The sequence below is a fragment of the Mesorhizobium sp. M0601 genome (assembly GCF_040320845.1).
Taxonomy (GTDB): domain Bacteria; phylum Pseudomonadota; class Alphaproteobacteria; order Rhizobiales; family Rhizobiaceae; genus Mesorhizobium.
The window spans coordinates 1-56447 of sequence record NZ_JAMYQK010000015.1 but is presented as its reverse complement, the minus strand read 5'-3'; the positions used below and the strand labels follow the sequence as shown (position 1 = coordinate 56447).

Genomic DNA, 56447 nt, shown 5'->3' with positions numbered 1-56447 from the left:
AGCCTTCATGCACAAGGGTTACGACGACAAGAAAGCGATGATCGAGGAGCTGCGCGGGCCATTCTCGATGGACATGGTCATGCAGGAGATCAACCGCTATGCGGATTCCGAATTCCGCTATTCCGACAAGTCCGATGATGCGGCGGTGACCAAGATGATCCGCGACACCCGTCTGCGGGAGCGTGCCGTCCGCGAGATCGAGGGGTTGAAGAAAAAGGGGCTGTGGAATGCGTGAGATGCGCCGACGCCACCTTCTCCCCGTGTGGGAGAAGGTGGCGTCGAAGGCGACGGATGAGGGGTATTCGTCAAGCTGGAACACCCCTCATCCGACCGAGCTTCGCTCGGCCACCTTCTCCCACAAGGGGAGAAGGAGCGTTCGCGCCCCTCATCCGCCCTTCGGGCACCGTCTCCCCGTGAACGCGGAGAAGGAATAATGGCCAAGAAACCCGATCTGTTGCGCGACAACGAGCTGATCTACGGCCGGCTGCTGACGATCGACGAGCCGCACCTGATCCAGCGCTACAACAAGGCGATGGTCGCGTTCGGCTTGAAGCCGACCAAGTTGAGAAGCTTCGAGATCGACCGCACTGGCTTCTCGCCGCAGGTCGCCGAGGAATGCGGCGACTACAGCTACCTCGATCCGAACGAGGTCAACCGCCGCTTCATCATCCTGACGCCGTCGCAGATCGACCTGCCGGTGGTGCACACGGCGTTCTCCAACACCTCGCTGCTGATGTACGAGTTCATGTCCAAGAACCAGCGCGCCATCGATGCGCTGACGATCAAGGACGTCATCTACGGCGAGATCGAGGATTCGGTCCCCAAGGTCGACGACATCGAGGACCTGCTGTCGATCAACCAGGTCGAGTTCAAGGTGCTGTCGGCCGAGGATGTGCTCGGCAAGGCCGCCGAGCTCGGCAAGCTGGTCGACCGGCTGAAGCAGGAGCCGGATGCCTGGCGCGACAACGCCATGCTGGCCCACATGGTCGAGCTGGCGAAGGTCTGCGGCGACATCCGCGAGAATGCGCTGGTGCCGGACCAGGTGATCTTCCGTCACAATGCCTATTGGACCAGCCATTTCGGCGGGCTCTATGTGTTCGTCGATCCCGACGTGACGACGGTGATCAGCGACCCCGCAGCGCCCGGTTTCCGCCGCTCGCGGCCGTGGCAGGTGAGTTACCTTTCGATCCACGATGCCGACAAGGTGTTCAAGTTCCTCGCCTCGACCGGCCGCATCGAGCTGCCGCGCGCCTCATGGATCGAAACCTCCGGTTATCTCGAGCATCGCGCCGAAATGGTGGTGCGCGCGCTGATCCGCGACGCCGATCCCGACCGCAATCTGACCGACGTCGACAAGGTCTGGCTGCAGACCTGGATCCACGGCCATACCGATCTGATCACCAGGGACGGCAATTTTCCCTTCCTCAACGCCGCCAAGCGCGAGATCGCCCAGCTCGGCCATCTCAAGATCGAGGACGTGTTCCCGCAGCAGCGCTTCCTGGTCATCCGCGCCAAGCCGGACCATGCCGACGCCTGGCTGACCAACCAGCTGATCTCGGACTTCGTGCCGCAGGACTTCGTTTCGCGTTACGTCTTCAACAAGCCGGGCTTCTACAGGGACTATGAGGGCTTCAGCGACGCCTGGCGATCGCATGTTGTGGACGTTCTGAAAACCACATATCTGAAGGACAAGGTGGCGTTTCGCACACGCCTCTACGGCTTGACTGACTGAGGGGTGACATCGCCATGCTTGATCCGATCGTGAGTTTCTTCACCCGGATTTTCCAGTGGATTGGCCGCGGCATCGGCCTGCTCATCGGCGCGATCCTGTGGCCGTTCCTGTGGGCGGGGCGCTGGTACACGCAACGCGGCTGGATCCTGAAGGCGGTGCTCGGCCTGGCTGTGCTCGTGCTGATCGGTCTCTATGTCAACTTCTTCTACGCCACCCAGTGGTGGAACAATTTCGACCCGAATTACGTCGACAAATACACGTTCGAAAAACGCAACAGCTCCGCCGGTGAACAGGTTTCCGCCGGCGCCGGCACCGACACGGCCAAGACCTGCGGAAATTCAGCCATTGCCCAGGTTGCGGCCGACCTGACCGACTTCAACGTCAACCAGAATGCCTGGGTGTCGTCGATGATTCTTTACAAGCTCGGCCTGTTCGGCATCGACTGGGATCACACGCCGTTCATGGACAACAAGGCTTCGTTCCAGCGCGGCATCAACCAGGCGGTGCGGCGCACGGCGACCGAGCTTGCCGATAATCTCGGCCGCGTCCGCACCACCTCGCAGATCGACGCCGACCTGCAGGATGCCCGCGGCAATCTGCAGTTCGACGAGGAAACCTGGTATTTCGGCTTGAACCCGTTCGGCCCCAAGACGCCGACGCCGAGCTACTATCGCGACGCGGTGCGCAAGCTGCGTTCCTTCAACGCCCGCCTCGCAGCCTGCCAGGCGACGTTCGATGCCCGCGCCGACAATCTCAAGCAGTATATCGACCGCATCTCGTCCGACATCGGTTCGACCTCGGCGATCCTCAAGGAGCGTGCCGAAAACCACAATAATGGCTGGTTCGACACTCGCGCCGACGACCGCTTCTGGTTCGCCTATGGCCAGCTCTATGCCTATTACGGGCTGATGAAGGGCGCACAGGCCGACTTCGAGGACGTCATCAAGGAAAAGCACCTGCAGAACCTGTGGGATACGATGGACGCGCAGTTCGTCTCGGCACTGCGCATCCAGCCCTTCATCATCGCCAATGGCCGCGAGGACGGCTGGCTGTTGCCGACACATCTGACGACGATGGGCTTTTACATACTCAGGGTGCGCTCGAACATGGTCGAGATCAGCAACGTCCTGACGCAGTAGCGGATCGTCCCGCACGGCCGGCGCTGGTGAATTTGCGCCGTTGCTTCTGTCGCTTTTCGCGTATTACGCGGCTGTTTTGAGACGGCGGAACCGCGCCTGCTCTGGCTTCTATACGGCGCGGCAACCGGCGCGAAAAGAACCTGTAGCAGGGCAGCCGGCCGCAGAGGCATTTTCTTCGTAGGAAACATAGTTGCATGAAAGTTGACGCCGCGGCAGCGACAGGGGTAGAACATGCCCGCGCCTGCAATGCCGGGCTATTCTTGCGACCACACTAGTCAAATCCGTCCAATTCAGAGGGAAGTCGTCCATGGCCGAAGTGAAGTCCGACATCGAGATCGCGCGCGGCGCCAGGAAGAAGCAGATCCAGGAGATCGGCCAGAAGATCGGCATTCCGAGCGAACATCTTCTGCCCTACGGCCACGACAAGGCGAAGATCTCGGCCGAGTTCATCAAGTCGGTGAAGGGCAACAAGGATGGCAAGCTGATCCTCGTCACCGCCATCAACCCGACACCGGCCGGCGAAGGCAAGACGACGACGACGGTGGGCTTGGGCGATGGCCTCAACCGCCTCGGCAAGAAGGCCATCGTCTGCATCCGTGAGGCTTCGCTCGGACCGAATTTCGGCGTCAAAGGCGGTGCCGCCGGCGGTGGCTACGCGCAGGTCGTGCCGATGGAGGACATGAACCTCCACTTCACCGGCGATTTCCACGCCATCACCACCGCCCATAATCTGCTGTCGGCGCTGATCGACAACCACATCTACTGGGGCAACGAGCTCGGCATCGACACCCGCCGCGTCGTCTGGCGCCGCGTCATGGACATGAACGACCGGTCGCTGCGCGAGATCATCTGTTCGCTCGGCGGCGTCGCCAACGGTTTCCCGCGCGAGGCCGGTTTCGACATCACAGTCGCCTCGGAAGTCATGGCCATCCTGTGCCTGTCGACCGACCTGAAGGATCTGGAAAAGCGCCTCGGCGACATCATCGTCGCCTATCGTCGCGACAAGTCGGCCGTCTATGCCCGCGACCTCAAGGCCGACGGCGCCATGGCCGTACTCTTGAAGGACGCCATGCAGCCCAATCTCGTGCAGACGCTGGAGAACAACCCGGCCTTCGTGCATGGCGGCCCCTTCGCCAACATCGCGCATGGCTGCAACTCCGTCGTTGCCACGACGACGGCGCTGAAGCTTGCCGACTACGTCGTCACCGAAGCCGGTTTCGGCGCCGATCTCGGTGCCGAAAAGTTCTTCGACATCAAATGCCGCAAGGCCGGCCTGAGGCCCGCCGCGGCGGTCATCGTCGCCACGGTTCGCGCCATGAAGATGAATGGCGGCGTCAAGAAGGAGGACCTCGGCAAGGAGAACGTCGAGGCGGTCAAGAAGGGATGTGCGAATCTCGGCCGCCACATCGAGAACATCCGCCAGTTCGGTGTGCCGGCTGTGGTCGCCATCAACCATTTCTACTCCGACACAGAGGCCGAGATCCAGGCGATGAAGGATTACGTCGCCTCGATGGGCGAAGAGGCGATCCTGTGCAAGCACTGGGCCCAGGGATCGGCCGGTATCGAGGAACTGGCCAAAAGAGTCGTGGCGTTGGCCGAATCCGGCGCGTCGCAATTTGCCCCGCTGTATCCCGACGCCATGCCGCTGTTCGAGAAGATCAACACCATCGTCCAGCGCATCTATCGCGGTTCCGAAGCGATCGCCGACAAATCGGTGCGCGACCAGCTCCACGCCTGGGAGCACGCCGGCTACGGTCATTTGCCGGTCTGCATGGCCAAGACGCAATATTCCTTCTCCACCGATCCGAATCTGCGCGGCGCGCCAACCGGCCACACCGTGCCGGTGCGCGAGGTCAGGCTGTCTGCCGGCGCCGGCTTCGTCGTCATCATCTGCGGCGAGGTGATGACCATGCCCGGCCTGCCCAAAGCGCCATCCTCGGAAAAGATTTTCCTGAACGAAATGGGCCAGATCGAAGGCCTGTTTTAGGGATAATCAATGCTCGAACGGCAAAGGGCGCCGCAACGCTGCGGCGCCCTTCTGCCTGTTCGCAACAGTCTCCTACGCCGCGCTTCGCGCCAGCGCGCGCTGGTTGGAGGCATAGGGTGTGTCGTGCTGGGGTACCACGCCGGTCTTCAGACAATCGATCCACTCGGCGGTCTTGAGAACGGCAGCGAAGCGCGACTGCAGGACGATCGTCACCACGCGATGGATTTCCTCCCCCGAAGCGTAGCCGGCGCTGTTGGCGTACGGCAATGACCCCGTTGCGTCCGACAGGAACTCGACCTCAAAACCCATATGCACGGCGTGGATGACCGTCGACAGGTCGCAATTGTGCGTCATGTAGCCGATGACCGTGATCGTATCGATAGAGTTGGCGCGCAGCCACTCCTCGAGGTCTGTGCCGGTGAAGGCGCTGGGCAAGTTCTTTTCGATGTAGTGGTCACGGTTTCGCCTGGCGATTTCCGGGTGCAACTCGGCGCCATGGCTGCCCTTGGCGAAGACCGGTGAGGTTTCCGGCGCCAACTGTTTGATGACCACCACCTTGACGCCAGCCTCGGTGGCCGCGTCCATCGCTCGCGCTACATTGACGACGCTGTCGCGGAACGGCGGATGCTGGATGGCGAGGTTGCCGCCGTCATAGTCGTTTTGAACATCGATGACGATGAGGGCGCGGCGTGGAGCTTTGCCTTTGGCTGGTTGCGACATGGGGTTTTCCTTTCCCGTTGGACATTGACGGGCGGACGATAAGCTCGGCACCGGATTGCAAAAAGTGTCCCGATTGACATTATTCGAAAGAATTGGGACAATCGGCCTCACCCGTTGCCGGAGCTCCCATGACCGATGCTGCCGTTGCCGCCATCGCCTTCGATGGCATCAGCCCGTTTCATCTCTCCGTGCCGTGTCTCGTGTTCGGCGCGGATCGCACGGAGCTCGGCCTGCCGCGCTTCGACTTCCGGGTCTGCGCGATTGAGGACGGGCCGATCCGCACCGATGCCGGGCTGACCATCAGCGTCCCGCACGGGCTTTCCGCGCTCAATGACGCCGACATCGTCATCGTGCCAAGCTGGAAGGATCTCGGGAGCTCGCCTCCAGCCGCATTGATCGACGCGTTGCTTGGCGCGCACGAGCGCGGCGCGCTGATCGTCGGACTGTGCTTGGGAACGTTCGCTGTTGCGGCGACCGGACTGCTTTCGGGGCGGCGAGCGGCGACGCACTGGGCCTACGCGGATCAGCTGCAGGAACTCTATCCCGACATTCTCGTCGAACCGGAAGTGCTCTACATCGACAATGGCGATGTCGTGACATCCGCCGGCGTCGCCGCCGGGCTCGACTGCTGCCTGCACGTCGTACGGGCTCGTTACGGCGCCGAGGCGGCACTTCGCCTTGCCCGGCAGATCGTGCTTTCTCCGCATAGGCAGGGCGGGCAGGCGCAATTCATCGAACGTCCCATCGCCAGGACCGGCAATGCGGACCGCTTTACCCAGGCTCTCGAAACGGTGCGCAAAACCCTGGGTGATCCGCACAGTCTGGACAGCGTTGCCGGTCTCGCTGGCCTCACCCGCCGGACGTTCACGCGCCGTTTCCAGAAAACGATCGGCACAAGTTTCGGCGACTGGCTGACCGACCAGCGCGTCCAGCTGGCGCAGCAGCTGCTGGAAGCAACGGAAAAATCGATGGACACGGTTGCCTTCGAGGCCGGCTTCGGCAGCGCTACCTCGCTGCGCCAGCACTTCGCAGCGCGCCTCAGAACCTCGCCGGCGCAGTACCGGCGCGAATTCTCGAGGAGTGCTCAGGAGGAGCGCGTGGCGCACATGCCGAGGTGAAATTCGGCTCGCGCTCGACGTTGGACTGCCATCTGGCCCGAGTCGGCTATCTTTTCTCTCGAAGCGATTGCCCTGCTCTCGATCCTGTCGTGCTTGAAAGGCTCTGCGTCATCTGTCATATATTAAAGCGACAGATGACGCGAAGAGGCTCGCCGTGGTGATGGCATTGGAAAAGGCTGCGCCAGCAGCAAAAAACAATGAACTTCAGAAGGTGGCGAAATTGCTAGGCGGCAGCCGCATTCTGGCAAGGCGCCTCAGCAGCGCTTTGGATGCCCACGAGTTGCTTCTGCACGGCCTGCCGGCTTCAGCGCTGGACCATCTTATCGGGCAACTCGTCTTCATCCAGAAGACCGATTCGCTGGAGAAGGCCGTCGGCATGAGCCTGCGCACCTACCAGCGCCGCAAGGATGCTCCGTCCAAGCCGCTCAGTCGGGACCAGAGCGGACGAACCTGGAAGTTCGCGGAGATCCTGTCGAAAGCGACCGACGTGTTCGGTTCGCAGGCGGAGGCAGAGCAATGGCTGGAGCGGTCGGCGATTGGGCTCGACCAGCGTCGTCCAATCGACCTTCTGGCGACGCCGGCGGGGATCGAGCTTGTAGAAGACTATCTGGAACGGCTTGAATATGGCGTTTATGCATGACGCCGCTGCCGGCGGCGCTTGGTGGCTCCGACCTCATCGGATGGCGCCTCGATCAAGTCGCGTTTGCGTCTACATGGGATAGTGGCGAGGGCGCATACAGGGTGGGCGGACGCTGGAACAGCAAGGGCGTGCGCGCCGTCTACTGCTCGATCGATCCGTCGACTGCGATCCTCGAGGTTGCGGTTCATAAGGGCTTCAGGGCGCTCGACACGATAGCGCATGTCATGACGGCAGCGATCGTCAGCGATGTCGCGGATGTGCATATCGTCGACCCCGCCGCCGTGCCCAACCCTAATTGGTTGCGCCCGGGCATTCCGAGCTCCGGGCAACAGGCGTTTGGCGACGATCTTCTGCAACTGCACCGGTTCGTGGTGATTCCTAGCGCGGTATCGCAGCGTAGCTGGAACCTGATCTTCGACGCGAGCCTCGCCAGAGGGGCATACGCCATGAAGACCCAGGAGGCGTTTGCGCTCGACACACGGTTGCATCCACCTCCGGCCAAGTGAAACAGCCGCCCATGTCCATCAGAACGAGGACGTGACCGGCGACAGAAGCACGGTGCTCAGCTGTTGCTGACTACGCGTGCCGGATTGCCGACCACCGTGGTGTTCGCCGCCACGTCGCGCGTCACCACAGCACCGGCGCCGACGATAGCGCCATCGCCGATCCTGACCCCGCCGAGGATGATGGCACTGCCGCCGATCCAGGCATTGTCGCCGATCTCGACCGGCTTGGCGATCTCCAGCCCTGCCCGTCGCCCGGCAGCCTCCTTGTGGTGCTCGGCGCAATAGATCTGCACATTGGGGCCGAGCAGCGTTCCCTTGCCGATGTGCACTGGCGCCGTATCGAGAATGATGCAGCCGGCATTGAGAAAAACGCGGTCGCCGAGAAAGATGTTGAAGCCATAAGCGCAGTGGAACTGCGCCTCGATCCGGGCGCCCTCGCCCGCAGCGCCGAGCAGCGTCCGCAATCCAGGCCCGATGTCGCGACGCTGCCGGGGCGGCAGGCTGTTGTGCTCAAACACCGCGTCCCGCGCCGTGATGCGCAACGCCTCCAGTTCCGGATCAAGGCAGCAATACCACTCGCCCGCCGCCATTTTCATGCGTTCGCTTCCGGCCAAGGCTGCAACTCCAGTTTCAACTTTGCCAAAGCACAAGTGGTGAAAATACGGAAGCGCCGGCGGCGACACCACCTCTGGTCAAATACCGGACCTATGGTAGCCTGCCCTCTCGGATATGTCCCAAGCCGGCCATCGAGGGATCAATCATGCTGTACATTCTTGCCCTCCTGATTGGCATCGTTGCCGGGCTTCGCGCCATGACCGCGCCCGCCGCGGTCGCCTGGGGCGCCTGGCTTGGCTGGTTGCCGGTCGCCGGCACCTGGGCGAGCTTCATGGGCCACTGGATCGCCGTCGGCATCTTCACCATCCTGGCCATCGCCGAACTGGTCACCGACCAGCTGCCCTCGGCGCCGAGCCGCAAGGTGCCGCAGCAATTCGGCACGCGCATCGTCTTGGGCGCTTTCACCGGCGCGCTGATCGGCGCCACCGGCGGCGCCATCATCGGCGGCCTGATCGCCGGCGCCATCGGCGCGGTGATCGGCACGCTGGGCGGTGCCGAGGCGCGCAAGCGCCTGGCCGCCGCCTTCGGCAAGGACCCGCCCGCCGCCTTCATCGAGGACGCGGTGGCGATCGTCGGCGGGCTTCTGATCGTGGCGGCGGTGGCATGACGGCAAAGACATTCGACGCCATTATCGTCGGTGCCGGGCAGGCCGGCCCACCGCTCGCCGGCCGGCTGAATGCGGCCGGCATGAGCGTGGCGCTGATCGAGCGAAAGCTGGTCGGCGGCACTTGCGTCAACACCGGCTGCACGCCGACCAAAACGATGGTGGCAAGCGCCTATGCCGCGCATCTCGCCCGCTCCGCCGCGGATTACGGGGTGACGCTGTCCGGTCCCGTCGGCGTAAACTACAAGGCGATCAAGGCGCGCAAGGACAAGGTCTCCAACGACGCCCGCGGCAATCTCGAAGACTGGATTGCCGGCATGGACAAATGCACGCTCTATCGCGGCCATGCGCGCTTCGTAAGCGCCAACACGGTGCGCGTCGGCGACGATCTGCTGAGCGCCGAAAAGATATTCCTCAACACCGGCGGGCGCGCCTCGGTACCCGACCTGCCCGGCATCGACGGCATCTCTTACCTGACCAATTCCTCGATGATGGATCTCGACGTGCTGCCGCGCCATCTCATCGTCGTCGGCGGCAGCTATGTCTCGCTCGAATTCGCGCAGATGTTCCGCCGCTTCGGTTCCGAAGTCACGGTCATCGAAAAAAGCCCGCGTCTGATCGGTCGCGAGGACGAGGATGTCTCGGACGCCATTTTGTCGATCCTCGAAAACGAAGCCATTGCCGTCCATCTCGGCGCCGACGACATCCGCTTCGCCAGGCGAGGCAACGAAATCGCCGTGACCTTCTCGCCAGGCAAGGCGGCTGCGGTCGGCTCGCATGTGCTGCTGGCGCTCGGCCGCACGCCAAACACCGACGATCTCGGCCTCGACAAAGCCGGCGTCGAGGTCGACAAACGCGGCTTCATCGTCGTCGACGACCAGTTGCGCACCAGCGTGCCCGGCATCTGGGCGATGGGCGACTGCAACGGCAAGGGCGCCTTCACCCACACCTCGTACAACGATTACGAGATCGTCGCCGCCAACCTGCTCGACAACGATCCGCGCAAGGTCAGCGACCGCATCGAGGCCTATGCGCTCTATATCGACCCACCACTCGGCCGCTGCGGCATGACCGAAGCCGCGGTAAGGAAATCCGGCCGCCGCGCCTTGGTCGGCCAGCGGCCAATGACCCGCGTCAGCCGTGCAGTCGAAAAAGGTGAGACGCAAGGCTTCATGAAGATCCTGGTCGATGCCGACACCAGGGAGATCCTCGGCTGTTCGGTGCTCGGCCCGGGCGGCGACGAGGCGGTGCACTGCGTACTCGACCTGATGTATGCCAAGGCGCCGGTCAGCACGCTGGCGCGCGCCGTGCACATCCACCCGAACGTCTCGGAGCTTCTGCCGACCATCGCCCAGGAACTCAAGCCGCTGGTGTGACGGCCGGGTAGAATCGTGCGCCCATGGCGGCGGCGGCTGGACCAATCGACAGCCCAGCGGCAAAAGGGCATGTGTTCCGCCTCTTCTCCCGGAGGCATCCCATGCAGAAGTCCATCGAACGCGTCGCCGGCGACAGCGAAGGCGTTTCCTACGAATTCCCCGTCTTCCGCTTCGCCGGAACGGACAAGACGGCGCCTTCCGCCTATCTGCAGGCCGCACTTCATGCCGGCGAATTGCCGGGTGTCGTCGCCATCGACACGCTGATGCCGATGCTCAGCAAGGCGGAAGCCGAAGGCCGCATCACCGGCAACATGACCGTCGTGCCCTGGGCCAATCCGATCGGCCGCGCGCAATATCTCTACGGCGACCATCAGGGCCGCTTCCATCTGGGCACGCGCACCAATTTCAACCGTGGCTTTCCGCGGCTCGCCGCGCCCGACCTCACGCTGCTGCCGGCGCACGGCACGGTCGACCAGCGGTTGAAGACGCGGCTGCTGCAGCTCTCCATCGGCCACGACATCGTGCTCGACCTGCATTGCGACGATGAGGGCCTCGCCTATCTTTACGTCCACACCAGCCTGTGGCCGGCCATGGCGGACTGTGCGGCGGCCATGGGCGTCGATGCGGTGATGCTGTGGCACGAAGACCCCGACGGCACCTTCGAAGGCGCTTCGATCATGCCGTATCAGAACGTCCCGGCCGACGTGGCGCGCCTCCACCGGCGCGTCGCCACTACCGTCGAATATCGCGGCATACTCGATGTCGACGGCGCCCTCGCCGGCGCCGATGCCGAAGGGCTCTATCGGCTGCTGGTGGCGCGCGGCGTCATCCAGGATCAGGCGCTGCCCGCGCCTGGCAGCTTCGTTGGGCTCGTCGCGCCGCTCGAAAACATCGAGATGATGCCGGCGCCCCGCTCGGGCGCGGCCCTCTACGACGTGAAGCCGGGCGACCGCGTTACCAAGGGTGCGCGCCTTGCCACCATCGTCCACGCGCCCGGCGAGCCCGACGGCCGCACGGAAGTGTTGGCGCCGCAGGCGGGCCTCGTCCTGACGCGGCGTTCCCGCCGCATCATTCGCGCCGGCGAAGACCTCTTGAAGCTGGTCGGCGACCGGACGAGCGCCGATGCAAGGTCGGGAACGCTGGAGGACTGACGCACCCCGCCAGGCTACCCCGAAATCGCCTGTCGCGCCTTGGCCTCCAGCCATTCGGCCATCTGCCGGTACGGCACCGGACCATGGCTCACGCGGGCGACGCCGAGTTCGGCAAGCCTCTGGCGCGGCGGCACATGCGCCAGGGCAACGCAGAGTCTAGGCAGGACTGCCGGTCTTGGCCATGTGCTGGGTTGCGAAAGCGGCAGCCACCCCACAGACTTTCAAACCTGTTGCGCATACCGCTTTTCGCGGCTATGGATTTCGCCATGAACATGCGCTCGATCAAGACCATTTGGTGGTGGGCTCGCTGACAGCGGCCTGTTCGAACGCGTTCGCGTGACAATAGAGGGTGGCCGCAGCGGAATGTCCGGGCGGCCATTTGTTTTTTCAAGCCATTCCCGGGTCCGTTGCCCCAAAGACGCTGATGGAGACGGCAATGACGACGAAAATTCTGGAGAATGGCGCCGAGCGCTTCGTCACGGCGGGTGGCGTGGCGATTACCCGCCAGCGCCATGACCGGCCTTACGAGGGGGCGATCGACGGCTATGTCGATGGCCTGAATTCGCGCCGCGGCGCCGTGTTTTCCTCGAATTACGAATATCCCGGCCGCTATACGCGCTGGGACACCGCCATCATCGATCCGCCGCTGGTGATCTCGGCACACGGCCGCGCCATGCGCATCGAGGCCTTGAACAGCCGTGGCCAGGTGCTTTTGCCGGTGATCGGCACGGTGCTTGCCGGTCTTGACGACGTCACGATCGCCGAGACGTCCAACAAACTCATCCGCCTCGAGGTCGCCAAGCCCGATCGTATCTTCACTGAAGAGGAACGCAGCCGCGTTCCCTCCGTCTTCACCGTGCTGCGCGCCATCACGGCTTTGTTCAAGACCGAGGAAGACGCCAATCTCGGCCTCTATGGCGCCTTCGGCTACGACCTCGCCTTCCAGTTCGATCCGGTCGACTACAAGCTCGAGCGCAAGCCAAGCCAGCGCGATCTCGTGCTGTTCCTGCCCGACGAGATCCTCGTCGTCGACCACTATTCGACCAAGGCCTGGACCGACCGCTACGACTATTCCGGCGATGGCTTCTCGACCGAAGGCCTGCCGCGCGACGAAATCGTCGAGCCGTTCAGGACCGCCGACCGCATCCCGCCGCGCGGCGACCACGAGCCCGGCGAATATGCCAAGCTGGTGCGCAAGGCGATGAAGAGCTTCGAGCGCGGCGACCTGTTCGAAGTGGTGCCGGGGCAGATGTTCTACGAACGCTGCGAAACCCAGCCCTCCGAGATTTCCCGCAAGCTGAAGAGCATCAACCCTTCGCCCTATTCCTTCTTCATCAATCTCGGCGAGGGCGAATATCTGATCGGCGCCTCGCCGGAAATGTTCGTGCGCGTCAACGGCCGCCGCGTCGAGACCTGCCCGATCTCCGGTACCATCAAGCGCGGTGACGACGCCATCTCCGACAGCGAGCAGATCCTGAAGCTGCTCAATTCGAAGAAGGACGAATCCGAACTCACCATGTGCTCGGACGTCGACCGCAACGACAAGTCGAGGGTCTGTGAGCCGGGCTCGGTGCGCGTCATCGGCCGCCGCCAGATCGAAATGTACTCCCGCCTGATCCACACCGTCGACCACATCGAGGGGCGGCTGCGCGAAGGCATGGACGCCTTCGACGCCTTTCTGTCGCATGCCTGGGCGGTCACCGTCACCGGCGCGCCGAAATTATGGGCCATGCGCTTCATCGAGCAGAACGAGAAGAGCCCGCGCGCCTGGTATGGCGGGGCGATCGGCATGGTCAATTTCAACGGTGACATGAACACCGGCCTGACGCTTCGCACCATTCGCATCAAGGACGGCATCGCCGAGGTGCGCGCCGGCGCCACGCTGCTCTTCGACAGCATTCCCGAGGAAGAAGAAGCCGAAACCGAACTGAAGGCATCCGCCATGCTCTCCGCCATCCGCGACGCCAAATCAGGCAATGCCGCCAGCACCGAACGCAGCACCGCGCGTGTCGGCGACGGCGTCAACATCCTGCTGGTCGACCACGAGGACAGTTTCGTCCATACGCTCGCCAACTATTTCCGCCAGACCGGCGCCAACGTCTCGACGGTGCGCACGCCGGTGCCGGACGAGATCTTCGACCGGCTGAAGCCAAACCTGGTCGTGCTGTCGCCCGGCCCCGGCACGCCGAAGGACTTCGACTGCGCCGCCACCATCAAGCGGGCCCGTGCGCGCGACCTGCCGATCTTCGGCGTCTGCCTCGGGCTGCAGGCGCTGGCCGAGGCCTATGGCGGTGAGCTGCGCCAACTGCACATCCCGATGCATGGCAAGCCGTCGCGCATCCGCGTGTCGAAGCCGGGCATCATCTTCTCCGGCCTGCCCAAGGAGGTGACGGTCGGCCGCTATCATTCGATCTTTGCCGATCCGGTGCGGCTGCCCGATGGTTTTGTCGTCACCGCCGAGACCGAGGACGGCATCATCATGGCCTTCGAGCACCGCAAGGAGCCGATCGCCGCAGTGCAGTTCCACCCGGAGTCGATCATGACGCTCGGCCACAATGCCGGCATGCGCATCATCGAGAACATCGTCGCGCACCTGCCGCGCAAGGCCAAGGAAAAGGCCGCTTAATTCGAGGGCTCAGTGTTGGGATCTTTTCCCCAGTGACCGCGGCGGAAATCAAAGCCGCCGCCAGGCAGAAGGTCGCCAGCCTCGCCTTCTGGTCGATCGTCGTCGCCTGCGTCGTGCTCGGCCTGAAGCTGGTGGCCTGGTACGTCACCGGTTCGGTCGCGCTTTATTCGGACGCGCTGGAATCGATCGTCAACGTCATTGCCTCTGCCGCCGCCTATTGGGCGATCCAGGTCAGCTACAAGCCAGCCGACCAGGACCATCCGTTCGGTCACCACAAGGCCGAGTATTTCTCGGCCGTCCTCGAAGGCGTGCTGATCGTGCTTGCCGCCTTGCTGATCCTCAATGAGGTCTGGTGGTCCTGGCAGCATCCTGCGCCGCTGGAAAAGCCATGGACCGGCCTTGCCGTCAATGGCGTCGCAACGGTCATCAACGCCGTCTGGGCCATGACGCTGATCCGCACCGGCCGAAGCGAAAAATCGCCGGCTCTCGTTGCCGACGGCAGGCACATCATGACCGACGTGGCGACCTCGGTCGGTGTGTTCATCGGCCTGGTCGGCGCCGTGCTGACCGGCTGGCAGGTTCTCGATCCGGCTCTTGCGGTGATCGTGGCGCTGAACATCCTGTGGCAGGGCTGGCACGTCATCGGCTCGTCGATGAACGGGCTGATGGACCGCGCCGTCGACACCCAGGAACATATCCGCATACGCGACATCATCTCGGCCAATTGCAAGGGCGCGCTCGAGGTCCACGACCTGAAGACGCGCATCGCCGGCCGCGCCACCTTCATCGAGTTCCACCTGGTCGTCGACGCCGACATGTCGGTCGGCGCCAGCCACGTCATCTGCGACCGCATCGAAGACGCGCTGCAGGCCGAAATCCCTTCCGTGCGGGTCATCATCCATGTCGAACCCGACGACGAAGCGAAACTGCCCAAAGGCACGACAGCCGTGCCGTTCGCGTGAGGCGATAGCGGGACGCCGCCATCCAAAACCTTGAGGTCGGCGGGACAGCACCCCCCTCTGTCCCGCCGGCATCGCGTCTCTGAACTGCTACAGCCCGCAGGCAGCCTGCTGCATCGGCTCCAGCCGGTAGACCTTGTCGTCGGAGCTGGTGTCGCCTTCCGCCGCTTTCGAGCACAGATCGATGATCGGCAGGCCGCTGTTCGGGTTGGCCAGCATCATCGTGCCGTTGGCGCCGCGGCGAAGGAAGACCTCCCTTTGCGCGATGTCACAGGACGCAGCACCCGTCTTCGCGCTCGCCGCGCAGCGCCACTGGTCGCCCTCGCCCTGACAATTATAGACCTGCGTGACCTTGGCCGATTTCTGCCGCGTGGTAACCGAAACGGCGATATCGGCGCCGCTTGGCCAATTGGCCGGATCGCCCTCTTTGGCGAAAGACGCCAGCTCGACCGCTCCGCGGAAAACCCTGATCGACTGGGTCAGCTGGTCGGGATGCGAGCCGAGATGCGCGGCGTCGTAGTCGCGTCCGTAGCAGAAGGGCTGGTCCGGCTTCAGCCGCTCGCGCAATGGCGGGCCAAGTGCCGGGTCGATCGGGTCGATGCGCGCGAACTCCGCCTTGCAGGTGGCGGCCGGCATCGGGTCGAGCCTGAAGCCGTTATCGTCCTTGCCCAGCGCCTGCCTTTCGTACTCCGCCTTGCCGAGCTCGTCTTCCGATCCGGCGTCGAGATAGAGGTCGGGCTGCACGTCCGAGACGATCAGCCGGCCTTTGTCGTCGACCTTCAGCGAAGCCATGGTGCGGTCGCAGTCCATGCCGCAACGGATCGGGCCGGTCTTGCCGTCCTCCGACTCATGACTGCACCAGCCGCCAAGCCATTCAGGCGCCTTGGCGCCGCGCGCCGTCGTCGCCATGAAGCCATTGTAGGAGGAATCGACGCCGGTGCTTGGCTCCTCGTTCGGCCGGCTGACCGGATCGCGGCCGTAATAGAAGAAGATGCGCGTCACCTTCTGCTGCGGATGCGACTTGAGATGCGCGGCGTCATAGACGCGGCCGAAGCAGGCGTCCTTGCCGTCGGGGCTGAGCTCGGTGAGTTTGAGCCTGTCATCGGCGAAAGCAGAGCCGGCGACGGCAGCAAGCAAGGCAACCCCAACTCCGGCGCCCATCACGGTCCTTGATATCATGCTGGCTCCCCCTGCCCCGACAAGACGTCGCTTCAATTTATGCTAGGATCGAGGCCGAGGCCACGCAATTTGCGCGCGCCGGCCAAATGGGAGATGAAGCCATGCGACGCCGCGATATTTTCCGCGTCGGTCTTGCCGGGGCCGCCGGGCTTTTCGGGCTGCGCTCCACCAAGGCGGCAGCCATTGAAGTCAAGGCCGTCGAAGAGGAAAGGCAGAAGGTCGCCTATCACCTCAGCGATCTCGACAAGGTCAATTTCGTTCTCGGCAACATCAAGAACCACTTCGAAGGCACCGACGGCAAGGTCGACATCGCGCTTGTCGTGCACGGCCCAGCACTTGCCGCCTTCAAGTCGAAGGGCATATCGGCCGCCATTTCCGGGCGGTTCGCCGGCCTTGTCCAAGATGGGCTCAGCCCGCACGCTTGCGCCAACACCATGCACGGCATGGATATCGGCCTGGCCGACCTGCTCGACGGCTTCCATGCAGCCGACAGGGGCGGCGTCGTCAAGCTCGCCGAATTGCAACGCCAGGGCTACGCCTATCTCAGGCCATAGGGCAATTCCAGGAAAAGCGTGAAACGGTTTTCCGTCCGGAATTGCGTCAAGACAAAGAGGGAGCGGTTCGCCGTTTCCGTGAAACGGTGAACCGCTCTAGACTTTTACGGACTTGAACGCGAGGACTGCGAAGGCTTACGAAGAGCAGGCAGAGTCCCCGGAGGAATAGACGTGCCAGCCACCACCACCCTTGTCAGCCCCTCTCTGGTCATCCCCGACCTTGCCGGAAAGGCGGTCCTGGTCACCGGCGCCTCGACCGGCATCGGCGCGGCGCTCGCGCTCGCCTATGCCGCGCAGAAATGCCGCGTCGCGCTGCATTACAATTCGAGCCGCGCGGCTGCCGAAAACCTGGCCGCGACCATTCGCAACGGCGGCGGCGACGTGTTCCTCGCCCAGGGCGATTTCTCGATCCCCGCCGATGTCGAGCGCGTCGTCGAGGACAGTGCGCAACATTTCGGCCGGCTCGACGGCCTCGTCAACAATGCCGGCGGCATGCTCGGCCGCGTGCCCTATGCCGAGCAGACCGAGGCGCATTACGACGCGGTGATGGACCTCAACGCGCGTTCCGTGCTGACAGCTTCGCGCAAGGCAATCCCATGGCTGAAGCGGCAGGGCGGCTTCATCGTCAACACCTCCTCGATCGCCGCGCGCAACGGCGCCGGTGGCGGCGCCGGCCTTTACGGCTCGGCCAAGGCCTTCGTCTCCAACGTCACGCGCGGCATGGCCAAGGAGCTGATCGGGTTCAACATCCGCGTCAACGCTGTGGCGCCCGGCACGATCGCGACACCTTTCCACGAGCGCTACTCGACCGACGACCAGATGAAAGGCATGATCGCCACCATCCCGCAGGGCCGCGCCGGCACCGCGGAGGACTGTGTCGGCGCCTATCTGTTCCTCTCCTCCGATCTGTTGAGCGGCTACATCATCGGCCAGGTGATCGAGGTCAATGGCGGGCAGTTGATGCCGTAGACGGCGAACTGCATACTCCCGGTTGCGTCATCTCAACGGAGCAAAGCGAATGTACGGACTGATCGGCAAGATGCGGGCGATGCGCGGCCAGCGTGACGCAATGATGGATATCCTGCTCGCCAGCACCGGTGCCATGCCCGGCTGCCTGAACTACATCATCGCCACCGACCCGGCCGATGCCGACGCGATCTGGGTGACCGAAGTGTGGACCGACGCCGAAAGCCACAAGGCTTCGCTGCAGCTGCCCGAAGTCCAGGCGGCAATCGCCAAGGCACGGCCGATCATCGCCGGCTTCGAGTTCCAGGTGGAGACGCATCCTGTTGGCGGGTTCGGCTTACCGGCGAAGGCGGGATAGAGGGAGAGGCCGGTAGGCCAGAGGGGCGCGCGAAGGATCGCTGCGGATGGTTGGTGCCATTACCACCCAAGCCCTTTTCCGCGCAAAAAGGGTTCGCATTTTTTCGCGACCGGTCTAAGAGCCCATCTATGGATTCCTCCCCGAACCCGCCGGCCATCGAGCACCTGGCGCGGATCCACAAGGCCTGGCAGTGGCCCGTCCTGGTGGTGGTCTCGGTGCTGTTTGCCGGCGCGCTGGAGCTCGCCGCCCTGCCCGCCGCGCTCTTGATCGGACCGATGCTGGCGGCCATAGCTGCCGGCACCAACGGCGCCACGGTGCGTGTGCCGCGGGTTCTGTTCGGCTCAGCCCAGGCGGTCGTCGGCTGCCTGGTCGCCAGTTCCATCTCGGCCGATATCTTTCCCGTCTTCTACAGGGAATGGCCGCTGTTCCTTGGCATCGTGATGGCGACGGTCGCGGCATCCAGCCTGCTCGGCTGGCTGATCAGCCGCTGGCGCATCCTGCCCGGCACCACCGCGGTCTGGGGCTCGTCGCCGGGCGCCGCCACCGCCATGGTGCTGATGGCCGGTGCCTTCGGCGCCGACCAGCGCCTCGTCGCCTTTATGCTGTATCTGCGCGTCATCTGCGTCTCGATGACGGCAGCCCTGGTGGCCAAGCTCTGGGTCGACACCTCGGGCATCGAGGTGCCGGCCATCGTCTGGTTTCCGCCGATAGACCCGCAGAGCTTGGCCGCAACATTCGGCGTGGCGCTGGTTGGCGGCCTCGCCGGAAAGCTTTTCCGGCTGCCGTCGCCGTTATTCCTCGGCACCTTCATTTTCGGCACCGTGATCCATCTCGGGCTCGGCGTGACCATGCAGTTGCCGCCCTGGCTGCTCGCCTTGAGCTACACGATGATCGGCTGGAGCATCGGCCTGAATTTCACCAGGGCCATTTTGCGCCACGCGGCCCGCGCGCTGCCGCAGATCGTCGGCTCGATCATTGCCCTGATCGTCTTTTGCGGCGGCCTCGCCTTCCTGATCAGCCGCCTGCTCGGCATCGATCCGCTGACCGCCTATCTGGCAACCAGCCCCGGCGGCATGGACAGCGTCGCCATCATCGCCGCCGCCGCGCAGCATGTCGACATCTCCTTCGTCATGGCGCTGCAATCGGCACGCTTCCTGATCGTGCTTCTGGTCGGCCCAAGCGTGGCGCGGCTGGTGGCGAGAAGCCTCAAACCATAGCAGCTTGCCTCTGCCTGCTTCGCGGCCGGCTTTCCTGAAACCGGTCGCACTTTGCTGCCGCCGACCGTATCGGGCCAGCACCCGCACGAGCTCAAAAAATAACTTGACTCAAATACTCAGATTTGAGAGCCCCTTCCGTCAATGTACGGAAGAGTGGAGACGAGTTGATGCGGAAACGGACGATGACATGGCTCCTGGGGATATCACTGCCGGGCAGCGTTGCCCTGCTCGACCTGTCCGGGCCGGCTCACGCTCAGGACCAGGGCGGCGTCACGGTTCTCAACAAGATCGAGGTCGATGCCGAGAGCGACGAGATCCTCGTGCAGGACGGCTATGTCGCCAAGAAGGACCGCATCGGCACCAAGACCGACACGCCGATGGTCAAGATTCCGCAAGCCGTTTCGGTTGTGACGCAAAAGCAGATCGAGGACCAGAAGCCACGCACGCTGAACGAATCGCTCGGCTATGTCGCAAGCGCCAATCCCAACAGCTTCGGCTTCGACACCCGCTACGACGCCTTCTTCCTGCGCGGCTTCCAGGCCTTTTACAACGGCATGTTCCGCGACGGGCTGCGCCAGTACAACGGCCCCTCGGCCTGGTTCAAGACCGAGCCCTACGGCATCGAGGGCGTCACCATCCTGAAGGGTCCGGCCTCCTCGCTTTACGGCATCAGCGGTCCGGGCGGCATCGTCAATCTGGTCACCAAGCGCCCCAAGGAAGAACAGTTCCGCGAAATCGAAATGCTGCTAGGCGAACACAACCGCTTCCAGGCCGCACTCGACGCTTCCGGCCCGGTGAACGACGACGGCAGCATTCTCTACCGCTTCACCAGCCTCGGCCGCACCAGCGACACCGACCTGCCCGGTTATCCCGACGACAAGATCTATCTGGCGCCGGCCGTCACCTTCAAGCCGGACGAGGATACCAGGCTGACCATCCTCGGCGAATATTCGAAATCCGTCACCGGCGGCACCGCTGCCTTCTACAATTCAGGCGGCGCTCTGACGAACCTCTACGAGGGCGATCCCGCCTGGAACGACTTCGACCAGACCCAGGGCCGCATCGGCTACGAGTTCGAGCACCGTTTCAACGACGTGCTGACGGTCCGGCAGAACCTTCGCTACAGCGCCGTCGACAGCGACATCGAATATAGCGGTTATTACCCGGACGGCGTGGATCTGAAACGCTATTGGGGTCACTACACCGAGACCATGAAGAACTTCGTCGTCGACAACATGGCGCAGTTCGAATTCGATACCGGCCAGGTCAGGCACACGGCGGTAGCCGGCATCGATTACGCCTGGTCGAATTATGACGCCGGCAGCGGTATCTCCTACGTTTCCGTCGACGACATCAAGGCCGCTCCGGTTCCTTACTCTGGCGGGCAGGAGATGAACCAGCTCGGCGCCTACCTGCACGACCAGATGGAGTGGAACGATTTCACCCTGTTCGCCAGCGGTCGCTACGACTGGGCCGACACCACCTCGACCGCCGCCGACTTCACCAGGTCCAAGCAGGACGACAGTGCCCTTTCCGGGCGGCTCGGCCTGTCTTACCAGACCGAATGGGGCATCACGCCCTATGTCAACTATTCGACGTCGTTCTCGCCCAATATCGGCTTCGTCTATGACGATGTCAGCAGTCCGATCGGTCGCGTCGCCCGTCCGACCATCGCGACGCAAAAGGAAATCGGCGTCAAATACGAGTTTGCCGATTACAACGCCGCCGTCAGCGCCGCTCTGTTCGACATCGACCAGAAGGATGGCGTCGTCTTCGACGCCTCGACCGGGATCAACAAGCAGCGCCAGCTCGACCTGAACTCGCGCGGCGTCGAACTGGAAGCCAGCGCCTCGCTCGACAACGGCCTCAGCATACTCGCCTCCTACACCTATCTGCGCGTGAAAATCGAACGCGGCGCCACGGGAACCGCAGGCAAGGAACTGTCGGCGACGCCAAATCACATCCTGTCGCTCTGGGGGCAGTACCAGTTCGAGGACGGCACGCTGCAGGGGCTCGGGCTGGGCAGCGGCGTTCGCGTTGCCGGCTCGAGCTATGGCGACGACACCAACACCTTCAAGAACGACGCGCGCGCCTTCGTCGACGCCTCGCTCTCCTACGATTTCGGCTACCGCAACCCCAAGCTCGAGGGCGTGAAGCTGCAGGTCAACGCCAAGAACCTGTTCGACACTCAAAAACCCATCTGCTCGGCCGGCTATTGCTACCGCGACGAGGGCCGCTCGCTGTTCGCCAGCCTGCGCTACCGCTTCTGATGTCGATCGCCGTTTCCAGCCGGGCATCGACGCCTGTCGCGATCGTCCTGGCGATCGGCGGGCTCTACGTCGCGCAGAGTGTGATCGGCGGCATCACCTGGGCGGGGCTGCCGGCGGTGATGCGCGACCAGGGCCTGCCGCTCGACCGGATCGGCCTGGTTTCGCTGATCGCGCTGCCATGGGCGCTCAAGTTTCTATGGGCGCCGGCCGTCGAGCGCTATCGGCTGCCGCCGGTCGGCAAGAACCGCACCGGCACGATCGTCGCCGCCGGTGGACTTGCGTCCATCGCCGGGCTGTGGGCCGTCGGCGCGCTCGGCCCGGAGGCCTGGTGGCCGGTCCTGGCCTGCCTGACCATCGTCGCCTTCGCCGCCTCGACGGTCGACATTGCCTGCGATGGTTTCGCCGTGCAGAGCCTGGCCAGGGAAAACCACGGTTGGGGCAATGCCGCGCAGGTCGGCGGCGCCTATCTCGGCTCGGCCATCGGCGCCGGCCTGTTTCTGCTTCTGGTCGACGCTTATGGCTGGCGCATCGCCGTTTGGGCGATGGCCTTGCTGCTCCTGCCGCTCGGCCTGCCCTTCCTGCTCGGCGCGGCCGGCCGCGCGCGCGAGGAGACGCGCGAGCATGTTCCCAGCCTCCTCGACGCGTTGAAGCGTCCCGAAATTCGGCGCGGCCTGGCAGCGTCGGCCATCTATGTCCTGGCCCAGAAGGCGGCACTCGCCATGCTCGGACCATTCCTGATCGACGCCGGGCTCGACCTCCCGATGGTCGGACTTGTCAACGGCGTCGGCAGCATGTTCGTCGGCCTGGCTGCCGCACTCGCCGGCGGCGCTCTCGTCAAATGGTTCGGCCCGCGCAACGTGCTCGTCCTGGCGCTTTTCCTGCAGGGCGGATCGCTGTTCTTCTTTTCGGTCTTCGATTTTCTTGGTGGCTTCTCGACCACCGCTTTGATGGCCATCGCGGTGCTCAGCTCGTCCGGCTTCATGGCTCTCGGTTTCGTCGCGCTTTACGCGCAGTTCATGCGCTGGTCAGATCCAAGACAGGCGGGCGTCGACTTCACGCTGTTCCAGTGCATGGACGCACTGATGAGCATGGCCGGCGGGATCGCGGCCGGCTACGCCGCGCAGTATCTCGGCTATGGCGCGTTCTTCGCAGGCGCCGGCCTCGTCGCGATGCTGGCGGCCCCGGCGATCGCCTTCGTATCCGACCGCCGCTGACCGCGGAGCATCGTCGCGCGCTATTCTTCGCCGCCGTCCGCCGCTTGCGTCCCGCGGCGCCAGTAGGCGGTGACCAGATGCCGGTCGCGCGGCACGCCCCATTCCTTGCGGACGATCCTGCGGATCTCGCGGAAATCGCCGAACTCGCATCCGGCCCAGACATAGAGATTGTCGGCAAGCGCGGTGCGGTTCCGCTGCCGCAGCACCGCCGGCAACAGGCTGGCCGTGCCGGCCTCGCGCCCATGCCGATAGAGCCAGGTGACGGCAACGGCCTCGCCCGCGGCCAGCGGCATCCGATCGTCGGGACCATCGACCTCGATGAACGCTTCGGCGCGGGTTGACGGCGAAAGCTGCTCCAGGATCCTGCCGATCGCCGGAAGCGCGGTGTCGTCGCCGAGCAGCAGCAGGTTTTGCGCCTCGGGCACGCCACCTCCGCCCGGTCCGATCATGCCGATGATCTCGCCGGCAACTGCCTTTTCGGCGAAAGCGGCCGCCGGCGTATCCATACCGGGGTGGAGGACGAAATCGACATCCAGCCAGCCGCTTGCGGCGTCCAGTGCCCGGATCGTGTAGACCCGCACGACGAGCGCGTCCTCGCCCGACGGCCAGACCATCAGGCCGTCGGCGCCCATCAACGGCCACACCGGTGGCCTGCCGCGCGGCGGCAGCAGCAGCCGCACATGCAGGCCGCCACGGCCAAAGCGGCCGAGTTCGTTGCTGGCGAAGCGGACGCGCTGCATATGCGGAGAAATCCGCGTCGAGGACAGCACCGTGATCTCGCGGAAGAACACCGGCGGACCGGCATCGCTGCCGTCGCCCTGCCAGGCGATGCCCCTGGCCGTGCCGAGATGTTGCGAAAAATGGCCGGCGACCGCCATCTTCATGTAGGACAGGCAGGTTTCATCCTCGGCCGCGACGCGGATCAGCACGTTGTCGTCACCGAGCGTCGCCTTCAACGAGCCGTAATGCGTGCGAAATTCCCAATGATCGGCAAGGCCGGTATCGATCTCGGATTCGCCATGCTCGGCGCGCAGCCTGTCCATCACCGACCGGATAGCGGCACCGCTGATCCGGGTTTGCGCACTCAATTGCTCCATCGCTCAGCCTTTCGATGCCGTTGAATTCGAGAACGCCATACGGCGTCCTCGCCACGCCGGAATGCCACAGCCGGCCTAGCGTTTCCACTAAAAGATGATAAGTGTAGTCATGTTTTTAAATCAGGCTGAAGGGAAGTCCATTTGCAGGCCGCATCACCTAGATATCGACATGCAATAGGTCGTGAACTCGTAAAACGGGGCGTCGCCAGCGGCAGGGATCGAACCCGCACCTGAACCAAGAGGCTCAGGATCACTGTGGTGATACGTTTACCAATTCCGTCACGCTGGCACCTGCCTCGTAGCGCAAATTTGCGCGGATTGCCATTCGAGGCTTCTCTTGTGGCGTCCGAGCCGATTCAGCGTCGGCATGAGCCGATACGACCTGCCCGACTTCGAGTGGCGTGATCGAGCCGCTCCTGCCCAACAAGCCGCCAGGCGTGCCGCGTGTGGATGATCGCCGCGTGCTGAACGACATCTTCTCAAGGCGACTGTGGCTGCGCTTATGAGTCTACGGTAATCTAATCCAGCCGGTGCATCAGATCGTCGTCCAGCCAGCGGGCGAAGAAATAGACCAGTTGCTTGTGCCACCACGGCCAGTCATGGGCGACATCGCCGCCCCAATAATCGACCCAGGCCGGAATCGACTTGTCACGCAGGATCTGTTCCAGCGCCTGCGTATCGGCCAGCATCCGTTCCTCCCAGGCACCCTGCCCGCAGCAGAAAATCAGCCGCAGCGCCTTCAGCCTGACAAGCAGCCCCGGATCGACGATACCCGGCAGGTAGTCGAGCGGCGAGTTGAAGAAAATTTGTCCGTCGAGCGCGCTGCCGAAGAAATCGTGGGTGGAGTAAACCCCCGACAGCGCGATGACGCCGCTGGCCAGTTCCGGAAAGCGGAAGACGAAATTCGACGAATGGTAGCCGCCCATCGAGCAGCCGCAAAACAGCGGCTTCAGCGTACGCCCGCCATTGGCCTCGGCTGCGACAGACAGGAGTTCCGGCAGCGCCTCCTCGCGCACATAGCGGAAATACGCTTCATGCCGGGCGATGCGATGGGCCGGCTCGGCATGGCGGTCGAAGAAGGATTCCGCATCGATGCCGTCCAGCGTGAACAACTGGATGCGACCGGTGTCGACGAACTCGGCGAGAGCCGAGACGGCGCCGGAATCCTCGAACTGGTAGAACCGCCCTTGCGAAGTCGGGAACACAACCACGGGTCGGCCGGCATGGCCGTAGCGCTTGTATTCCATGTCGCGGCCGAGGTTGCGGCCAAAACCCTTGTGGTAGGAAACGTCCATCGCCTCACGCCTTTTCCGCATGGATGTAGTCGACCGCCCGGCGCAGCGCCTTCGGGTCGGTGGAGCGCAGCTGATAGGCGTAGTTTCCCATGGCGCGGCTGAAAACCTCCTCGATGGCGTGATGATGGACGATCATGCCGCCATGGGCGGCCAGCACGTCGGCGTGGCTGTGCACATAGTTGAGGTGCCGCTTGCGGCTGGCATAGGCGGTGAAATACTTGCCCCTGTAAGGGCCGCCGGCGGCGTCCTTGACCACCATGTCGGCCCATGCGGCATAAACATCGATATCGAAGGTGTAATTGATGGCATCGGTCATCCAGGCGCCAGGCGGCCGCATGTTGACCTCCAGCGCGATGACCCTGTCGTCCCTGGTTTCGAACAGCTCGATGTGGAAGAAGCGCTCGCGCACGTCGAACGCCTTGAGGATTTTCCTGCCGGCCTCCTCGACCGCCCGGCTGATCTCGGGAAAACAGACATAGCTCATATGGCGGTCGCGGTTGACCACCTCCATGACGCTCTGGTCGTAGCGGTGGCTGGCGGCCAGCACCACCTCGCCGTCGCGGTTGATCAGCCCGTCATAGGTCACCACCAGCCCTTCGATGAATTGCTCCATGACGAAGCTGACGCCTTCCGGCTTGTCCCTGAAGAAGCTGTCGAGTTCGCCGGCGTTGGAGATTTTGAAAGTGTTCGAGGCGCCAGAGCCCGAATCCGGCTTCACCACCACGGGATAGCCGACACGGCGGATGAAGGTCATGGCGCCGGCGCGGTCGGAGCATTTGCGTTGCGGGATGGTTTCGACGCCGCTCTTGCGGAAGAACGCCCGCATGCGGCTCTTGCGTTTCAAATTCTTGACGAAGTCGAGCTTGGTGCCGAAGATGTTGAAGTCGGTGCGGATATTGGCTTCCAGCTCCAGCCAATGCTCGTTGAGCGATTCGAACCGGTCGACGCGGCCCCATTTGTGGATGAAATGGCCGATCGCCCGGAACACAGGCTCGTACTCCTCCATGTCGTCGATGCGGTAATATTCCGAAAGGGCTGCCTTCAATTTGCCGTCCAGCGCATCGAACGGCGCGTCGCCAATGCCGAGCACGGTGGCGCCGGCCTTCTTCAGCCGGTCGCAGAAATCGGCGCCATTGGCTGGAAAATGCGGCGAGAAGAACACGAAATTCATGGACCATCCCTCCCGGCGGCGAGCCATCGCACCCCGCCGACAATCGACTCTGGCGCATTTGCCGGGCTCGGGGAAGAGCAACTGGATCAGGTGAGCGGCTGGGCCCGCGAAAGGTGACGCCAAAACCGTGAAATAAAAAACCCGCCTCGACAGCGGGTCCTCGGCGCCAGTCAGCACCATACCCAAATTACTAGCATAGCTGCCGGCACAAAGCAAGAACAAAGTTGCTGTAATCAGGAAAAATCGGGATAGGTGGCTCGGCGAAGCCGAGACGGAGAGGGGACTGCGCCCTACGAAGGCCCCCTCTCCGGCCGCGGAGCCTGTCTTCGGGCTTGCCGAAGGCAAGACCCGTGGGCGACCACCTCTCTCCCATTTCGCGACGGCGCGGAACCCCGGTCTTGAGGCTGGATCGGCAGCTTCTGCGACAGCGAGGCCCCCACTTGCCTCGCTTTGCCCGCTCCTGTATGAAATCCGCCATGAGCCCGCGCGCCACCTCTTTTGCGCCCCGTCCGACCGGCATTGCCGGCCAGACCGTTCGCGCGCTTGCCTCCACCCTGCTGCTTCTCGGCCTTATCGGCGATCGCCGGGTTCGCTGAAGGAGCGCCCGGCGGTCGAATTCGCCGCTCACGCGCACGCTCCTTGGCCAGTCACAAATTGGCACGTCACATCAAGCGAACGAAATTCTGGTAAAGGCGCCGCTCGCCACCAATCCGCCTGAAGCTGGATCCGCGAGCCGCCGGGAGAAAAGACGATGAACGCACGAGAAGATATCCGTCTGAATGTAGAGGAAACCGCCAAGCCCGCGAGGGGCATGCCGGATGCTGCCCGCAAGTACCAGCCCTATCCGACCGTCGGTCTTGCCGATCGCACCTGGCCCTCGAAAGTGATCGACAAGGCGCCGATCTGGTGCTCGGTCGACCTGCGCGACGGCAACCAGGCGCTGATCGATCCGATGGGCCAGGAACGCAAGGCGCGCATGTTCGCCCTGCTGCTCGACATGGGCTTCAAGGAGATCGAGATCGGCTTCCCGTCGGCCTCGCAGACGGACTTCGATTTCGCCCGCTGGTGCATCGAACAAGGCAACGTGCCCGCCGACGTCTCGCTGCAGGTGCTGGTGCAGTGCCGGCCCGAACTGATCACCCGCACTTTCGAGGCGCTGAAGGGCGCCACCAATCCGATCGTCCATTTCTACAACTCGACCAGCGAGCTGCAGCGCCGCGTCGTCTTCGAGAAGGACGTCGCCGGCATCAAGCGCATCGCCACCGACGCGGCCAAGATGATCACCGACATGGCGGCCAAAGCCGGCGGCGGCTACCGTTTCGAATATTCGCCGGAGAGCTTTACCGGCACCGAGCTCGAAGTGGCGCTGGAGATCTGCAACGCGGTCACCGAGATCGTCAAGCCGACGGCGGAGAACAAGCTGATCATCAACCTGCCCTCCACGGTCGAGATGTCGACGCCCAACATCTACGCCGACCGCATCGAATGGATGTGCCGCAATCTCGACAACCGCGAGAACCTGTTGATCTCGCTGCATCCGCACAATGACCGCGGCACCGGCATCGCCACCACCGAACTCGGCCTGATGGCGGGCGCCGACCGCGTCGAAGGCACGCTGTTCGGCAACGGCGAGCGCACCGGCAATGTCGACATCGTGACGCTGGCGCTCAACATGTACACGCAAGGCGTCGATCCCGGGCTCGACTGCTCCGACATCAACCGCATGAAGGACGTCTACGAATACTCCAACCAGCTGAAGATCCCCGAGCGCCATCCCTATGTCGGCGAGCTCGTCTACACCGCCTTTTCCGGCTCGCACCAGGACGCTATCAACAAGGGCATGAAGGCGCTGCGCAAGGCCAACACGCCGCATTGGGAGGTGCCCTATCTGCCGATCGACCCGGCCGATGTCGGCCGCAGCTATGAAGCCATCATCCGCATCAACTCGCAGTCCGGCAAGGGCGGCATCGCCTATGTGCTGCATGCGGATTACGGCCTCAACCTGCCGCGCAACCTGCAGATTGAGTTCAGCCAGGCCATCCAGGCGATCACCGACGCCGAAGGCAAGGAGGTGCCGGCCAGGCGCATCTACGAGCGCTTTCTCGACACCTATGTCGACCAGCCCGGCGCGCGGCTGAAGTTCCTCGACCACCACACCTACCCCGACACCGAGGTCAAGGGCCGGCGCGTGGTTGAAGCGGTGATCCTCGACAGGGGCAAGGAGGTGACCATATCGGGCACCGGCACCGGCCCGATCGACGGCTTCGTCGATGCGCTGTCGCGCCATGTCGGGGTGCCGATGTCGGTGCTCGATTATTCCGAGCATTCCATGCAGCGCGGCTCGAACGCCTCGGCCATTTCCTATGTCGAGATGGAACATCCCAGCGGCAAGCTGTTCGGCGCCGGCATCAACACCAACATCGTCGCCGCCTCGCTAGAAGCCGTGGTTTCGGCCGCCAACCGCATCGTCGGCCGAAAGCGCGGCTAGCCGAAACGGTCAGGCTCCCGCGCATCAGCCCACCGGAAATTTTATCCGGTGGGTACGCTATCGCACCATAAGCACATGCTTGTAAGGCGCCGCCAGCGCGATATGATTGTACCTCAACCTGTGCCGAATTCGAAGGGATCGACACTTGCAGCATACCACGCCTGCCGCCCCCGCAGTGCGCGAAACGCTGGAGCGATTGCTTGCCAGCGAAACGTTCGGACGATCCGAGCGCGCGCGCAAGCTGCTCCGCTACCTGGTCGAGCGCGAGCAGGCAGGCGAAGCCGACAGGCTCAAGGGCTTCTCCATCGCGATGGACGTGTTCGGCAAGGACGGCGATTTCGATCCGTCGACCGATGCGGTGGTGCGGGTGCAGGCCGGCAGGCTGCGCGAGCTTCTGCAGCAGTATTTCGCCAATGAGGGCGTTGCCGAACCGGTCCGCATCGCCATTCCGCGTGGCGGCTATGTTCCGTCGTACGAACTCAACGCCATTCGCTTGCCGGCAGAGACTGAGGCAGAGAGCAAGCCGCAGCCGGCGACAGAGGAGGCGACAAACGCCCCGCCCGGATCGCCGGAAGATGCCCACAACCGGGCACATCCGGCTGCATTGCTGAGCGTTCCAGCCGTCGCCCCTGCTGCTCCTTCGCTGCAACGCCATTTGCAGTTCTTCTGGCTGGCGATCGCGCTGGTCATCCTCATGCTGGGTGTGCTGATCCTTCGCCAGGGTAGCGTGGTATTGCTGACCGGTGGCGACACGGCGGTCGAGACCGCGGTGGCGACCGGCAGCATAGCAGCGCCTCCGGTTGAAAACCTCCCCCAGGTCTACATCGCCATCAAGGCCGACAGCGACCTGGCTCGCCGTGTCGCCGCATCGCTGCGCGCCGGCCTCAGCGGCTTCGATACCATCAATTTCATCGGCCGTGATGCCGACAGCCCGCCCGATCCAGTAACCGACGCCGCCAGCTTCGTATTCGATGTCCTGCCCGGGCCGCGTAGCGGCGACATCATGCTCGAGCTGCAAAGCGTGGCGACCGGCCGCGTGCTGCTCTCACGCAACCTGACCGCCGGCGACAGCGCGAACACCGCCATCGAGGACCAGATCTCCGGCATTTTGACCTCGGCTCTTCCCGCCTCGGGCACGATCTACAACTACATCGAGCAGAGCGGCATCCAGACCGGGCTGACGGCGTGTCTGGTGCTCAACGGCAAATATTATCTCGACCAGAATGCCCAGACGCACGAAGCCGCCTACCGCTGCCTCGAAGATCTTGCCAACCGGGAGGCGAAGTCGTCGCTCGTCTATTCGGAACTCGCGTCCTTGCATCTCGAAGCGGTCACCGACCACTATCCCTACCCCGCCGACGCGACGATCGACAAAGCCATGACGTTTGCCCATCGCGCCATCCAGATGGGCCCGACCAGCCCCTACGCGCACCGCGCCCTTGGTTACCTCAATTCGCGCATGGGCGATTCCGCGGAATCGATCCGCTGGATGCGCAAGGCCTATGAGCTCAATCCCTACGATCTCGCAATGGCCGCCGCCTACGGCTACGGGCTGGTTTTCGCCGGCAGGTACAGCGAGGGCGCCCCGATCCTTGCTCACGCGGTGGACATCGCCAGCGCCCATCCGACATGGTGGGATTACGGGCTGTTCGCCGGAGAGTTCATGATGGGTGACATGAACAGGGCCACGCTTGCCAGCGACGGCTTGCGAACGACTGAAATGAAATCGCATTACCTGGCGGCGCGGCTGATCGGCGCCACGGCTGCCGGCCGCGAGAAGCTGGCGAGCAGGCTGCTGCAGGAACTGACCACCAAATTTCCGAAATTCGCAGCCGATCCGCGCACAACCTTCGTCGAGCGAAGATATCCCGCCGATCTGACCAACCGGCTGGTGGAGGCCCTGCGTGCCGCCGGGCTTGGCGGCGCCAGCTGACGTCTCCCGGCGCGTGCACGACGTCAGGTGATCGCGAAGATTTTACTGGCCATCCGGACGGCCAAAGCGCAATTCAGACACAATTTGAACCGGCCAATCTGATGCCCCACAGGTCTGATCCCGCATAGGCTGATCTCCACATAAGTCTGACCCCCGCAAAAGACTGATCCTCGCATAAGACCGCCCCGGCATCCTGATTGATTCCGGCACCAAGCCATAAAGTTTGCATGACCCCATCCCTTTACGCTGCCGAACGGGGCGCCGGCCCGACAACGATCGCCTTCCTGCATGGTTTCGGTGGCTGCCACGACGACTGGCGCGATGTGGCCGAGTCTCTGGCGCCCGGCGCGCGGACCCTGGCCTATGATCTGCCGGGACATGGGCTGTCGCTCGATTTTCCGGGCGGCGGTCCGGCCAGGATTGCAGCCAGTGCCGTCCTTGCCGATCTTTCCGCTCGCGGGATAAAGCGGGCCCATCTCGTCGGTCATTCGATGGGCGGCGCGGTGGCCGCCCTGATGGCATTGAGCGAGCCCGAAAGAATGGCGTCGCTGACGCTGCTGGCGCCGGGCGGTTTCGGTCCTGAGATCAATGGTCCGCTGCTGCGTCGCTACGCCGCCGCTGCCGGCATGGATGAAATCCGCGCCTGTCTTGCCGCCATGTCGGGACCGCAAAACCGGCTGCCGCAGCATAGGGTCGAACTCGTCAGCGAGATGCGCCAGCGGCCCGGCCAGTTGCGTACACTTGTCGAGCTCGCAGCCGCCATGACCAGGGATGATCGGCAAGGCGTCATCCCGAACGAGCGGCTTGAAACGCTGAATATGCCAATCATGGTGGTTTGGGGAACCGACGACGCGATGCTGCCCGTCAGCCAGGCGGACAGCGTGCCGAAGCATTTTCATCTGCACCACGTGCTGGAAGCCGGCCATATGCTGGTCCAGGAAGCGCCCGGCCTGGTCGTCGAGGCCGTCCGTCGCAATATGCGGCGCCGCAGCAGGCGACTTCGTCCGGGATTCGCCGCTGCGGCGAGCTGATCGGTCTTGGCACTGGCACGGCGGCGGCGCTTGTGCTCATCCAGCGAACCCTTGCCCGCCCATCGATCTCGCAAGTGCAATTTGCCGGCGGCTGTGTTAATTCGGTGTTAACCAAACCCCGCGAGGCAACGCCGATGAAGGACGCAGGCGAGAACATCACCCAGATCGATCAGTCGCGAAAACTGTCCGATGCCATTCGCGACGTCAAGAACGCCTTCGCCGACCGCGACGACGTCGTCGTCGAGATGCGCGAAGCGCATCGCATGCGGCTCGATCTGCTTGCCGCCGAACTCGCGCCGGTCTTCGGCGACGTACCCACCGATATGGACAGTTTCGACTTCGCCGTCTCGTCCGGCCTGCAGCCACGGCTGTGGATCGACGCCGTCAGCCATGTCGCCATGGGACGCGACCGTCGCACCTACCGCTTTCTCAAGGACACGCGCATCGGCCGCGTCGTCCTCGCCGAATCGACCGACATGAAGGTCGTTGCCGACCAGGTGACGCGCTATGTCGCCGAGCGCGTTGTCGAACGCCAGAGAATGATGGAAGGCGGCATCGAGCAAGCCGTCGCCGGCCTGAAACGCGCCCTGGTGGCGGAGGCCGAGCCGCCGCTGCAGATCGCTGCGCGCAGCAACGGCTGGTCGGCGTTCTTCTCGGGCCTCGGCCTGATCGCCGCCGGCGCCCTGGTCGGCCTGGCGATTTCGCTCGTACTGTTCTGGGACCGCATCGTCGCGATGAAAATCAGCTTCTAGAGCGGTTCAGCGTTTCACGGAACGCTGAACCGCTCTATTTCTTTGTTTTGACGCAATTCCGGACTGAAAACCGCTTCACACTTTTCCTGGAATTGCTCTGGCCATCGACGCCTCGGCCCCCACGCCAAGCTCCAGCGTCTGCAGATCGCTGGGCGGCAATGCCGGCCCGGTCAGGCCGCGGCGCGTCAGCCTGATCCGCCAATTGTCCTTTTCACCGTCGATGTCGAGCAGATTGTATTGCGCCGGCGCATGCGAACTGCCGGGCGCCTGCCCGGCGGCGGCGACCCCGACCACCGGAATTTTGATCTTGCGGGCGCCGATGAAGAACAGCGACGGCACATGCGAATGGCCGTGCAGCACAAGCTCGGCACCGTGCCGGTGAAGAACCTTGTGGAAGCGCGAGATGCCGAACAGCCGCTTGTTCTGGGAAACCGCGCCGCGCACCGGCGGATGGTGGATCATGATCACCCGGAACAGGCCGCGCTTGCCTGTGGCGTCGAGGATGCCGCGCAGCCTTTCCGCCTGGCCTTCCAGAAAGAAGCCGTTGGCCATGAACGGAGCCGTGGCGCGCGCCGTCGAGACGCCGACCAGCGCAACATTGCCGCGTACGCGCAAATAGGGAAAAGTGTTGCGGTCGACCGGCGTGTTGACGCCGTCGCCGGTCATCCACGCCGCCCAGGACCGGCAGGTCTTGTCGAAGGCGCCCGGCACATAGGCGTCATGGTTTCCCGGCACGACCGACACGTCATTGGGCGAGCCCAGCGTCTCCAGCCAGTGCTTGGCCATCTCGACCTCGCCGTCGAGCGCCAGATTGACTAGGTCGCCGGTGATGGCGAGATGGTCCGGCCCGCTGGCCTTCATGTCGGCGACGATGGTGTCGATGACTGCATCATGCATGTAGCGGCGGCGGTTGCGCTGCCAATTGACGTAACCGACCACGCGCTTGGAGGCGAGATCGCGATAGGTTACATCGGGAAGCGGCCCCAGATGGACATCGGAAATATGCGCGAGCCTGAACATCTTTTCTTCATAGGCGAGCCGCGCGCGGCTTTCCACTCACGGTTTCGCGGACGATGACGACGCCGGATCCGGAGCAAGCCCTGCGTCAGACCGGCTGGCCGGGCTTCAGGGCGAGGCTGTTTCACCTGTATTTCGTACTGCGGCGGCCGATGACGCTCGGCGTGCGCGGCTTGATCCACGACCGCCCCTCCAATTCCGTCTTCCTCATCCGCCACACCTATGTCCCGGGCTGGCACCTTCCGGGCGGTGGCGTCGAGTTGGGCGAAACGATGATCGAAGCGCTGACACGCGAAGTCTTCGAGGAAGGCAACATCGCGCTGACCGGACCGCCGGTGCTGAAGTCGCTGCATTTCAACCGCCGCGCCAGCCGCCGCGACCATGTCGGCCTCTATCTGGTCGAGGAGTTCAACCAGCCAGCGCCCAAGCTGCCCGACCGCGAGATCGCCGAAGCCGGCTTCTTCCCGCTCGACCGCTTGCCCCAGGGCACGACACCGGCGACGCTGCGGCGGATTGCCGAAGTTTTTGGGGGGAATTCGGCATCGCCTTACTGGTAGATCATCTCTTCAACAGCTTTGGCTGCGTCGGTATAGACCGGCAGCATTCATTGTTCTCAGAGAGATAAATGCTGAGCGATGAGGAGAAAAAATGCAACACAGCCAAAACGATAGATTTAGAATCGCGCTCTATGTATCACTTTACACGGGAATTAATGGGATAACATTTTCCGTTATAGCGTTAATTTCGACAATAGTTCTTGGGATAGATCCATACATGTTAGCAAAAGTTGGAAGATTCATCCAATTCACAATACAATTAGTTGCGGCATTCGTGACATATTTCGTTTTTATAAAGCGACATGCTCAGCTTTTTACTCGCACTGAATTCTGGAAAATGGTCGGCTTCTCAACCCTGATAGAAATGATTTTGGGAATGGCTGTGCTTCTGCCGTCGGGATTGTTACGCGCAATCCCGCCCCAGATGTCGGTCGTGATCGTCATGATCAGCGGCATCGTTGCGTCCTTGCAACGTCGCTCGGCTACTCCAATCGATTTGGAAATACCATATTGAAAGCTGAACTCGTTAGAAGGGCAAAGATGGACTCCGAGACCTTCCGCTAGATCGCTGATTTCACGCCGCATTCCTGAACCTGTCCCGGTCATGCGGCGCGCCGTAGTCCAGCTCCGGCCCGACCGGCACGATGCGCGTCGGGTTGATGGTCTCGTGGCTGCCGTAATAATGCGCCTTGATGTGGTGCAAATTCACCGTGCCGGCGACGCCCGGCACCTGGTAGAGATCGCGCAGGTAATTCGACAGGTTCGGATAGTCGGCGATGCGGCGCAGATTGCACTTGAAATGGCCGACATAGACCGGGTCGAAGCGCACCAGTGTCGTGAACAGCCGCCAGTCCGCCTCGGTGATGCGGCCGCCGACGAGATAGCGCTGCCTTGACAGACGGTCCTCCAGCATGTCGAGCGCCGAGAACAATTCGCCGAATGCCTCCTCGTAGGCTGCCTGCGTGGTGGCGAAGCCGGCACGGTAGACGCCGTTGTTGACCGCGGGATAGACCAGCGCATTGATCGCATCGATCTCGCCGCGCAACGGTTGCGGATAAAAATCGAGCCTGGCATCGCCCCATTCGTCGAAGGCCGAATTGAGCATGCGGATGATCTCGGAGGATTCGTTGGAAACGATGGTCTGCTCGCGTTTGTCCCACAGCACCGGAACGGTGACTCGGCCCGAATAGCCGGGATCGGCCCTGGTGTAGATCTGGTGCAGGAAATCGAGGCCGTAGAGCGTGTCGCCGGTGGCGCCGTCCTCGGCCAGGAACGTCCAGCCGTCGGCGCCCATGAAATGATGGACGACCGAGACGGAAATCACGTCCTCGAGTTTTTTGAGCACGCGAAAGATCAGCGTCCGATGCGCCCACGGGCAGGCGAGCGAGACATAGAGGTGATAGCGGCCGGGCTCGGCCTTGAAGCCGCGTTTTCGCCCTTCGGCCGGCGTGCCGTCGCGGGTCACCCAGTCGCGCCACTGCGACTGCGCCCGCACGAACCTGCCGCCGCTCTCCCCGGTATCGTGCCAGCGGTCCTGCCATTGGCCTTCGACTAGCAATCCCATGCAATATCCTTTCGCGTTCCTACGCGATGTAGGGCACCAAGCGGCGCTGCGGAAATCCCCGATGCTGAACAGATCGTCAACGGCTGCGTCGTCGAGTGCGCGTCGGCTGCGCGGGCCGATTGCGGCGGCTGAAAATTGGTGCTAGCGGACATCCGCATGTTCGACTTTGCCGTGATCCGGTTCGACCGACGACGAAAGAGCGCCCGCGCTTGATGAAGCGCTGACTGGCGAACGCTGCCGCTTGCAGCAAACCTTTCCTCGCATACCGGAACGCAAAGACCATGAGCCTTGCCGACTTGAAATACCTGGCCGACGTGAAATACCTGCCGGAAACTCCGGCGCACGATCCTGAAATCGAAGCCATCAATGACGAGGCCTTCGGGCCAGGTCGTTTCGTGCTCGCCGCCTACAAGATCCGCCAAGGTGGCCCGCATGAACGGGCTTTGTCCTTCGTGGCCGTCGATGGCACAATCGTCGTCGCCTCGGTACGGATGACGCGCATCGCCGCCGGCGCTGGCCGCGCGCTGATGCTCGGGCCGCTCGCTGTGCGGCCGGCCTTCAAAAATTTCGGCATCGGCCGCCGGCTGGTGGCAATCGCGCTGGAAGCCGCCGCCAACGCCGGCGCGCCGGCGGTGATGCTGGTCGGCGACGAACCCTACTACGGCCCGCTCGGCTTCAGGAGGCTGCCGCGGGGGCAGATCTCGATGCCGCGTCCGGTCGACCCCGACCGGCTTTTGGCGCACGAGATCGTGCCGGGCGCGTTGGCGAGGCTGGCGGGCGAGGTTTGCCACGCCGACCAGGCAAGGATTGCCGCGCACATCGCCGCGATGGCATGACCGTGCCGGCGCTGTCGCACGGTGGCTTGGCGGCATAGTCTGGACACGGAGGAGGACGTCGAGATGAACCCGAACGGCCAGATTGCGATCGTCACCGGTGGCGGCTCCGGCCTTGGCGAGGCGACGGCGCGCGCTCTTGCCGCCGGCGGCGCCAGGGTTGCCGTCCTCGATCTCGGTATCGAGCGTGCGGCCAAGGTGGCGGCTGACATCGGCGGCATCGCCGTCCGATGTGATGTGAGCGACGCCGAGAGCGGTGCCGCCGCAGTCGCGGAAGCGGCAGAGACGCTCGGCGCACCGCGCATCCTGGTCAATTGCGCCGGCATCGTTGTCGGCATGAAGACGATCGGCAAGGACGGACCGCATCCGCTCGATCAATACCGCAAGGTGATCGAGGTCAATCTGATCGGCACCTTCAACATGATCCGCCTGGTCGCCGACCGGACCGCCAGGCTCGAGCCGCTGCAGGGCGGCGAGCGCGGTGTCATCGTCAACACCGCGTCGGTCGCGGCCCATGACGGCCAGATCGGCCAGGCCGCCTATTCCGCGTCCAAGGCCGGCGTCGTCGGCATGACGCTGCCGGTGGCGCGCGATCTCGCCCGCTCCGGCATTCGCGTCTGCACCATCGCACCCGGCATCTTCAGGACGCCGATGATGGCCGGCATGCCGCAGGAGGTGCAGGATTCGCTCGGCGCCGCTGTGCCCTTCCCTTCCCGTTTGGGCGAGCCTTCGGAATACGCGGCACTTGCCTTGCACATCATCGAGAACCAGATGCTCAACGGCGAGACAATTCGCCTCGACGGCGCCATCCGCATGGCGCCGAAATAAATGCGACGGTGATGCCTTGGACGAACCTAGGAAAGACGTGATCCGCGCGACCGATACCGAGGCGATCAGGCTGGCAAAGACGCTGATCCGCAGCGCCCGTTTCGGTGCGTTGGCAGTGCTCGAACCAGGAACCGGTTCGCCGCTGGCCAGCCGGGTCGGCGTCGCCACAGACATCGACGGCACGCCATTGATCCTGGTATCGATGCTGTCCACCCATACCGGCGCCATCCTTGCCGACCCGCGCTGCTCGTTGCTCGTCGGCGAACCCGGCAAGGGCGATCCGCTGGCGCATCCGCGATTGACGCTCGTCTGCCGCGCCGTGCGGCTCGAACGCGGAGCGAACGAACACGCCCGTGCCGAGCGGCGCTACCTCAACCGCAACCCCAAGGCAAAACTCTATGCCGGGCTCGGCGACTTCTCGATTTTCCGGCTCGAACCGGAGCGCGCCAGCCTGAACGGAGGCTTCGGCAAGGCCTATCTGCTCGACCGCACCGATCTGGTCGCGACGGGAGCGATCGTCGAAGAGCTTGCCGCCGGCGAGCAATCGGCGCTCGACCACATGAACGCCGACCATCTCGATGCGATTGCCCTCTACGCAAGTCATTTCGGCGGGGCCGAGAGTGACGGCTGGATCGTCACCGGGTTCGACGCCGACGGGATGGATCTCATATCGGGCGACAATGTCTGTCGGGTTTTCTTCCCCGAGCCGCTGAGAGCGGCGCGCGACCTCAGGCCTGTCCTGGTTGACATGGCCAAGGCTGCCCGATCGGCAAATTAATCACAGCCGCACAGTTAATCGGCTTGCGTGGAAAGCAAGCCTTGAGATTTGAGCGAAATGTTCTACCTTTGCGAGTGACGCTGAATCGCTGGCGTGCATCTATAGGGAAAGTCTATGGAATCCGACGCTATTGCCCCCATAGCGGCGGATGAGCAAGAAGGCATGGGGGATCTATGGTCTCGAACAAACTAGTCGCCAACGCCGGAACCGCGGCTGCGTTTCTGACGCTGATGGGCAACGAAAAACGTTTGTTGATCATGAGCTATCTGGCCGAGGGCGAGATGTCGGTCGGCGCCATAGCCGAGAAGGTATCGCTCAGCCAATCCGCCCTGTCACAGCATCTGGCCAAGCTCAGGGCTTCCGACCTTGTCGAGACCCGCCGCGACCGGCAAATGATCTATTATTCCTGCAAGTCCGCGGCCGTGCGCGAATTGCTGCACATGCTGGACGGCATTTTCGGCGAAGGTGAACTGTCGCAGATGGCTCACCGGCTGCGTCGCGCCGGGACCTGAGCGGCCGAGGCGGAGAATGCCCCGCCAAATCCGCTTTGCTGCCAAGTCCGCTTTGCTGCCAAGTCCGCTTTGCTACTGAACGCGCTCGTCGGCGGCCTGCGCAATCTCGTCCTTGAACTCGACCTTCGTGCCCGGCTGCACCATGGAGGCAAGGTCTTCGGCATCCCAATTGGTCAACCGGATGCAGCCATGCGAAAAGGTCGTGCCGATCTTGCCCGGTTCGGGCGTGCCGTGGATGCCGTAGCTTTCGATGGAGAGATCGATCCAGACCGATCCCACGGGGTTGTTCGGCCCGGCAGCGATGGTGAAGGGCCGCTTGGTCTTGACTCCCTTGAAAGCGAAGTCCGGATCGTAATGATAGGTAGGGTTGTGCACCACCCGCCTGACCTCCGCCATGCCGCTTGGCGCCGGCTTCTCCTCGCTCCCAATCGAGGCGGGGTAGACCGCCAGCCATTTGCCGGCACGGTCGAGCACACGCACCAGGCGAGCGCCCTTGTCGACCTCGACGGTGGCGACGCCGGCGGGAGGGTCGCCTCTGCCGACGTCAGGCACCACCAACGTCCTGCCTGGTTTCCTGAGGCTGGTGCCCGCATTGAGCATTCGCAGCAATTGGTCGCTGACGTGGAAGCGCTCGGCCAACCTCTCCACCGCATTGCGGTAGCCGAGCCGCCGCAAGCGGGCCATCCTCTCCAAGCGAGCCGGAATACGCCTGGTGAAAGGTCCGCGCACATCCTTGCGCATCACCTCATAGGTCACCAGCACCGGCCTGGCGGAGGTTGCGATGAGTTTGCTCCAGGTTTGTGGACTGAGCTTGCCCTCGGGCGGAAGTCCGTTTGCCGCCTGAAACGCGGCGACGGCCTTGGCGAAGTTCTGGGAAAGGCGCCCGTCGATCAGGCCCGGCGAGAAGCGGGCCCGATCCAGAAGGATCTGCGCCTTCAGCAGCATCGGATCGACACCCTTCGGTTCGCCGATAGTGAATTGGGCCTGATTGACGGTGGCTGGATCGAGCTTGGCCGCGCGAGCCACGCCGCATGCGAGGGCAAGCGTGGCGGCAAAGACGAGGAGGAGCCTGATCATCGATGTCCTCCCAGGACCGCAGCAGGAGCCCGCTTCTATGACGCGGCATGGCCCTGTGTGGTTCCTTCGCCCATCGAAATTCTGCATTGAAGCGGCTTGGCCGAAGAGCCGTGCCGCGGAAATCAAATATCGCCGTGCCGCCAGGAGGCCAGGCAGGGCGTCTCCGCCCGGCGCCTAGTGATTGGATTTGACCGTTAGAACGGCGTGCATCCATTTGGACGCTGAGATACGGTCAGAGCTTCGGATCCGGCATCATGCCTTCCGAATCCGAATCCCGATTCGCGGCCGACGCCAGGTCCGCCGAGGAAGCCATGAATCCGATCCGCATAGACGACCCGCAGGATCCTCGCGTCGCCGCCTATCTCGACATCCGGGAGCGAGATCTTGCCGGCCGGCAAGGCCGTTTCGTCGCCGAAGGCAAGGTGGTGCTCGACACGCTGCTTGCCGCCCGGCGCTTCGAGGCAGAATCGGTGCTGGTGCTCGAGAACCGGCTGGCCGGCCTCGATGACGTCCTGCGCAAGGCGCCTGCCGGGCTTCCGATCTATGTCGCACCCGGCGAAGTCATGGACAGGATTGCCGGATTCCACATGCATCGCGGCATATTGGCGATCGGCCGCAAGGGCGCGGCCGTCTCCGCTGAAGCTTTGCTCGGCGCACTGCCCGCCCGCGCGCTGATCGTGGTGCTGGTCGGTATCGCCAATCATGACAATATGGGATCGATCTTCCGCAATGCCGCCGCCTTCGGCGCGGATGCCGTGCTTCTCGATCCGACCTGCTGCGATCCGCTGTACCGCAAGGCAATCCGCGTCTCGGTGGGCGCGGCCTTGAAAGTCCCCTTCGCCTGCTTTGCCGATACCGCCGGCTGCACCGCAATGCTCGACCGGCAAGGCTTCAGTCAATTCGCCTTGTCGCCGCGCGGGCAGATCGACATTCGCGATGCCAAGAGAAACGAGCGGCTGGCGCTCTATCTCGGCACCGAGGGCGAAGGCCTGCCGGAAAGCCTGCTTGCCCGCCTGCAGACGCTGCGGATCGGTATGGCGCAGGGCTTCGACAGCCTGAACGTCGCCGCCGCGTCAGCCATCGCGCTTCATCATTTTTCCGGAGCCTAATGCATGTCGCGCAAAAGTGTGCAGCGGTTTTGCGATAACGACATGCATCAAACAAGAACTTAAAGCGCGTCCGATGAGGCCGGTCGAATGCGACGTGCTTTAGAGCCGGGGCGCCCCGCGCTTGCGCTTGCGGAATCTCAGTCGGTCGAAGCGGCCTTCTGCAGCGCCCGCACCCGATCGGCAAGGCTGCGTCCGCCGCTCCCCTGCCGCGTATCCTCAGGCGCTGCAAGCGCCCGGGCGATCGGTGAATCCGGCCCGTCGAGCTTTGCCGTCAAGGCCACGACTTGCGCCGCCAGATCGTTCATCTCTTCACGCAATGCCGCGCTGGCGCGGCCGGTATCGTCTCCGGCCTGTGATTTCGGCGTTTCAGAGGCGGCAAGGTCCGCCTTCAGCCGCCTGTTCTCGCGTGCCAGCGATGTCAGCCTGGCCTCCAGCCGCTCGCGTTCGGCATCGAGCTTGGCGGTTGCCTTTTCGATGTCGTCGCCGTTGGCGGTCCCGCTGACCTGGCTGCCTCGCACCCCGGCAAGGCGCACCGCAGGCGGGCTTTCAGCTCCTTTCGGCTTTTCGCGAAGGCGCACCAGTTCCTTTTCGCGGCGCTCCAGCCTGTCCTCGCGATCGGCCAGCGAGGCGAGCAGGCGTTCGACCTTCTTTTCCAGGTCGCCGGTTCTTTTCTTCTCGGCCTTCAGCGCGTCCCGCAAAACCTTGCTTTCGGCTGCCAATTCCTGGCTGCGCCTGTCCGCCTCCTTGCGCTGGCCGCGCAGCAGCGAAATGTCGCTTGCCAACTTCTGCAGCTCGGATTCGCGCGCCACCAGCTCGATCTGCCGGCTGCTGGATGAAAAACTGGCGTCGTCATACATGTGCTCCAGTTTCCGCAGTTCGAGCCCGCGCTTTTCGAGGGCGCGCTCGGTCTCCGCAAGCCGTTCCGACAGCTGCTGCAGCTGCTCATCGCGCTTGCGAAGCTCCTCGCCCCTGGCTGTAAGATCGGCGACGACCCGGTTCTTGTCCTGTCGCTCGGCCGCCAATTCCTTCAGGGCTTCGCGGTCGCGGCCGATCTCGACCAGCTGCTCGGCGGCCTTCTCGCGCAATGATTTGACGGTCATTTCAAGCCGGCGCACCGAAACGGCGAACTCGGCGCGGACGCGATCCTTGTCCGCCTGGATCTCGGCCAGCGTCAACGGCATCGAGCCCTCGACGCGCTTGCGCGTCAGCGCCACCGCCCGCCGCCACACGGCCGGAGCAATCATCAGCGCCAGAAAGCCCGCGCAGAGAAAGCCGAGAACAAAGAACAGGATCGACTGGACCAAGATGACTATCCGTTGTGCATGGCAACCGCCAAAGGTCGACTTTGCCATCTTCGCATGACGGAAATCCGGCGCCACGGCAAGAGTATGCCGCGGCAAAGCTCAGACCGTGGGATCACAGCTCCAATCGCAGTGGCCCGGTCATGCAGGTCAGAACGGATTCCAGGTCGCGCGCTGGGTGAGCTTGAGGTAGCCGAGATTGACGCCGAGACGAGCGCCGACGCCGGTACGGATCGGCACGAGCAGCACATTGTTGTTCTTCAGCACGTTGAAGCCGACGCCGGCGACGACATAGGCGGAGCCGGCGACGCCGCCAAAGCGGTTATACAGGCTGCTCACATCGTCGAGATTGTAGACCAGCATCATGACGCGCGAGCCCTCGCCGCCGAAATCCCAGCCGAGCGACGGGCCTTGCCAGAACACTTTGTGGTCGCCGGCATTCTTGGTGTAGAGCGTGCCTTCGCCATAGGTCAGGCCACCGATCAGCGCCCCGGACCCCTCTTCGCCGAGCAGATAGCCGTTCGGCAGGCCATAGGTAGCGAAAATCTTCTCGACGACGGTGGCGAGCCCGCCCGATGTAGCGCCGAAGAATTTATGACCGGAATCGACGATCTCCTGCGCCGTGTATTCCTGCGCCCGCGCGGCCGATGCCGAAAAGGCGACAAGGCCGATGAGCGCGATCGTCATTGAGATGACTCGGAAAAAAGTCCGGTCGTAGAATCGGGAAACCATGCTTCCAATCTCCGTCAGGGAGCACTTTCGCCGACGCCTCGCACCCGTACGGCTCTTTGGCGGCCGTTAAGGATGACTGTTAGGGGCAAACTATGCCGTAATCCTTTTTCAACCATTAAACTCCCACATGAAGATGGCGGTTCGAAGGCTGTTTTCACATCGCCCGCGCAGCACCCTGCTGCGTGAACACGCCATTTTCGACAATCATGATTTCGGATTTGTTGCTGCACGCACAAGCGCTGTGTATTCAGAATGCTTGGGAGAGAGCGTGATTCGTGTGGACAGGCGTGATCATGATCGCCCGGTCATTGTGTTGTGAAATTTGCAGGGATTTTTGCCGATGGCCGAGCTTTTCACCCTTTCCGCACCCGATCTGGCAGCGCTGCTGTGCAGCCGGGTCTGCCACGACATCATTTCGCCGGTCGGTGCCATAAACAACGGGCTTGAGCTGCTCGACGAAGGCGGCGCCGACGAAGACGCCATGAAGCTGATCCGCCAAAGCGCCAAAAACGCCTCCGCCCGCCTGCAATTCGCCCGCATCGCCTTCGGTGCCGCCGGTTCCGCCGGCATGCTGATCGACACCGGGGACGCCGAGGCCGTGGCCATCGCCTTCCTGAAGAACGAGAAGCCGGAACTGATCTGGAACGGAACCCGCGCACTGTTGCCCAAGAACAAGGTCAAGCTGCTGCTCAATCTCATCCTCGTCGCTAACGCCGCCATTCCGCGCGGCGGCAGGCTGGTGGTCACGCTGGAGAACCTCGAGACCGAGCCGCGCTTTGCGCTCGCGGCGAGCGGCCCGATGCTCCGCGTGCCGCCCAAATTCCTGGAATTGCATTCCGGCCACAGGCCGGAAGAGCCGATCGACGCGCATTCGGTGCAGCCCTATTACACGCTGCTCCTGGCCCGCGAAGCCAACATGACGATTTCGATCCATGCGACCGCCGACGAGATCGTCCTTTCCGCAGCCTGAAGTTCTCCTAAAGAGTGGGGAAAGTATTTTTCTCAAGTCATATTTGCGGCGTTGTTCCTAACATCTGTGGGGCGGGCTTGCGGATTGATTGCGTGAAGCATTGCGAAAGAAGATTTCGCTTAAAACACCTTCAGGAAAATTTTACCTAACGGCTTTTCGGCTTCTTTACCAGATCGGCCTATGTTCCCCGGCAGATGCCACGACGCTGCCGGTTCGCCGCATGGCAAAGAGGGTCCCGGAATGAAACGCTGCATGTTCGTCGACAATTCGAGCGTCATCAGGAAGGTCGCAAGGCGTATCCTGGGCGGTTCCGGCATGATGGTGATCGAAGCCGCCAGCGGCCACGAGGCGATCGAGATGTGCGCGGCCGACATGCCTGATATCATCGTCGTCGACGGCGCCTTGCCGGACATGCAGGCGCAGGACCTCATCCGCCGCCTGCGCGCCATGGAAAGCCCGGTATTGCCGCAGGTTTTGATTTCGCTGGTCGAGGTCGATGTCGGGGCGATCATGCGGGCAAAACGAGCCGGCGCCCAGGGCTACCTGCTGAAGCCGTTCAACCGGCCGCAACTGCTCGAGTGCTTCCGCGCCTTGAAGATTGCCGCCTGATCAGAGCTGTTCCATTCCGACGAAAATCGGATCGGCTCTATCTTGTTGTTTTGCCGGGTTCTTTTCCGAAAAAATCGGCGCCCACCTTGGGATCACGCCCCTAGTTCAGGCGCTGACGCGGATATCTTCGGGCTCACGCAGCACATAGCCGCGGCCCCAGACGGTCTCGATGTAATTCTGCCCGCCAGACGCGGCGTCAAGCTTCTTGCGCAGCTTGCAGATGAAGACGTCGATGATCTTCAGTTCTGGCTCATCCATGCCGCCATAGAGATGGTTAAGGAACATTTCCTTGGTCAGCGTGGTGCCCTTGCGCAGCGAGAGCAGTTCCAGCATCTGATATTCCTTGCCGGTCAGATGCACGCGCTGGCCACCGACCTCAACGGTCTTGGCATCGAGATTGACCACTAGGTCGCCGGTGGTGATGACCGACTGGGCGTGGCCCTTGGAACGCCGCACGATGGCATGGATGCGGGCGACCAGTTCGTCCTTGTGAAAGGGCTTGGTCATGTAATCGTCGGCGCCGAAGCCGAGGCCGCGCACCTTGTCCTCGATGCCGGCCATGCCGGAGAGGATGAGGATCGGCGTCTTCACCTTGGACAGGCGAAGTGTTCTCAAAACTTCATAGCCCGACATGTCGGGGAGATTGAGGTCGAGGAGAATGATGTCGTAATCGTAAAGCTTGCCTAGATCGACGCCCTCTTCACCAAGGTCAGTCGTATAGACATTGAAACTTTCCGATTTCAGCATCAGCTCGATGCTTTGTGCGGTTGCACTGTCGTCTTCTATCAGCAGAACGCGCATTTCATTCCCCTTTTCTGCTGCCGGACCATTTCACGACCCGTCCAGGACCGGAGCAGTGATTGCCTGAGCAGAGGCTGCCATCGAATGGTTAATAAAACCTAATTCCCCGTCCATGACGGTATCAGATTTTTTAACCCCTTTCTACACCTTGTTGAATCCAATAACGAATCACAGACCCAAACCGTTAACGCAGCACATTAATAAGCCAGACTAAGTGACTCTTCGGACTCGTTGGCCGGGTTTCCCGACGAGAAGCAGAATTTTTACCCGCCCTTAAGTCCTGAGCCGTATGATTAACAATGCCCGTAAACGAATGGTTACCGCCGGCAAAAAACTTTAGGAGTTTGTTTCCCATAGTTCGGGGAAAGCCGGTGGAAACGGGTCAAGCCTGAGCCTTGCCGGGTGAATTGGACGATATGTGCAGGTGTGCGTTTCCGGGAGTACCGAATCATGAAGTCACGTGAAAACCTCGTTCGGCTGAAGCAATTTCAGGTGAGCGAGAAGCGGCGGCAGCTGCTGCAGCTCGACATGATGATCGCCGAATTCGAGCGCATGGCCGTCGAGCTGGAACTTCAGATTGCTGCCGAAGAGAAGAAGGCCGGCATCACCGACATCAATCACTTTGCTTATCCGACCTTCGCCAAGGCGGCACGTCTGCGCCGCGACAACCTTAGAAATTCGCAAAGCGACCTCGCCCAGCAGCGAAATGTCGCCGAATCATTGCTGAGCGAAGCCGAAGCGGAGCTTTCCAAGGCCGAGATGCTGGAATCGCGCGACACCAAGGCGCGCGACACGGAAGCCGGCGGCCGCAGCGCCATGATCGGCTGAAAACAAGACTCTAACGCGCGTCGCGCTTGTGCGCTATTGCTGCGCACCGACTGTGCCCGCCTCAGGCATCCAGATCTACTTGCTGTTCCGCCGCCCGTGCGCGCGCATTTTTGATGTCGGGCACATGCTGCTCCGACCAGGCTCTGATCTGATTGAGCAGTCCTGCCAGGTTCTGGCCAAGTTCGGTCAGCTCATATTCGACACGCGGGGGAATGACCGGGAAAACCTCGCGCCGCACAAGCCCGTCGCGTTCCAGGATACGCAGCGTCTGCGTCAGCATTTTCGGCGTGATGCCTTCGAGCTTGCGCGCCAATTCGCCGTTGCGGAGCCGGCCCCGGCGCAGCGCACAGATCACCAGGTAGACCCATTTGCTGGCGAGCGTCTCGAGCACGGCGTGTGACGGGCACGACCGCCGAAAGGCGTCATAGCCAAAAGGGGAAACATCTTCACTATCCATGAGGTGCGTATATATCAAAAAGGTACATACTAGACAAGAGAAAATAACTATACAAATGATAGTGTCACATCAAAACCAGCAGGAGAGCCTTCCATGCGTGCCATTATCCAGAATTCCTTCGGCGGACCCGACGTCCTCGTCATTGCCGATCGCCCCGCCCCATCACCCGAGGCCGGCGAAGTGCTCGTCCGCATCGAGGCGGCCGGCATCAACCCGGTCGATGGCGCAGTGCGCGGCGGCCACTATCCGCTGCTTGGCGAGCCGCCTTTTGTCCTTGGCTGGGACGTTTCGGGAGTTGTCGAGGCGCTGGGCTCCGGCGTCTCCGGCCTCAAGGTCGGCGATGCCGTGTTCGGCATGCCGCGCTTTCCCAAACAGGCGGCAGCCTATGCCGAACTCGCCGCTGTCCCGGCTGATGAGCTTGCGCCGAAACCTGAAGGCATAGATCACGCGCAAGCCGCCGCGCTGCCGCTGGCCGGCCTGACAGCCTGGCAAGGCCTTGTCCGCCATGGCCGGCTCGATTTTGGCAAGCGCGTGCTGATCCACGCCGGAGCCGGCGGTGTCGGCCATCTGGCGGTGCAGATCGCCAAGGCGCACGGCGCTTACGTCGTCGCGACCGCCAGCCCGGAAAAGCTCGATTTCGTCCGCTCGCTCGGCGCCGACGAGGTGATCGACTACACAAGGGATGATTTCACCGCGAAGGCCCGCGACATCGATCTGGTTCTGGACCCGTTCGGCGGCGTGCATGCGGAGCAATCACTGAAAGTGCTCACGGCCGGCGGCGTTCTGGTGTCGCTGCTCGATGTCAGCGATGCCACCAGGGCAAAGGCCAGGACGCGAGGCATCCGCGTCGAGCGCATGTCCGTAGTGCCCGACCGTGCCGCTCTGGTGGAGCTCGGCAAATTGATCGACGCGAAAAAGCTGGCCGTCCACGTGGCAAAGGCGTTTCCGCTCGAACAGGCCGGTGCCGCCCATGCCTTTCTCGCAACCGGGCCGATCGGCAAGGTGGTGCTGACGGTCTGAAATTGCAGATCGTCGACCCTCGCAGACGTAAGGGCGCTGATCAGCGCCCTTATCGGCCTAATGCCGGTATTGCTGGATGCGCGTGGTGCGCAGGCCGGCAAGGCCGTATTCGTCGATCGACGCTTGCCAGGACAGGAATTCCTCGGTGGTGAGCTTGTAGCGCTGGCATGCCTCTTCGAGGCTCAAAAGCCCGCCACGCACCGCCGCCACCACTTCCGCCTTGCGCCGGATAACCCAGCGACGTGTGTTCGTCGGCGGCAGATCGGCGATGGTAAGTGGGCTGCCGTCCGGCCCGATAACATATTTGACTCGCGGTCTAATTAGATCGGTCATCGTACTCTCTACAAAAAACTCAAAGACCCAATCCCCACCACATTACCGCCACAGCTTTAAAATTTGCCTAAGCAGACCCTAATGGTTAGGTAAGGATCATGAACGCGGCGTTAGCCTTTTCATCGGCATTTGAAACATCTGCCGGCAAGCGCATTGAACCCGGCAGGAAAAATGAGCCGGCCCGCCAAAGCTGGCGCAGCCGAGACGCTTGACCTATATTCCGGCCATTGGCATTGAAGCGCCGCGCAGAACGAAAGAACCATGAACAGCCTCGATCTTCCCGGACGCCCCGAAAACACCCGCGTCGTCGTCGCCATGTCGGGCGGTGTCGATTCGTCGGTCGTTGCCGGCCTCCTGAAGCGCGAGGGCTACGACGTCGTCGGTGTCACGCTGCAGCTTTATGACCACGGCGCGGCAACGCACCGGGCCGGCTCATGCTGCGCCGGCCAGGACATCGACGATGCCCGCCGCGTCTCCGAGACGCTCGCCATCCCGCATTACGTCCTCGATTACGAGGAGCGCTTCCGCAAGGCGGTGATCGACCCGTTCGCCGAGAGCTATGTCGCCGGCGAAACGCCGATCCCTTGCGTTTCCTGCAATCAGACGGTGAAATTCGCCGACCTTCTTGCGACCGCCAAGGAACTCGGCGCCGACGCGCTGGCGACCGGCCACTACATCCGTTCCGGCGCCAATGGCGCCCACCGCGCGCTTTACCGGCCGGTCGACGCCGACCGCGACCAGAGCTACTTCCTGTTCGCCACCACCCAGGCACAGATCGACTATCTGCGTTTTCCGCTCGGCGGCCTGTCGAAGCCTGAGGTTCGCGCCATCGCCGAGGAGATGGGACTGACGGTTGCGGCCAAGCAGGACAGCCAGGACATCTGCTTCGTGCCGCAGGGCAAGTATTCCGACATCATCGCCAAGCTGAAGCCGGCTGCCGCCAATCCAGGCGACATCGTCCATATAGACGGGCGCGTGCTTGGCCGCCACGAGGGCATTTTGCGCTACACCGTCGGTCAGCGCCGCGGCATCGGCATCGCCTCGGGCGAGCCGCTCTACGTCGTTCATCTCGACGCCGACCGGGCCCGCGTCGTCGTCGGCCCTCGCGAGGCGCTGGAGACCCACAAGATCTTCTTGCGCAACATGAACTGGCTGGGCGATGGCCCGCTGACCGCTATCCCGGCGGCCGGGCTTGAGCTTTTCGCCAAGGTGCGCTCGACGCGGCCGCCGCGCCCGGCCGTGCTGCATCACCGCGCCGGTGTCACTTCGGTGGAACTGGTAGACGGCGAATCCGGCATCGCGCCCGGTCAGGCTTGCGTGCTCTATTCCGACGATGGCAACGAGGCGCGCGTGTTCGGCGGCGGCTTCATCGAGCGCTCCGAGCGCGGCGCGGAGGCCGAGGCGATGCTGACGCGGCTTGCCGTCCAGCCGGCGCGGGTACCCGCCGAATAGACGGCGTTTTCTCTTAGGGCCTTGTATGGGCGACGGTGCCGGCGGTCAGGATGCGCAGCACGCGGATGGCCTCCTCGCCGCTGGTGCGCGGTTCGGCCCGCGTCTCGATGCAGTGGATGAAATGCTCCAGCTCGCGCGTCAGCGGCATGCCCTCACCGACCGCGACATAGGACGGCTCGTTGGCGGTGAACGCCCATTGGCCGCTGTCCTGCCACACCGCGTGGCGATAGACGGCAAGCTTGCGCTCCCACGGCTCGACATCGTCGAACACCGCCATCGCCTTGGTGCCGACAACGGTCAGCCGCCGTTCGCGGTAAGGATTGAGCCGCGAGGCGAACAGATGGCCGCGCAGGCCGTTGGGAAAGCGCATGTGCAGATGCGCAAAGTCGCTGAGATTGTCGAGAAGAGCGGCGCCTTCGCCGCGCACTTCGACCGGTTCGGTGCCGGTGATGGCCAGGATCATCGACAGATCGTGCGGCGCCAGATCCCATAGCGCGTCGTTTTCGGTGTGGAACTTGCCGAGGCCGAGCCGATGCGAATGGATGTAGCGGACTTCGCCGAGTTCGCCATTGTCGATCAGCGCCTTCAGCGTCTCGAAGGCGGGATGAAAGCGCAGCACGTGGCCGACCATGAAGACACGGCCATTATCGGCGGCCGCCTGCACCGAGCGTTCGGCATCGGCCACCGTCAGCGCGATCGGCTTCTCCACCAGCACGTCCTTGCCGCCGAGCACGGCGCGCACCGCCATGTCGGCATGGAACTGCGGCGGCAGCGCCATGACGATGGCGTCGACATCGTCGCGGGCAAACAGCGCCTCCGGCTCTATCGCCAGGCAATCCTGCTCGCTGGCAAAACCCTCCGCGCGCGCGGGGTTGACGTCCGAAACCGCATGCAGCGCGCCGAGCGCCTTTAGGGTGCGGATGTGGTTGCTGCCCCAGTATCCGCAACCGAGGACTGCAATGCGCGGTTTCATCAATTCATGACCATGACTTTCGTGGCCGAGACATAGCGACGTGCCTCGCTGAACTCAACCCCGGCCTGTGCGCCCAAATGTCTGCCCGGCAAAGCTTTCGGCGCAAGCAATATGCCGGCGCGGCAGCCACTTCGATGCTTGACAGGCTTGGCCTCGCAACCTTATATCCGCGCGACCTTGGCGAACGCGCCGATATGCCTGCCGATTTAAGCTGGATTTCGGGCCTTCGCCGCCCTGGCGGGGTAGCTCAGTTGGTTAGAGCACGGGAATCATAATCCTGGGGTCGGGGGTTCAAGTCCCTCTCCCGCTACCACCTTTCCCCACACTCCTTTGACGCCGTTGGGAAAGGCATCCTCGCCCAGGAGCGCGGTCAGACGCCCCGCGATTTCGACTTCAATGCCGCCGATCCTTGATGGATCTCGAAACACAGTAACAGTTTCGATCAAGTCCCGCATCGCCTCTGCAGTTTCGGAATCGCCGGCCACAACGCCTTCGGCAAGCCCTGTTTGAAGCTGGTTTAGTTGTTCCTCGTAGCGCGCCAGCACCGCAGGATGCAGTGCAATGACATCAGTCGGCGCGGGCACTTTGTCCAGCTCGGCTACAATGCACTTACGTTCTTCATTGAGCGCCGTTGATTGCGGCCCCAACACGGCTGGGTCGCCATGACCCTTGGCGATGGCATTGACCAGCCGATCGATCTCCCGAGATAGCTCTCCAAGCCGTCGTGCCAAACGAGTGCGCTTCGCATCGGTTTCGGCTGCCAGGCGCCTTCGTTCTTCGTGATACGTCTGGACGTACTGGGCTATCACATCCGGATGGCGCATCTCCGCGGTGAGCCCGTTTAAGACAGCATTCTCGACCGTATCCAGATAGAAAGTCTTCGGATCAGGGCATGTCCCGTTCTCTGTCGCCGCCGAGCAACGGATACGAATTCGCCTGGACTTGTCCTTGCCGTTTGAGGACATCCCCGCTCCACAAGCACCGCACCTCAAAAGCCCCGACAACATATGTCGGGGCCGGCGCTGATGGCTTGGGTGTGTAACTGCACGAGCCTTTTTCCTGGCTCGTGCCGCTTCAAACAGTTCGGGCGAGATAATGGCAAGGTCGGGAACTTCGACAGTTTGCCATTCGCCTCTAGGATTTGGGCGCGAGATACGTTTGCCGGTGTCGGGGTCCTTGACCATTCGGACCTTGTTCCAAATCAGCCGGCCGGCATAAAGTTCATTCTGAAGCAGCCCAGTCCCTCTTTGTGCATTTCCATTGATGGTGGAGGCATTCCAGACTCGACCGCGAGGTGGTGGTATGCCGTCTTTATTGAGATTGTAAGCGATGTCGCGCGGCGTCCGTCCGTCAACGTATTCCCTAAAGACGCGACGCACGACCTCGGCTTCGTCCTCTGCGATCAGGCGCTTTCCAGGGTCGCCCAGCAGGTAAGAATAGCCGTAGGTTAATCCACCCGCATGGAGTCCTTTGTTAACTCGGCCAGCTTGGCCTCGCCGAACTTTGTGAGCATTGTCCTCTCGATAGAGCTGCCCAACAAGGCCGCGAAGCCCGACCAAGACTGTGTTTACCACCCCCTCATGAACGGCACGAATTTCGATACCAAGAAATGAGAGGCGCTTGTGAATGCCGGCAAGGTCTTCCATGTCACGAGAGAGCCGATCAAGCGCCTCGACGACGAGCACATCAAATTCGTGCTCACGAGCTTTGTCCATAAGGTGGAGCAAACCATCGCGCCCCATGACCGAACCGCCGGAGCGAGCTCGATCGTCAAACGTTGCGACAACGTTCAAACCCTCACGCTCAGCGTAAGTTCGGCAGAGCGTGAGTTGATCGTCTATTGATCGTTCATTCTGAAGATCGGTTGAGAAGCGTGCGTATATCGCGGCTCGATTCATGATCTATTTTCTCGGCCTGTTCGCGCGCGTGATCTTCGCGGGCCGCTTGGCGCGCGAGAGCGCTTGCAAGACGCAGAATCGCTCTGTCGGGCGCCGGGCGCAAGATGCTTTTGTGGGATTTCACCACCATTGCGGGTGGCGCTCGTCATGGAAGAATAGCCAGGGGCACAATCTCGCGGAAAATACCAGTCCGCAGAATGCGCGGCCTCCTTCAAGCCTGCCGAGATCACTTTCTTGGTCCATGTCTCGCAAGATGTGTTCAGGCGCGAGACAAGAGAAGGCATCAAATCCGTCGGTCGCAAAAAGGGATAGCAAGGCGTGCTATTCGGAAACCACAAGCTTGATCGGTTGCTCTCGTTGAATCAGCCCTTGCGCTTGGCAGCTGCTGCTCGGCCCCTCGTCGGACTCCAGTGATTGCTCGTCAGCCTACAACACCGATGCGAAAATCGCATCAGCTTCGCGGATGACCGAGGTTTCCAGGCCTTCAGCGGTCTCGCTAATCCGAAGCTGATTCCGACAGTCAGCTCGGAGCTCCTGGCCCGAACTTGTTGAGAGCTTGGCCGACTCGGTTGCAGCACGAACCGCCAACCAATGCGCGCCCTGACTTATCGCAGTGTCATAGGCTTTAGTTAGGACTTTCATCCCTCGGGTCACATCCGCCTTGGCGATCAAGCAACCCTCAATACGTTCTATTTCAGCCTGCGCCCATCTCTCGTCGGTCTTGTCCATCGCCTCGATAGCATTCTCGATCGCCCCGAGGCCCTCATCGATCCGTCCATGCCGGAGGCAAATATCCGCAATCGACGAATAGAAGTGTGGCAAGTGCAGTTCAGAGCCCGTCGAGCGCCAACGGTTAATGCCATCTCGCAGCATTTTGAGCCCTTCGTCGGGTAGGTCGCTGCCGATGGCCCAGCCGAGCAACGTGCGAGCACCGCCGGACCAGGATGCCAGTCTGCGGTTGTCAGCTAAAATGAGCATCTGTTCAGCGATCGCGCGGCACTCGACCGGCTCATTGCGGAAACGTCGAGCAAGGGCGAGGTTCATGAGGATAAATGCCAGATTGAGCGGATGATCGAGCCGCTCCGCGGTTTCAACGCTCGACGCACAATTGGCGAGCCCGGTATCGACCCGCCCTGCGAGCACCTGCGCCACGCCGAGATAACTGCGACAAATCGAGGGGCCGTCCTCTCCATACCTTGCGACATCGAAATGCCTATCGGAGGTCGCCCAGGCATTGATTCCAGCCTCGGCCTCCCGTGCAGCATCCCCAATGGCACCGAGATAGAAATAGGACGTGGCGAGCGCCCGATGCGCCAAAGTCGTTTCCTCAACGTTTTCTCTGCGCGAGGCTTCGACAAGGAGTTCCTTGGCCAAGTGTCGGCTCCGGTGCAGGTCAGGCCGGTCAAGATAGAAGTTCCAAAGCGAACGTCGGGCAAAAAAGAGGTTGGACGTGAGGCCCGTGGATATACAAAGCTCTTCGGCACGGAGAAAGTTCGCTTCAACCTTCTCCGACGCATATCCAGCTGACGCGTTCAGCGGGACGCCCATTTCAATCCGGATTCCGAGTTCAAGCTCATTTGCATCGCCCGAGTTAGTGACTGCTTCCAGGGCGTGCAGCGCGCTCGTGAAATGCGCGACCGCCTCCGGATTGGCAAATCGCGCCGCGGCAGCGCGCCCAGCTTGGAGGAAGCATTCAGCTGCCTCACGATACCGCTTTGCCGCCATGAGGTGGTGTGCAACCAGCTCCGGTTCGGCTGTCGACTCCGAGCCGAGTTTGTCGGCCAGCTGGCTGTGTATGTGCTGGCGCACCGATTTCAACATGCTGTGATAGGCAGCATCGCGAACGAGCGCGTGCTTGAACGTGTATCGTGCGTCCGAGCCCCGTCCGCGACGGAAGACGAGCTCGGCATCCACGAGCTGATCGAGTGCCTCTTCCAACTGGGCAGCGCTGAGCCGCGTGACCGATCGAAGGAGGTCGTGGCGGAATTCGCGGCCGATGCATGCGGCCATTTGCGCAACTTCCTTGACCGGCTGCAATCGGTCGAGGCGGGCCATCAGCGAATCGTGCAACGTTAGCGGAATGTCGAGATTTGCGAGTCCGGCATGATCTTCGTCGAAGACGGCTGCGCGATCGAAGTGGCGGGCTTCAAGAACACCCTTTGTCAGCTCTTCAATGAACAGCGGCACACCATCCGTCGTGGCGATGATCTTGTCCACAATGGTGGGCGGTAGTCGAATATCGCCAGCGAGCTTCTCGATGAATGCGGTGGTCTGTTCACGGCCCAGGCGATTAAGCGCCAATTTCGTCACTATGGGATGTCGGCCAAAACCGTGTTCGAAGGTCGGTCTCGTCGTCACCATCATCATGACCCGAGCGTGCTGAATCCGTTCGACACATTGATCCAACAATTCGAGCGTTGTCGCGTCAATCCAGTGGATGTCCTCGATCACGAACAACAATGGCAGCCTTGCTGCAGCGTCGAGAATGTCGTCCAACAATCCGTCAAGCGTTCGCGCTCGCAGTTGCTGCGGATTCAGGCCCGTCAAAGCATCGCTGTGGTGGTTTTGAAGATCGAGCAGGGAAGCGAAAATAGGCAACAACGGATTTGCTGGACCTTTGGTGGCTTCGAGTTTTCTGACCTTCTCTTCATCCTCATCGGCTTCTCCAATACCGATAGTGCGGCGGAGCTGCTGAACAGCTGGATAGAGCGGCGAGCCAGAGTAATACGGCGAGCACTGATAGCTCACCCGCACATGGTTCTCTTGAGAGACCGCGTCGATCAAGGCGCGGGTGATGCGAGATTTTCCGATACCCGCCTCGCCGCTGAGAAGCACGAGCTGGCCTTCGCCCCTCTTCGCTTGGCCCCATCGTTCGAGAGCAAGTCCGAGTTCGAGGTCTCTTCCGAACATGACTTGAGGAGCGCTCGTGACGCGCGCGTCATAGCGTGTCTCGATGGCATGTTCCCCGACAACCAGAAATGGCGAGACGGGTACCGAAAATCCCTTCAGTTCGATAGGACCCAGGCTCTCGACCGCGAATATTCCGCCGAGCAACTTTCTCGTGCTCTCGGCGACCACCACATATCCCGGTTGGGCCAGGGCTTGCAGCCGAGCGGCGAGATTGGGTGTTTCGCCAATGACGACTTCTTCGTGTGCGGACCCAGTCCCGATGACTTCTCCGACGACACATAATCCCGTGGCAATTCCCACTCTAGCTGCCATTGGCACTTGAGCAGGAGTGCGCAAACTGGCGACAGCTTTCACAATGGAACGTCCAGAGCGGACCGCCCGCTCGGCGTCCTCCTCGTGGGCGAGTGGCCAGCCGAAGTAGCACAGCACGCCGTCGCCCATGAATTTGGCGACGTAGCCATCATAACGGGCGACCTCTGCGGCGACCAACGATTGATATGCGGCTATGACCGAGCCCAAGTCCTCAGGATCGAGCGTCGAGGCCAGCACGGTCGATCCCACGAGGTCGACGAACATAACCGTCAGGTTGCGCCTCTCTGCCTCACTCCCCTCTCGCCTAGGCACTGCACTTTGGAGAGCATCCCGCTTGGCATTGTCGTTTGCTTTCGGCGGTTGGGCCGGTGGATGCGAGAGCTCGGCGATCGCGGCCAGGATTCTTCTCCGGTGACCAACAGATTTTACGCCAAGCTCCCGCAGGTCATCGTCGGAGAGCTTTGGTAGAATTGCCGGTTCAATGTCGTTGTCGATGAATGCGCCGGCATACTGCTCAAGGCCCAAACCTTGCAGCCATGAAGCGATCTCCTTGCCGCCCTGCTGACGATCCATCGAAGCAGTCAAGCGCACATACTCAAAATGTCAATCGGACCGCCTAAGAATGCGTCACCGTTTGTGGTCAGGTGCGGACGAGCAGCGTCCGCGCTGCACCGAAGCGCTCCCCATCCGATTGCCTGGGCTCACCGCTGCTCCTGGCGCAACCGCGACCTCCAAAATGATCGCCAACAATGTCTGCGTTCAGGCAGTGGCAACAGTGCCTTCAATGGCTGACATGCTGAAGGGTTTCGGGTGCCGTTAGGCGTACGAAAGTCTCTCATGCAGGAACCCGCGGGCCGCACGCTCTGAGCTATGGAGAT

At 62.6% G+C, this 56447-nt stretch carries 51 protein-coding genes, 2 tRNA genes and 1 pseudogene (1 of these 54 running past the window's edge); 35 read left to right on the top strand and 19 right to left on the bottom strand.

The features are described 5' to 3' along the window. From NKI41_RS15990 to NKI41_RS15975, 4 genes are all read left to right on the top strand, one after another. A protein-coding gene (locus NKI41_RS15990) for an AAA family ATPase (RefSeq protein ID WP_352683900.1) crosses the window boundary here: on the top strand, positions 1-235 show its 3' end. It extends 1676 nt beyond the left edge of the window; the window shows 235 of its 1911 coding nt (coding positions 1677-1911); the start codon falls outside the window, past its left edge; it ends in the stop codon at positions 233-235. Positions 236-433: 198 nt separating this feature from the next. Next, positions 434-1732: a DUF6638 family protein gene (locus NKI41_RS15985; protein WP_352683898.1), complete on the top strand. Its 1299-nt coding sequence runs from the start codon at positions 434-436 to the stop codon at positions 1730-1732. Positions 1733-1746: 14 nt separating this feature from the next. Beyond that, complete coding sequence (locus NKI41_RS15980; protein WP_352450540.1) at positions 1747-2871, top strand: DUF2333 family protein; 1125 nt, start codon at positions 1747-1749, stop codon at positions 2869-2871. A 307-nt stretch (positions 2872-3178) separates the two neighbouring features. Beyond that, a complete protein-coding gene (locus tag NKI41_RS15975) occupies positions 3179-4858 on the top strand; it encodes a formate--tetrahydrofolate ligase (RefSeq protein ID WP_023679514.1) in 1680 nt (559 codons plus the stop codon). Positions 4859-4930: 72 nt separating this feature from the next. On the opposite strand, the gene NKI41_RS15970 is transcribed toward NKI41_RS15975, so the two are convergent. Next, positions 4931-5578 carry a cysteine hydrolase family protein gene (locus tag NKI41_RS15970; protein ID WP_023679515.1) on the bottom strand — a complete coding sequence of 216 codons (648 nt, stop codon included), beginning with the start codon at positions 5576-5578 and terminating at the stop codon, positions 4931-4933. Between the two features lie 128 nt (positions 5579-5706). Between NKI41_RS15970 and NKI41_RS15965 the strand changes: the two genes are divergently transcribed. The 3 genes from NKI41_RS15965 (at position 5707) to NKI41_RS15955 (ending at position 7842) form a co-directional block, all read left to right on the top strand. Continuing rightward, entirely contained in the window at positions 5707-6696 is a 990-nt protein-coding gene (locus tag NKI41_RS15965; RefSeq protein WP_352683897.1) for a helix-turn-helix domain-containing protein, read from the top strand. A 160-nt stretch (positions 6697-6856) separates the two neighbouring features. Continuing rightward, entirely contained in the window at positions 6857-7336 is a 480-nt protein-coding gene (parS, locus tag NKI41_RS15960) for a type II RES/Xre toxin-antitoxin system antitoxin (protein WP_352683966.1), read from the top strand. Next, complete coding sequence (locus tag NKI41_RS15955; RefSeq protein ID WP_352683895.1) at positions 7333-7842, top strand: RES family NAD+ phosphorylase; 510 nt, start codon at positions 7333-7335, stop codon at positions 7840-7842. The genes parS and NKI41_RS15955 overlap by 4 nt, the downstream gene beginning before the upstream one ends. 56 nt (positions 7843-7898) lie before the next feature. Here NKI41_RS15955 and NKI41_RS15950 read toward each other — a convergent pair whose 3' ends face one another. Continuing rightward, positions 7899-8456, bottom strand: a complete 558-nt coding sequence (locus tag NKI41_RS15950; protein ID WP_352683893.1) for a sugar O-acetyltransferase — start codon at positions 8454-8456, stop codon at positions 7899-7901. Positions 8457-8602: 146 nt separating this feature from the next. Here NKI41_RS15950 and NKI41_RS15945 point away from each other — a divergent pair, with 146 nt between their 5' ends. The 5 genes from NKI41_RS15945 (at position 8603) to NKI41_RS15925 (ending at position 15176) form a co-directional block, all read left to right on the top strand. Continuing rightward, on the top strand, positions 8603-9064 hold the full coding sequence (locus NKI41_RS15945) for a DUF4126 domain-containing protein (protein ID WP_352683891.1): 462 nt from the start codon (positions 8603-8605) through the stop codon (positions 9062-9064). Then, positions 9061-10437 carry an FAD-containing oxidoreductase gene (locus NKI41_RS15940; protein WP_352540983.1) on the top strand — a complete coding sequence of 459 codons (1377 nt, stop codon included), beginning with the start codon at positions 9061-9063 and terminating at the stop codon, positions 10435-10437. Before NKI41_RS15945 ends, NKI41_RS15940 begins: the two co-directional genes overlap by 4 nt. 101 nt (positions 10438-10538) lie before the next feature. Further along, positions 10539-11588 (top strand): M14 family metallopeptidase, encoded by a 1050-nt coding sequence (locus NKI41_RS15935; RefSeq protein ID WP_352683889.1) that lies wholly within the window; start codon positions 10539-10541, stop codon positions 11586-11588. Positions 11589-12024: 436 nt separating this feature from the next. Beyond that, on the top strand, positions 12025-14214 hold the full coding sequence (locus NKI41_RS15930) for an anthranilate synthase (protein ID WP_352683887.1): 2190 nt from the start codon (positions 12025-12027) through the stop codon (positions 14212-14214). A gap of 32 nt (positions 14215-14246) precedes the next feature. Beyond that, positions 14247-15176 carry a cation diffusion facilitator family transporter gene (locus NKI41_RS15925; protein WP_502901212.1) on the top strand — a complete coding sequence of 310 codons (930 nt, stop codon included), beginning with the start codon at positions 14247-14249 and terminating at the stop codon, positions 15174-15176. 87 nt (positions 15177-15263) lie between these two features. Here NKI41_RS15925 and NKI41_RS15920 read toward each other — a convergent pair whose 3' ends face one another. After that, positions 15264-16352 (bottom strand): hypothetical protein, encoded by a 1089-nt coding sequence (locus NKI41_RS15920; RefSeq protein ID WP_352683885.1) that lies wholly within the window; start codon positions 16350-16352, stop codon positions 15264-15266. A 101-nt stretch (positions 16353-16453) separates the two neighbouring features. Here NKI41_RS15920 and NKI41_RS15915 point away from each other — a divergent pair, with 101 nt between their 5' ends. From NKI41_RS15915 to NKI41_RS15890, 6 genes are all read left to right on the top strand, one after another. Beyond that, the gene (locus tag NKI41_RS15915; protein ID WP_352683883.1) at positions 16454-16906 is read left to right on the top strand and encodes a DsrE family protein; all 453 of its coding nucleotides are present in this window, start codon (positions 16454-16456) and stop codon (positions 16904-16906) included. Between the two features lie 171 nt (positions 16907-17077). Further along, positions 17078-17875: an SDR family NAD(P)-dependent oxidoreductase gene (locus NKI41_RS15910; protein ID WP_352478045.1), complete on the top strand. Its 798-nt coding sequence runs from the start codon at positions 17078-17080 to the stop codon at positions 17873-17875. A gap of 49 nt (positions 17876-17924) precedes the next feature. Beyond that, a complete protein-coding gene (locus tag NKI41_RS15905) occupies positions 17925-18230 on the top strand; it encodes a putative quinol monooxygenase (RefSeq protein WP_352683881.1) in 306 nt (101 codons plus the stop codon). Between the two features lie 128 nt (positions 18231-18358). Beyond that, positions 18359-19447 (top strand): AbrB family transcriptional regulator, encoded by a 1089-nt coding sequence (locus NKI41_RS15900; protein WP_352683879.1) that lies wholly within the window; start codon positions 18359-18361, stop codon positions 19445-19447. Positions 19448-19629: 182 nt separating this feature from the next. Continuing rightward, a complete protein-coding gene (locus NKI41_RS15895; RefSeq protein WP_352683877.1) occupies positions 19630-21717 on the top strand; it encodes a TonB-dependent siderophore receptor in 2088 nt (695 codons plus the stop codon). After that, positions 21717-22931, top strand: a complete 1215-nt coding sequence (locus NKI41_RS15890) for an MFS transporter (RefSeq protein ID WP_352683875.1) — start codon at positions 21717-21719, stop codon at positions 22929-22931. Before NKI41_RS15895 ends, NKI41_RS15890 begins: the two co-directional genes overlap by 1 nt. A gap of 20 nt (positions 22932-22951) precedes the next feature. Here the strand turns inward: NKI41_RS15890 and NKI41_RS15885 are convergent, their stop codons facing one another. Both NKI41_RS15885 and NKI41_RS15880 read right to left on the bottom strand, forming a co-directional pair. Then, on the bottom strand, positions 22952-24028 hold the full coding sequence (locus NKI41_RS15885) for a siderophore-interacting protein (protein ID WP_352683873.1): 1077 nt from the start codon (positions 24026-24028) through the stop codon (positions 22952-22954). Between the two features lie 203 nt (positions 24029-24231). Then, positions 24232-24317: transfer RNA gene (locus tag NKI41_RS15880), tRNA-OTHER, on the bottom strand. Positions 24318-24395: 78 nt separating this feature from the next. On the opposite strand from NKI41_RS15880, the pseudogene NKI41_RS15875 reads away from it, so the two are divergent. After that, a pseudogene (locus NKI41_RS15875) lies at positions 24396-24513 on the top strand (IS5/IS1182 family transposase); the annotation flags it as partial. A 33-nt stretch (positions 24514-24546) separates the two neighbouring features. Here the strand turns inward: NKI41_RS15875 and NKI41_RS15870 are convergent. Next, positions 24547-25323: an esterase family protein gene (locus tag NKI41_RS15870; RefSeq protein ID WP_352620494.1), complete on the bottom strand. Its 777-nt coding sequence runs from the start codon at positions 25321-25323 to the stop codon at positions 24547-24549. 4 nt (positions 25324-25327) lie between these two features. Next, positions 25328-26494 carry an ATP-grasp domain-containing protein gene (locus NKI41_RS15865; protein WP_352683871.1) on the bottom strand — a complete coding sequence of 389 codons (1167 nt, stop codon included), beginning with the start codon at positions 26492-26494 and terminating at the stop codon, positions 25328-25330. A gap of 751 nt (positions 26495-27245) precedes the next feature. Here NKI41_RS15865 and leuA point away from each other — a divergent pair. The 4 genes from leuA to NKI41_RS15845 all read left to right on the top strand — a co-directional run bounded on the left by leuA (position 27246) and on the right by NKI41_RS15845 (position 32698). Further along, positions 27246-28982 (top strand): 2-isopropylmalate synthase, encoded by a 1737-nt coding sequence (gene leuA / locus NKI41_RS15860; RefSeq protein ID WP_352683869.1) that lies wholly within the window; start codon positions 27246-27248, stop codon positions 28980-28982. A gap of 145 nt (positions 28983-29127) precedes the next feature. Then, positions 29128-30915, top strand: coding sequence for a tetratricopeptide repeat protein (locus NKI41_RS15855; RefSeq protein ID WP_352683867.1), 1788 nt, complete (start codon positions 29128-29130; stop codon positions 30913-30915). 227 nt (positions 30916-31142) lie between these two features. After that, entirely contained in the window at positions 31143-31946 is an 804-nt protein-coding gene (locus NKI41_RS15850; protein ID WP_352683865.1) for an alpha/beta fold hydrolase, read from the top strand. 134 nt (positions 31947-32080) lie between these two features. Next, complete coding sequence (locus NKI41_RS15845) at positions 32081-32698, top strand: hypothetical protein (protein ID WP_352683864.1); 618 nt, start codon at positions 32081-32083, stop codon at positions 32696-32698. 75 nt (positions 32699-32773) lie between these two features. On the opposite strand, the gene NKI41_RS15840 is transcribed toward NKI41_RS15845, so the two are convergent. Further along, on the bottom strand, positions 32774-33718 hold the full coding sequence (locus NKI41_RS15840; protein ID WP_352683962.1) for a metallophosphoesterase family protein: 945 nt from the start codon (positions 33716-33718) through the stop codon (positions 32774-32776). A 53-nt stretch (positions 33719-33771) separates the two neighbouring features. On the opposite strand from NKI41_RS15840, the gene NKI41_RS15835 reads away from it, so the two are divergent. Beyond that, positions 33772-34272, top strand: coding sequence for an NUDIX domain-containing protein (locus NKI41_RS15835; RefSeq protein ID WP_352469692.1), 501 nt, complete (start codon positions 33772-33774; stop codon positions 34270-34272). Between the two features lie 306 nt (positions 34273-34578). Here the strand turns inward: NKI41_RS15835 and NKI41_RS15830 are convergent, their stop codons facing one another. Further along, complete coding sequence (locus tag NKI41_RS15830; protein ID WP_352469691.1) at positions 34579-34728, bottom strand: hypothetical protein; 150 nt, start codon at positions 34726-34728, stop codon at positions 34579-34581. Between the two features lie 118 nt (positions 34729-34846). After that, positions 34847-35836, bottom strand: a complete 990-nt coding sequence (locus NKI41_RS15825) for a glutathione S-transferase family protein (protein ID WP_352469690.1) — start codon at positions 35834-35836, stop codon at positions 34847-34849. A 281-nt stretch (positions 35837-36117) separates the two neighbouring features. Here NKI41_RS15825 and NKI41_RS15820 point away from each other — a divergent pair, with 281 nt between their 5' ends. From NKI41_RS15820 to NKI41_RS15805, 4 genes are all read left to right on the top strand, one after another. Next, the gene (locus NKI41_RS15820; RefSeq protein WP_352469689.1) at positions 36118-36672 is read left to right on the top strand and encodes a GNAT family N-acetyltransferase; all 555 of its coding nucleotides are present in this window, start codon (positions 36118-36120) and stop codon (positions 36670-36672) included. Positions 36673-36735: 63 nt separating this feature from the next. Continuing rightward, complete coding sequence (locus NKI41_RS15815) at positions 36736-37497, top strand: SDR family NAD(P)-dependent oxidoreductase (RefSeq protein WP_352469688.1); 762 nt, start codon at positions 36736-36738, stop codon at positions 37495-37497. 16 nt (positions 37498-37513) lie between these two features. After that, positions 37514-38275 carry a HugZ family pyridoxamine 5'-phosphate oxidase gene (locus NKI41_RS15810; protein WP_352469687.1) on the top strand — a complete coding sequence of 254 codons (762 nt, stop codon included), beginning with the start codon at positions 37514-37516 and terminating at the stop codon, positions 38273-38275. Between the two features lie 173 nt (positions 38276-38448). Then, positions 38449-38787 carry an ArsR/SmtB family transcription factor gene (locus tag NKI41_RS15805; protein ID WP_023679553.1) on the top strand — a complete coding sequence of 113 codons (339 nt, stop codon included), beginning with the start codon at positions 38449-38451 and terminating at the stop codon, positions 38785-38787. 72 nt (positions 38788-38859) lie between these two features. Here the strand turns inward: NKI41_RS15805 and NKI41_RS15800 are convergent, their stop codons facing one another. Next, entirely contained in the window at positions 38860-39864 is a 1005-nt protein-coding gene (locus NKI41_RS15800) for a L,D-transpeptidase (protein WP_352683861.1), read from the bottom strand. 311 nt (positions 39865-40175) lie between these two features. Between NKI41_RS15800 and NKI41_RS15795 the strand changes: the two genes are divergently transcribed. Then, a complete protein-coding gene (locus NKI41_RS15795; RefSeq protein ID WP_352683859.1) occupies positions 40176-40973 on the top strand; it encodes a TrmH family RNA methyltransferase in 798 nt (265 codons plus the stop codon). 137 nt (positions 40974-41110) lie between these two features. Here the strand turns inward: NKI41_RS15795 and NKI41_RS15790 are convergent, their stop codons facing one another. Both NKI41_RS15790 and NKI41_RS15785 read right to left on the bottom strand, forming a co-directional pair. Beyond that, positions 41111-42277 (bottom strand): coiled-coil domain-containing protein, encoded by a 1167-nt coding sequence (locus tag NKI41_RS15790; protein ID WP_352683857.1) that lies wholly within the window; start codon positions 42275-42277, stop codon positions 41111-41113. A gap of 147 nt (positions 42278-42424) precedes the next feature. Beyond that, on the bottom strand, positions 42425-43006 hold the full coding sequence (locus NKI41_RS15785; protein WP_023679557.1) for a DUF1134 domain-containing protein: 582 nt from the start codon (positions 43004-43006) through the stop codon (positions 42425-42427). A gap of 340 nt (positions 43007-43346) precedes the next feature. Between NKI41_RS15785 and chpT the strand changes: the two genes are divergently transcribed. Then, positions 43347-43976, top strand: coding sequence for a histidine phosphotransferase ChpT (chpT, locus tag NKI41_RS15780; protein WP_352452917.1), 630 nt, complete (start codon positions 43347-43349; stop codon positions 43974-43976). Positions 43977-44216: 240 nt separating this feature from the next. Further along, on the top strand, positions 44217-44585 hold the full coding sequence (locus NKI41_RS15775) for a response regulator (RefSeq protein ID WP_352452918.1): 369 nt from the start codon (positions 44217-44219) through the stop codon (positions 44583-44585). A gap of 105 nt (positions 44586-44690) precedes the next feature. Here the strand turns inward: NKI41_RS15775 and ctrA are convergent, their stop codons facing one another. Further along, on the bottom strand, positions 44691-45386 hold the full coding sequence (gene ctrA, locus NKI41_RS15770) for a response regulator transcription factor CtrA (RefSeq protein WP_006203583.1): 696 nt from the start codon (positions 45384-45386) through the stop codon (positions 44691-44693). A gap of 450 nt (positions 45387-45836) precedes the next feature. Between ctrA and NKI41_RS15765 the strand changes: the two genes are divergently transcribed. Beyond that, positions 45837-46214, top strand: coding sequence for a flagellar export protein FliJ (locus tag NKI41_RS15765; RefSeq protein WP_023719275.1), 378 nt, complete (start codon positions 45837-45839; stop codon positions 46212-46214). Positions 46215-46275: 61 nt separating this feature from the next. Here the strand turns inward: NKI41_RS15765 and NKI41_RS15760 are convergent, their stop codons facing one another. Continuing rightward, on the bottom strand, positions 46276-46671 hold the full coding sequence (locus tag NKI41_RS15760) for a winged helix-turn-helix transcriptional regulator (protein ID WP_352683855.1): 396 nt from the start codon (positions 46669-46671) through the stop codon (positions 46276-46278). 93 nt (positions 46672-46764) lie between these two features. On the opposite strand from NKI41_RS15760, the gene NKI41_RS15755 reads away from it, so the two are divergent. Then, positions 46765-47691, top strand: coding sequence for an NADP-dependent oxidoreductase (locus NKI41_RS15755; protein ID WP_352683853.1), 927 nt, complete (start codon positions 46765-46767; stop codon positions 47689-47691). 57 nt (positions 47692-47748) lie between these two features. Here NKI41_RS15755 and sciP read toward each other — a convergent pair whose 3' ends face one another. Beyond that, positions 47749-48024 (bottom strand): CtrA inhibitor SciP, encoded by a 276-nt coding sequence (gene sciP / locus NKI41_RS15750; RefSeq protein ID WP_023679563.1) that lies wholly within the window; start codon positions 48022-48024, stop codon positions 47749-47751. A 261-nt stretch (positions 48025-48285) separates the two neighbouring features. Here sciP and mnmA point away from each other — a divergent pair, with 261 nt between their 5' ends. Beyond that, the gene (gene mnmA, locus NKI41_RS15745; RefSeq protein ID WP_352456412.1) at positions 48286-49476 is read left to right on the top strand and encodes a tRNA 2-thiouridine(34) synthase MnmA; all 1191 of its coding nucleotides are present in this window, start codon (positions 48286-48288) and stop codon (positions 49474-49476) included. A gap of 13 nt (positions 49477-49489) precedes the next feature. On the opposite strand, the gene NKI41_RS15740 is transcribed toward mnmA, so the two are convergent. Beyond that, on the bottom strand, positions 49490-50449 hold the full coding sequence (locus tag NKI41_RS15740) for a Gfo/Idh/MocA family protein (protein ID WP_352466761.1): 960 nt from the start codon (positions 50447-50449) through the stop codon (positions 49490-49492). 236 nt (positions 50450-50685) lie between these two features. Here NKI41_RS15740 and NKI41_RS15735 point away from each other — a divergent pair. Then, positions 50686-50762: transfer RNA gene (locus tag NKI41_RS15735), tRNA-Met, on the top strand. Here NKI41_RS15735 and NKI41_RS15730 read toward each other — a convergent pair. Both NKI41_RS15730 and NKI41_RS15725 read right to left on the bottom strand, forming a co-directional pair. Next, positions 50719-52347, bottom strand: coding sequence for a recombinase family protein (locus NKI41_RS15730; RefSeq protein WP_352683960.1), 1629 nt, complete (start codon positions 52345-52347; stop codon positions 50719-50721). The two genes, NKI41_RS15735 and NKI41_RS15730, sit on opposite strands and share 44 nt — an antisense overlap. Before the next feature lie 426 nt (positions 52348-52773). Further along, positions 52774-56154, bottom strand: coding sequence for an AAA family ATPase (locus NKI41_RS15725; RefSeq protein ID WP_352683851.1), 3381 nt, complete (start codon positions 56152-56154; stop codon positions 52774-52776). Positions 56155-56447 lie beyond the last annotated feature (293 nt).

What these genes read in the sequence shown, in the direction of transcription:
- NKI41_RS15985 (WP_352683898.1), top strand. Translation starts at nt 434, where the DNA reads ATGGCCAAGAAACCCGATCTGTTGCGCGACAACGAGCTGATCTACGGC.
- NKI41_RS15980 (WP_352450540.1), top strand. Translation starts at nt 1,747, where the DNA reads ATGCTTGATCCGATCGTGAGTTTCTTCACCCGGATTTTCCAGTGGATT.
- NKI41_RS15975 (WP_023679514.1), top strand. Translation starts at nt 3,179, where the DNA reads ATGGCCGAAGTGAAGTCCGACATCGAGATCGCGCGCGGCGCCAGGAAG.
- NKI41_RS15970 (WP_023679515.1), bottom strand. Translation starts at nt 5,578, where the DNA reads ATGTCGCAACCAGCCAAAGGCAAAGCTCCACGCCGCGCCCTCATCGTC.
- NKI41_RS15965 (WP_352683897.1), top strand. Translation starts at nt 5,707, where the DNA reads ATGACCGATGCTGCCGTTGCCGCCATCGCCTTCGATGGCATCAGCCCG.
- parS (WP_352683966.1), top strand. Translation starts at nt 6,857, where the DNA reads ATGGCATTGGAAAAGGCTGCGCCAGCAGCAAAAAACAATGAACTTCAG.
- NKI41_RS15955 (WP_352683895.1), top strand. Translation starts at nt 7,333, where the DNA reads ATGACGCCGCTGCCGGCGGCGCTTGGTGGCTCCGACCTCATCGGATGG.
- NKI41_RS15945 (WP_352683891.1), top strand. Translation starts at nt 8,603, where the DNA reads ATGCTGTACATTCTTGCCCTCCTGATTGGCATCGTTGCCGGGCTTCGC.
- NKI41_RS15940 (WP_352540983.1), top strand. Translation starts at nt 9,061, where the DNA reads ATGACGGCAAAGACATTCGACGCCATTATCGTCGGTGCCGGGCAGGCC.
- NKI41_RS15935 (WP_352683889.1), top strand. Translation starts at nt 10,539, where the DNA reads ATGCAGAAGTCCATCGAACGCGTCGCCGGCGACAGCGAAGGCGTTTCC.
- NKI41_RS15930 (WP_352683887.1), top strand. Translation starts at nt 12,025, where the DNA reads ATGACGACGAAAATTCTGGAGAATGGCGCCGAGCGCTTCGTCACGGCG.
- NKI41_RS15920 (WP_352683885.1), bottom strand. Translation starts at nt 16,352, where the DNA reads ATGATATCAAGGACCGTGATGGGCGCCGGAGTTGGGGTTGCCTTGCTT.
- NKI41_RS15915 (WP_352683883.1), top strand. Translation starts at nt 16,454, where the DNA reads ATGCGACGCCGCGATATTTTCCGCGTCGGTCTTGCCGGGGCCGCCGGG.
- NKI41_RS15905 (WP_352683881.1), top strand. Translation starts at nt 17,925, where the DNA reads ATGTACGGACTGATCGGCAAGATGCGGGCGATGCGCGGCCAGCGTGAC.
- NKI41_RS15900 (WP_352683879.1), top strand. Translation starts at nt 18,359, where the DNA reads ATGGATTCCTCCCCGAACCCGCCGGCCATCGAGCACCTGGCGCGGATC.
- NKI41_RS15895 (WP_352683877.1), top strand. Translation starts at nt 19,630, where the DNA reads ATGACATGGCTCCTGGGGATATCACTGCCGGGCAGCGTTGCCCTGCTC.
- NKI41_RS15890 (WP_352683875.1), top strand. Translation starts at nt 21,717, where the DNA reads ATGTCGATCGCCGTTTCCAGCCGGGCATCGACGCCTGTCGCGATCGTC.
- NKI41_RS15885 (WP_352683873.1), bottom strand. Translation starts at nt 24,028, where the DNA reads ATGGAGCAATTGAGTGCGCAAACCCGGATCAGCGGTGCCGCTATCCGG.
- NKI41_RS15870 (WP_352620494.1), bottom strand. Translation starts at nt 25,323, where the DNA reads ATGGACGTTTCCTACCACAAGGGTTTTGGCCGCAACCTCGGCCGCGAC.
- NKI41_RS15865 (WP_352683871.1), bottom strand. Translation starts at nt 26,494, where the DNA reads ATGAATTTCGTGTTCTTCTCGCCGCATTTTCCAGCCAATGGCGCCGAT.
- leuA (WP_352683869.1), top strand. Translation starts at nt 27,246, where the DNA reads ATGAACGCACGAGAAGATATCCGTCTGAATGTAGAGGAAACCGCCAAG.
- NKI41_RS15850 (WP_352683865.1), top strand. Translation starts at nt 31,143, where the DNA reads ATGACCCCATCCCTTTACGCTGCCGAACGGGGCGCCGGCCCGACAACG.
- NKI41_RS15845 (WP_352683864.1), top strand. Translation starts at nt 32,081, where the DNA reads ATGAAGGACGCAGGCGAGAACATCACCCAGATCGATCAGTCGCGAAAA.
- NKI41_RS15840 (WP_352683962.1), bottom strand. Translation starts at nt 33,718, where the DNA reads ATGTTCAGGCTCGCGCATATTTCCGATGTCCATCTGGGGCCGCTTCCC.
- NKI41_RS15835 (WP_352469692.1), top strand. Translation starts at nt 33,772, where the DNA reads ATGACGACGCCGGATCCGGAGCAAGCCCTGCGTCAGACCGGCTGGCCG.
- NKI41_RS15830 (WP_352469691.1), bottom strand. Translation starts at nt 34,728, where the DNA reads ATGCCGCTGATCATGACGATCACGACCGACATCTGGGGCGGGATTGCG.
- NKI41_RS15825 (WP_352469690.1), bottom strand. Translation starts at nt 35,836, where the DNA reads ATGGGATTGCTAGTCGAAGGCCAATGGCAGGACCGCTGGCACGATACC.
- NKI41_RS15820 (WP_352469689.1), top strand. Translation starts at nt 36,118, where the DNA reads ATGAGCCTTGCCGACTTGAAATACCTGGCCGACGTGAAATACCTGCCG.
- NKI41_RS15815 (WP_352469688.1), top strand. Translation starts at nt 36,736, where the DNA reads ATGAACCCGAACGGCCAGATTGCGATCGTCACCGGTGGCGGCTCCGGC.
- NKI41_RS15805 (WP_023679553.1), top strand. Translation starts at nt 38,449, where the DNA reads ATGGTCTCGAACAAACTAGTCGCCAACGCCGGAACCGCGGCTGCGTTT.
- NKI41_RS15800 (WP_352683861.1), bottom strand. Translation starts at nt 39,864, where the DNA reads ATGATCAGGCTCCTCCTCGTCTTTGCCGCCACGCTTGCCCTCGCATGC.
- NKI41_RS15795 (WP_352683859.1), top strand. Translation starts at nt 40,176, where the DNA reads ATGAATCCGATCCGCATAGACGACCCGCAGGATCCTCGCGTCGCCGCC.
- NKI41_RS15785 (WP_023679557.1), bottom strand. Translation starts at nt 43,006, where the DNA reads ATGGTTTCCCGATTCTACGACCGGACTTTTTTCCGAGTCATCTCAATG.
- chpT (WP_352452917.1), top strand. Translation starts at nt 43,347, where the DNA reads ATGGCCGAGCTTTTCACCCTTTCCGCACCCGATCTGGCAGCGCTGCTG.
- NKI41_RS15775 (WP_352452918.1), top strand. Translation starts at nt 44,217, where the DNA reads ATGAAACGCTGCATGTTCGTCGACAATTCGAGCGTCATCAGGAAGGTC.
- ctrA (WP_006203583.1), bottom strand. Translation starts at nt 45,386, where the DNA reads ATGCGCGTTCTGCTGATAGAAGACGACAGTGCAACCGCACAAAGCATC.
- NKI41_RS15765 (WP_023719275.1), top strand. Translation starts at nt 45,837, where the DNA reads ATGAAGTCACGTGAAAACCTCGTTCGGCTGAAGCAATTTCAGGTGAGC.
- NKI41_RS15760 (WP_352683855.1), bottom strand. Translation starts at nt 46,671, where the DNA reads ATGGATAGTGAAGATGTTTCCCCTTTTGGCTATGACGCCTTTCGGCGG.
- NKI41_RS15755 (WP_352683853.1), top strand. Translation starts at nt 46,765, where the DNA reads ATGCGTGCCATTATCCAGAATTCCTTCGGCGGACCCGACGTCCTCGTC.
- sciP (WP_023679563.1), bottom strand. Translation starts at nt 48,024, where the DNA reads ATGACCGATCTAATTAGACCGCGAGTCAAATATGTTATCGGGCCGGAC.
- mnmA (WP_352456412.1), top strand. Translation starts at nt 48,286, where the DNA reads ATGAACAGCCTCGATCTTCCCGGACGCCCCGAAAACACCCGCGTCGTC.
- NKI41_RS15740 (WP_352466761.1), bottom strand. Translation starts at nt 50,449, where the DNA reads ATGAAACCGCGCATTGCAGTCCTCGGTTGCGGATACTGGGGCAGCAAC.
- NKI41_RS15730 (WP_352683960.1), bottom strand. Translation starts at nt 52,347, where the DNA reads ATGAATCGAGCCGCGATATACGCACGCTTCTCAACCGATCTTCAGAAT.